This is a genomic window from Streptomyces sp. NRRL WC-3626 (genome assembly GCF_000718785.1).
Lineage (GTDB): Bacteria > Actinomycetota > Actinomycetes > Streptomycetales > Streptomycetaceae > Streptomyces > Streptomyces edwardsiae.
Map to the genome: position 1 here is coordinate 1 of NZ_JOCA01000002.1, position 55,022 is coordinate 55,022.

Genomic DNA, 55,022 nt, shown 5'->3' on the forward strand with positions numbered 1-55,022 from the left:
GAAACGCCCGGTTACATTTCGAACCCGGAAGCTAAGCCTTACAGCGCCGATGGTACTGCAGGGGGGACCCTGTGGGAGAGTAGGACGCCGCCGAACAATTCTTAATAGAGCTCTGGCTCTTGGGCGTACAGCCCAAGAGCCAGAGCTTTTTTGCGTTGAGGTAGGGTCGGAGGGCATCATCGACACGTTTCCCACAGGAGGATCCCGGGTGGAGGTCCAGGAGACGCGGGTCCAGACAAACCGCGTCCTCACCATCCCGAACATGCTCAGCATGGCGCGGCTCGTCGGCGTACCGCTGTTCCTGTGGTTGATCCTGCGCCCCGAGTTCGGTGGCCCCAAGAGTGACGGCTGGGCACTCCTGGTGCTGGCCTTCAGTGGCGTCAGTGACTACCTGGACGGCAAGCTCGCGCGACGGTGGAACCAGGTCAGCAGCCTCGGCCGGCTGCTCGACCCCGCCGCCGACCGGCTCTACATCCTCTCCACCCTCGTAGGCCTCACCTGGCGCGAGATTCTGCCGCTCTGGCTGACGGCCGTACTGCTGGCCCGTGAACTGGTCCTGCTCGTGATGGTGGGCATCCTCAGGCGGCACGGCTATCCGCCGCCGCAGGTGAACTTCCTGGGGAAGGCCGCCACCTTCAACCTGATGTACGCCTTCCCACTGCTCCTGCTCAGTGACGGAACTGGCTGGATCTCGTCACTCGCTGCTATTTTCGGCTGGGCGTTCGCCGGATGGGGTACAACCCTGTATTGGTGGGCAGGAGTGCTCTACGTGGTCCAAGTCCGCCGCCTGGTTCGTGCGGACGCCATGGCCGAATGAACTCGCTGATTGGCTCGCGCATGGGCGCGCGATGACCCGCGGTGGAAAAGCGCGGGACAACCCAGGCGGGTGAAGTCGGTCAGACCGTCGTCTCTTCGAGGAGGACGCTTCCGACATGAAGGCCGTCGTGATGGCCGGAGGCGAAGGCACCCGCCTTCGCCCCATGACCTCAAGCATGCCCAAGCCGCTCCTGCCGGTGGCCAACAGGCCGATCATGGAGCATGTGCTGCGGCTGCTCAAAAGGCATGGGCTCAACGAAACCGTTGTGACTGTCCAGTTCCTCGCATCGCTCGTCAAGAACTACTTCGGTGACGGCGAAGAGCTCGGAATGGAGCTCAGCTACGCCAATGAGGAGAAGCCACTCGGCACCGCCGGGAGCGTCAAGAACGCCGAGGAGGCGCTCAAGGACGATGCCTTTCTCGTCATCTCGGGCGATGCGCTCACCGACTTCGACCTCACCGAGCTGATCAATTTCCACAAGGAAAAGGGCGCCCTGGTCACGGTCTGTCTGACCCGCGTCCCCAATCCGCTGGAATTCGGCATCACCATCGTGGACGAGGAAGGCAAGGTCGAGCGCTTCCTCGAGAAGCCGACCTGGGGACAGGTCTTCTCCGACACGGTGAACACCGGCATCTACGTCATGGAGCCCGAGGTCTTCGACTACGTCGACCCCGATGTGCCCGTCGACTGGTCCGGTGACGTCTTCCCGCAGCTGATGAAGGAAGGCAAGCCCGTCTACGGCTATGTCGCCGAAGGCTACTGGGAGGATGTCGGCACCCACGAGAGCTATGTGAAGGCGCAGGCCGACGTCCTGGAGGGCAAGGTCGACGTCGACATCGACGGCTTCGAGATCTCCTCGGGCGTGTGGGTCGCCGAGGGAGCCGAGGTACATCCCGACGCCGTACTGCGCGGACCGCTCTACATCGGCGACTACGCCAAGGTCGAAGCCGGCGCGGAGATCCGTGAGCACACGGTCGTGGGATCCAACGTCGTCGTGAAGAGCGGAGCCTTCCTCCACAAGGCCGTCGTCCACGACAACGTCTACGTCGGCCCGCACAGCAACCTGCGCGGCTGTGTCGTCGGCAAGAACACCGACATCATGCGCGCCGCCCGCATCGAGGACGGCGCCGTCATCGGAGACGAATGCCTGATCGGTGAAGAATCGATCGTCCAGGGCAATGTGCGGGTCTACCCGTTCAAGACGATCGAGGCCGGTGCGTTCGTCAACACCTCGGTGATCTGGGAGTCCCGGGGACAGGCGCACCTCTTCGGAGCCCGCGGCGTCTCCGGGATCCTGAACGTCGAGATCACGCCGGAACTCGCCGTACGGCTGGCCGGCGCGTACGCGACCACGCTGAAGAAGGGCTCGACCGTCACCACGGCGCGCGACCACTCCCGCGGCGCCCGGGCGCTGAAGCGGGCGGTCATCTCCGCGCTGCAGGCCAGCGCCATCGACGTGCGGGACCTGGAGAACGTCCCGCTGCCCGTGGCGCGGCAGCAGACCGCGCGGGGAAGCGCGGGCGGCATCATGATCCGGACCACGACCGGAGTGCCGGACTCCGTCGACATCATGTTCTTCGACGGACAGGGCGCCGACCTCTCGCAGGGCAGCCAGCGCAAGCTGGACCGGGTGTTCGCACGGCAGGAGTACCGGCGGGCGTTCCCCGGCGAGATCGGGGATCTGCACTTCCCGGCCAGCGTCTACGACTCGTACACGGGTTCGCTGCTGCGCAATGTCGATACCACCGGTATCGCCGAGTCCGGGCTCAAGGTTGTCGTCGACGCGTCGAACGGCAGCGCCGGCCTGGTGCTGCCCAGCCTGCTCGGCAAGCTGGGCGTCGACTCGCTGACCATCAACCCCGGCCTCGACGAGTCCAGGCCCACCGAGACGGCCGACATGCGGCGTTCGGGACTGGTGCGGCTCGGGGAGATCGTGGCGTCCTCCGGTGCCGCGTTCGGCGTGCGGTTCGACCCCGTCGGTGAGCGGCTGTCCCTGGTCGACGAGAAGGGGCGGATCGTCGAGGACGACCGGTCCCTGCTGGTGATGCTCGACCTCATCGCCTCCGAGCGGCGCAGCGGCCGGGTGGCGCTCCCGGTGACCACCACCAGGATCGCCGAGCAGGTCGCGGCGTACCACGGGACGCAGGTCGAGTGGACGACCACGTCGCCCGACGACCTCACCCGCGTGGGTGGTGAGGAAGGGACGATCTTCGGAGGTGACGGGAAGGGCGGCTTCATCGTCCCGGAGTTCAGCAGCGTCTACGACGGCACCGCGGCCTTCGTACGGCTCATCGGGCTGGTGGCGCGGACGCAGCTCACGCTCAGCCAGATCGACGCGCGTATTCCGCGCGCGCATGTGCTCAAGCGGGACCTGGCGACCCCGTGGGCCGTCAAGGGCCTCGTCATGCGGCGGGTCGTGGAGGCGGCCGGAGACCGCTTCGTGGACACCACCGACGGTGTCCGGGTGGTGGAGACCGACGGCCGCTGGGTGATGGTGCTGCCCGACCCGGCCGAGGCGGTCACCCATCTGTGGGCCGAGGGGCCCGACGACGCCTCCGCGCAGGCGCTGCTCGACGAGTGGGCGGCGATCGTGGACAGCGCGGGACGGTGATCGGCCCGCGCGAGCGGTAGCACGAGCGGTACCGGCGTGCCGGACAACTGTCCCCAACGGGGCCCGTCCGGCACGCCGGTAGGTCCGTTCGGAGGTAGTGGCCGCGGCGTGCGACGATGTGCGGCATGCCGCAGCAACCCCCCGTTCGGAGCACACCCGCGCGGCCCGCACGCCCTGACGCCTCCATGTCGTTGCTCACCAACGTCATGGACCACAGCCTCGACGAGGGATACGCGGAAGCCGCCGCGCGCAGGAAGGCCGTCGGCGAGAGCGGCCTGCCGAGGACGCTCCGGGCGAAGCTGGGGCTCGCCGTCGGTTTGGTGCTCGCCGCCCTGGTCGTGACCGTGGGCGCCGCACAGGCCCGGGTCGAGGCCCCCGTCGTCGCCAAGGAGCGCGAGGAACTGATCGACCGGATCGATCAGGAGACCGACGCCGCGGACGAGCTCGAGGACAGTGTCGACGCACTGCGCGCCGACGTGGGCGCCCGGCAGCGCGAGGCGCTCCGGGACAGCGGAGGTGACCGGTCCGCGCTGGTGGGCATGCTGTCCGGTGCCGTCGCGGTGCACGGCCCCGGAGTGCGGCTGGTGGTCAACGACGCCAAGGACGCGAGCGGGGGCGGCGAGGGCGGCGGCCCGCGTTCGACCTCCGGGTTCTCCGACACCGGGCGGGTCCGCGACCGTGACATGCAGCGGGTGGTCAACGGTCTGTGGGAGTCCGGCGCCGAGGCCGTCTCCATCAACGGGCAGCGGCTCACCGCCCTGTCGGCGATCAGGGCCGCGGGAGACGCGATACTGGTCGACAACAAGCCGCTGGTGCCGCCGTACACGGTGCTCGCGGTGGGGGACGGCGGGGAGCTGAGCGACCGGTTCCAGAACAGCGCGGACGGGCTCTATCTGCACGCGCTGCAGGAGAACTACGGCATCCGGACGGCCATCTCCGTGGAGGACGACGTCCGGCTGCCCGCCGCGCCGAGCGTGACCGTACGTACCGCACAGCCGATAACCGAGAAGGGCACATCGTGATCGCCGTACTGGGCCTCGTCGTGGGAGTCGTGGCCGGACTGTTGGTCCGGCCCGAGGTTCCGGCGGTCGTCGAGCCTTACCTGCCGATCGCCGTCGTCGCGGCGCTCGACGCGGTCTTCGGAGGGCTGCGGGCCATGCTCGACGGCATCTTCGACGACAAGGTCTTCGTGGTGTCGTTCCTGTCGAACGTCGTCGTCGCCGCGCTGATCGTGTTCCTCGGCGACAAACTCGGCGTGGGGGCCCAGCTGTCCACGGGTGTCGTCGTGGTCCTCGGTATCCGTATCTTCTCCAACGCCGCGGCGATCCGTCGGCATGTGTTCCGGGCGTGAGGCCGATGAACGAGCGTGAACCCGAGGAGACGACACGCCCGGCGGTGTCCCCGCCCCGGCCCGCACCGGACGCCTCGTCCGTGACCGGGCTGCGCAGGGAACTGCCCGCGGAGGTGCCGGCCGAAGTGCCCGCCAGGCCGCCCACACCGGCGGAGGAGGACGTTCCGGAGCCCCCGCCCGGGCTGACGGGCCGGCAGCGGCTGGTGAACGGGCTGTGGCCGCCACGGTTGACCCGGGCCCAACTCATCGTCGCCCTCCTGCTCTTCGGACTCGGATTCGGTCTGGCCGTCCAGGTGGCGTCGAACAGCGACGGCGACAGCGCGCTGCGCGGGGCACGTCAGGAAGATCTTGTGCGCATCCTCGATGAACTCGACGACCGCACAGAGCGTCTTGAGGACGAGAAGCAGGGACTCGAGAAGCAGCGCGACGAGCTGGAGAACAGCTCCGACCAGGCCGAAGAGGCCCGCAAGCAGACGATCGAGAAGGAACGGCAACTCGGCGTGCTGGCGGGCACCGTGGCCGCGCAGGGTCCCGGCATCACGATGACCATCGAGGACACGAAGGGGACGGTCGAGGCGGACATGCTGCTCGACACCATCCAGGAGCTGCGCGCGGCCGGTGCCGAGGCGATCCAGGTCAACGGTGTGCGGGTGGTGGCGGGCACCTATCTGACCGATTCCGGCGCGGACGGGATCGGCGTGGACGGGAACAAGATCACCGCGCCCTATCGTTTCAAGGTCATCGGCAAGCCGCAGGATCTCGAGCCGGCGCTCAACATCCCCGGAGGTGTGGTGCAGACTCTCGAAAAGGAACAGGCCACGGTTACCGTGGAGCGGTCGACCAAGATCGTCGTGGATGCCTTGCGGACGGTGAAGCGGCCTGACTACGCTCGGTCGTCCTCCCAGTGAACCGGGGGTGCATGCGGGGCGTCCGGCGAGGGCAAGAGGTTGCGGGGGGTCGGCGCACCGAATGGGTGGTGCGTGGTGGAAACTGTCTGGCGGAGGCGGACGTTGTGAAGATGTCCGGGTCGGTCAATGTGTTCAGTCAGGGTTCGTCCTGCCCCACGGGCGGGTCTGTTTCGGTCAAGGGGAATCGCCCGTGAAGTTGTTTGGGAAGTTGTTCGGCAAGAGCGCGCGGCGAGAGGGCGGCGACAACGCGACCGCTCGCCATCGCGCACAGCCCGACGCGGAAGGTCAGCGTCCGCTGTTCCGGGACCAGGTCGGCGGCGGGCAGGGCGGCGCGTCCGTTGACCCCGCGCAGTCGGGCGGCATAGGTTTCGGGCAACCGTCGACCTCAGGTGCGGGTGGAGGGTTCTCCGACCCGTACGCGTCCCACGCCCCTGGGGGGCAGCCGCGGCAGGAGGATCCGTCCATGTCGGCCCTGGTGTGTACGAGGTGCGGCAACCGCAACGCGGAGAACAGCCGCTTCTGTTCCAACTGCGGCGCGCCGCTCAAGCCGGGAGTCACCCCGGAGCGCCCCTCCGAGACGACGTCCACGATCTCGATCTCCGGTCTCGAGGCCTACGACGCCGAGGCGACCGGGCAGACGCAGATGCCGACGCTGTCTCCCGAGGCACAGGCGGCCGTCGACGCGCTGCCGATGGGCTCCGCGCTCCTCGTCGTGCGCCGCGGGCCGAACTCGGGCAGCCGCTTCCTGCTGGACGGCGACCTGACCACGGCCGGGCGTCACCCCCAGAGCGACATCTTCCTGGACGACGTGACGGTCTCCCGGCGGCACGTGGAGTTCCGGCGCAGCCCGGACGGCTCCTTCACGGTGGCCGACGTGGGCAGCCTGAACGGCACGTACGTCAACCGGGAGCGGATCGACCAGGTCGCCCTTGCCAACGGTGACGAGGTGCAGATCGGCAAGTACCGGCTGGTCTTCTACGCGAGCCAGCGGGGCTACTGAGCTCCCCGGATCCGTCCGGGGGACCCCAGGGAAGGTTCATGGTTCAGACACCGAGCGGCGGTGCCGGGGACGGCGCCGCCGCCGCGGGCACCGGACTGATGAGCATCGGCGCGGTGCTGAACGTGCTGCGTGAGGAGTTCCCCGAGGTCACCATCTCCAAGATCCGCTTCCTGGAGGCGGAGGGGCTGATCGAGCCGCAGCGGACCCCGTCGGGGTATCGCAAGTTCAGTCCCGGGGACGTGGAGCGCCTCGGCCATGTGCTGCGTATGCAGCGCGATCACTATCTGCCGCTCAAGGTGATCCGGGAGCACCTGGAGGCCTTGGAGCGCGGAGAGGCTCCCCGGCTGCCGGTGCTGGGCCGTCAGCGTGACGGGGAGGCCACCGGGCAGGAGTTTCCCGCCGAGGCGCCCACGGGGGCGCGCATCGGGCGTGGCGGGCTGCTGGCGGCCGCCGGCGTGGACGAGCGGGTGCTCGCCGAGTGGGAGTCGTACGGTCTGCTCGCCCCGGTCGGGGACGGGGTGTACGACGCGGAGGCGGTCACCGTGGCCGGGCTCATCACCGAGCTGGGGCGGTTCGGGATCGAGCCGCGTCATCTGCGGGCGATGAAGGCCGCCGCCGACCGTGAGGCCGGCCTGGTGGACCAGGTCGTCGCCCCGCTGAAGCGTCACCGCAACCCGCAGACCCGGGTCCACGCGGAGGCCCGCGCGAAGGAGCTGGCGGGACTCACGGTGAAACTGCACGCGGCACTGGTGCAGGCGGCCCTCGGGATACGGCTGCCCTGAGGCGACGGAGGCCGGAAGGCCGGATCGGGCACCCGTTCCCTGCCCGACTACCCAAACGTCCCGGGCACGGCCTAGGGTTGCTGTGTGAACGAGCTCGATGTCGTAGGTGTCCGGGTCGAGATGCCCTCCAACCAACCGATCGTGCTGTTGCGCGAGGTGGGCGGCGACCGCTACCTCCCCATCTGGATCGGACCGGGGGAGGCGACGGCCATCGCCTTCGCCCAGCAGGGCATGGCACCCGCACGGCCGCTGACCCACGACCTGTTCAAGGACGTGCTGGAAGCCGTCGGCCAGGAGCTCACTGAAGTGCGCATCACCGATTTGCGCGAGGGCGTGTTCTACGCGGAGCTGGTGTTCGCCAGCGGTGTCGAGGTGAGTGCCCGCCCCTCGGACGCCATAGCGCTGGCCCTGCGGACGGGGACGCCGATCTACGGCAGTGACACGGTGCTCGACGACGCCGGGATCGCCATCCCGGACGAGCAGGAGGACGAGGTGGAGAAGTTCCGCGAGTTCCTCGACCAGATCTCGCCGGAGGACTTCGGAACCAGCAATCAGTAAGGGCGGCGGCCGCCGCCCGGGCACGAGGCCGAGGCCCGTGCCGAGGGCATTCGGCTAGCCTTTCCCGGACTGAGGGTACGGGAAACCACTCTTAGGGTGATTATCACTCGGCGTGCCGAGTGTGGCGATCGTTGACGCACCCTTGGTGACTGCCTACCTTCGAGGAGGCAGGTCAAGGACGGAGGTCGGCGTGAGAAGCAGCGGCGACGGTACGGCTGGGGGTGCCCCGGAACGCGGTCTCGGGGCTGGCGGGCCGTACCCTCCCCAGAGCTCCCGGCTCCGTCCGGGCGGGGCGTATCCCTCGCGCGGCGGCGCGATCGACCAGGCTCCACAGCGGCCGGCGGCCGTGCCGAGCAGCGGAGGGGCGGCGTCCATGGCGTCCGAGCAGATCGGCTACCGGGGGCCCACGGCCTGCGCCGCAGCCGGTATCACCTACCGGCAGCTCGACTACTGGGCCCGTACCGGGCTGGTCGAGCCGAGCGTGCGGCCGGCCCATGGATCGGGCACGCAGCGGCTGTACAGCTTCCGCGACGTCGTCGTGCTGAAGATCGTCAAGCGGTTCCTCGACACGGGTGTGTCCCTGCAGAACATCCGCGCCGCGGTCCAGCACCTGGGTGAGCAGGGCTTCAGCGACCTGGAGCGCATGACGCTGATGAGCGACGGGGCCACGGTCTACGAGTGCACCTCGCCCGACGAGGTGCACGCCCTGCTCCAGGGCGGCCAGGGCGTCTTCGGCATCGCCGTCGGCGTGGTGTGGCGGGACGTGGAGAGCGCGCTGTCGCAGCTGCACGGGGAGCGCGTCGACACCGGGGAGACCCTGGTCGGGCACAACCCGATGGACGAACTGGCGGCTCGGCGCAACAAGGCGGTCTGAGCCCCTTCGAGCGGTCCGCGGACGGCCGTTGTCAGTGGCGTAGGGCAGCATCGGAGTCGTGAGATCCGCGCCCACGATCCTGCATCTCGACATGGACGCCTTCTTCGCCTCGGTGGAGCAGGCGTCCAAGCCGAGCCTGCGCGGGAAAGCGGTGGTCGTGGGCGGGCTCGGGCCCCGCGGTGTGGTGGCCACCGCCTCGTACGAGGCCCGGGTCTTCGGCGTCCACTCCGCGATGCCCATGGCACAGGCCCGGCGGCTCGCGCCGAACGCCGCCTATCTGGTTCCGCGGTTCGCCCTCTACCGGTCGATCAGCGACCAGGTGATGCGGCTGCTGCGGGCCCTGTCACCGCTCGTGGAGCCGCTGAGCCTGGACGAGGCGTTCGTGGACCTGGAGGCCGGTGGCACGGCCTGGGACGAGCGGTCGGCGCGCCTGGCCGGAGCGAAGCTGCGCGCGGACATACGGGCGGGCACCGCGCTCACCGGGTCGGTGGGCCTCGCGGCCTCCAAGATGCTGGCGAAGATCGCCTCGGAGCAGGCGAAGCCGGACGGACTGGTGCTGATCGAGCCGGGCACGGAGCGGGCCCTGCTGGCCCCGCTGTCCGTGCGCACCCTGCCGGGTGTCGGCCCGGCGACCGGTGACCATCTGCGCCGGGCGGGGATCCACACGGTCGAGGAGATCGCGGAGGCGGGGGAGGACGAGCTCGTACGGCTGCTCGGCAAGGCGCACGGGCACGCGCTGTTCGCGATGGCGCTGGCCCGGGACGAGCGGCCCGTGGTGGCCGAGCGGGAGACCAAGTCGGTGTCGGTCGAGGACACGTACGACGTGGACATCCACGACCGGGTGCGGGTCGGTACGGAGGTACGGCGGCTGGCCGACCGGTGCGTGCGCAGGCTGCGGGCGGCGGGACTGTCGGGCCGGACCATCGTGCTGAAGGTGCGCCGGTACGACTTCTCGACCCTCACCCGCTCCGAGACCCTGCGCGGCCCCACGGACGATCCGGCCGTGGTGCGGGAGGCGGCCGCGCGGCTGCTGGACTCGGTCGACACGACCGGCGGGGTGCGGTTGCTCGGGGTCGGGGTCAGCGGGCTGGCGGACTACACGCAGGAGGACCTGTTCGCGCAGGCGGCGGGCGCAGTCGCCGACGAGTCCCCGCAGGAGGAGACGGACGCCGCTCCCGCACCGGAGCCGGAGGCGCCCGCCGAGCGGCGCTGGCCGGCCGGACACGACGTACGGCATGCCGGGCACGGGCACGGGTGGGTCCAGGGCAGCGGTCTCGGCCGGGTGACCGTGCGCTTCGAGACGCCCGGCTCACAGCCGGGCCGGGTGAAGACCTTCCGCGTCGACGACCCGGCCCTCGAGCCGGCGGACCCGCTTCCGCTGGTGCCCCGGCCACCCGGGGAGGACGAGGAGGACGAGGAGGAGAGCGCGACGGCCGGCGGAGGGAAGAGGCCGCGGAACCGGTGAGCGGGACGGGTCAGGCCGGCTTGTCGTTGCCCGCGAGCTTGCCGAAGTCGTGGTCCGGGAGGGGAGCGGGAGCGGCGATGTCCAGACCGTAGTGGTGGTAGAGCTGGAGTTCCTGCTCCGGGGAGAGATGGCGGCCCACACCGAAGTCGGGGGCCTCCTTGATGAGGGCGCGTTCGAAGGGGACGTGGAGGGCGCCGTCGACGAGATCGCTGGGTTCCAGGGGGACGAAGGCGTCCCTGCTGAACAGTCCGGTGCGTATCGCCGCCCATTCCGGTACGCCCGTGGCGTCGTCGAGGTAGATCTCGTCGATCGTGCCGATCCGGGTTCCGTTGCGGTCGAACGCCTTGCGGCCGATCAGGTGGCGCGGATCGATGTCGGTCTGCACGGGCCCTCCACTGGTCGCAAACTCATCCGTAAGCACTACAGAACGGCACAATCGGCTGGACGGCCACTCGAAAGTTCTGACGGGGTGCGCGCTGGTACGCTGACAGCGGCTGCTGACCCCGTGCGGGAGAGCCCTCCGGACGTCACCGGAGGCGCCGAAGGAGCAAATCCTCCCCGGAATCTCTCAGGCACACGTACCGCACGGACGAGGTCACTCTGGAAAGCAGGGCGGGTGTCGACGGCTTCCGCTCTCACCGACGGTGAAAGCCGGGTGCCCTCGGGTGACCCGGTGAAGCTCTCAGGTTGAGATGACAGAGGGGGAGGCCGTCCGGGCACCCGTGCCGTGGTGCCCCTCGAAGGTCGTCGGACCAGGAGGCCTCCTCAATGACCGCCCCTCGCACTCCGCTCTCCGAGCTCGAACAGGGAATTCCCTTCGAGCAGCGCCACATCGGCCCCGACCACGAAGCCCGGGCCAAGATGCTCGCCCAGGTCGGTTACGGCTCGCTGGACGAGCTCACCGCCGCCGCGGTTCCGGATGTGATCAAGAACGCCGACGCGCTGGACCTGCCGGGTGCCCGCAGCGAAGCCGAGGTGCTGGCCGAGCTGCGTGGGCTGGCCGACCGCAACGAGGTGCTCGGCTCCATGATCGGGCTCGGGTACTACGGAACCTTCACCCCGCCCGTGATCCTGCGCAACGTGATGGAGAACCCCGCCTGGTACACGGCCTACACGCCCTACCAGCCGGAGATCTCCCAGGGGCGGCTCGAGGCGCTGCTCAACTTCCAGACCGTGGTCGCCGACCTCACCGGCCTGCCGACCTCCGGCGCCTCGCTGCTCGACGAGGGCACCGCCGCCGCCGAGGCCATGGCCCTGTCGCGGCGCATGGGCAAGAACAAGAAGGGCCTGTTCCTCGTCGACGCGGACGCCCTGCCGCAGACCGTCGCCGTGATCGAGACCCGCGCCGAGCCGACCGGCGTCGAGGTCGTCGTGGCCGACCTGAGCGACGGCATCCCCGCCGGGCTCGCCGAGCGCGAGATCAACGGGGTGCTGATCCAGTACCCGGGCGCCTCCGGTGCCGTACGCGACATCAAGCCACTGATCGACCAGGCGCACGAGCGGGGCGCGCTCGTCACCGTCGCCGCCGACCTGCTCGCCCTCACGCTGCTGAAGTCGCCCGGTGAGCTGGGCGCGGACATCGCGGTCGGCACCACCCAGCGCTTCGGTGTCCCGATGGGCTTCGGCGGGCCGCACGCCGGCTACATGGCCGTACAGGAGAAGATGGCGCGCAGTCTGCCCGGACGGCTCGTCGGCGTCTCCGTCGACGCCGACGGACACAAGGCCTACCGCCTCGCCCTGCAGACCCGTGAGCAGCACATCCGCCGCGAGAAGGCCACCAGCAACATCTGCACCGCCCAGGTGCTGCTCGCCGTCATGGCCGGCATGTACGCCGTCTACCACGGCGCGGAGGGGTTGCGGCTGATCGCCCGGCGCACCCACCGCTACGCCACCGTCCTCGCCGAGGGCCTGCGGTCCGGCGGGGCCGAGATCGTGCACGGCTCGTACTTCGACACGCTGACCGTACGGGTCGCGGGCCGGGCCGCCGAGATCGTCGCCGCCGCCCGGGGCAACGGCGTCAACCTGCGCCTCGTCGACGCCGACCACGTCTCCATCGCCTGCGACGAGACCACCACCCGCGCGCAGCTGACCGCCGTGTGGAGCGCCTTCGGCGTCGACGGCGACGCGGAGGCCCTGGACGCGGCCGCGCGGGACACCCTGCCGGACGCCCTGGTGCGCAACGACGAGTACCTGACGCACCCCGTCTTCCAGCAGCACCGCTCCGAGACCGCGATGCTGCGCTATCTGCGCCGGCTCTCCGACCGGGACTACGCGCTGGACCGCGGCATGATCCCGCTGGGCTCCTGCACCATGAAGCTCAACGCGACCACCGAGATGGAGCCGGTCACCTGGCCCGAGTTCGGCCAGCTGCACCCCTTCGTGCCCGCCGAGCAGGCCCGGGGCTACCTCACGCTCATCCACGAGCTGGAGGACCGTCTCGCCGAGGTCACCGGCTACGACAAGGTGTCCCTCCAGCCCAACGCCGGATCCCAGGGCGAGCTGGCCGGACTGCTCGCCGTACGCGGCTACCACCGTGCCAACGGCGACGAGCAGCGCACCATCTGCCTCATCCCGTCCTCCGCGCACGGCACCAACGCCGCCAGCGCCGTGATGGCCGGCATGAAGGTCGTCGTCGTCAAGACGTCCGACGACGGCGAGATCGACGTCGCCGACCTGCGCGCGAAGATCGCGCGGCACCGCGACGAGCTCGCCGTGCTGATGATCACGTACCCCTCGACGCACGGCGTGTTCGAGGAGCACGTCGCCGACATCTGTGCCGAGGTGCACGAGGCCGGCGGCCAGGTGTACGTGGACGGCGCCAACCTCAACGCCCTGGTGGGTCTGGCCAAGCCGGGCCACTTCGGCGGTGACGTCTCGCACCTGAACCTGCACAAGACCTTCTGCATCCCGCACGGCGGCGGCGGCCCCGGCGTCGGCCCGGTCGGCGTTCGGGCGCACCTGGCGCCGTATCTGCCGAACCACCCGCTCCAGCCGGAGGCCGGCCCGGAGACCGGCGTCGGCCCGATCTCGGCAGCGCCGTGGGGCTCCGCGGGCATCCTGCCCATCTCCTGGGCGTACGTCCGGCTCATGGGCGGAGAGGGTCTCAAGCGCGCCACGCAGGTGGCCGTGCTGAGCGCCAACTACATCGCCAAGCGCCTGGAGCCGCACTACCCGGTGCTCTACACCGGCCCCGGCGGGCTGGTCGCGCACGAGTGCATCATCGACCTGCGCCCGCTGACCAAGGCGACCGGCGTCAGCGTGGACGACGTGGCCAAGCGGCTGATCGACTACGGCTTCCACGCGCCGACGATGTCGTTCCCGGTGGCCGGCACCCTGATGATCGAGCCCACCGAGTCCGAGGACCTGACCGAGCTCGACCGGTTCTGCGAGGCGATGATCGCGATCCGCGCGGAGATCGAGAAGGTCGGCTCCGGCGAGTGGCCGGCGGACGACAACCCGCTGCGCAACGCCCCGCACACCGCCGCCGCGCTCGGCGGGGACTGGGAGCACGCGTACACGCGCGAGGACGCCGTCTTCCCGGCCGGGGTGAGCGCCGCCGACAAGTACTGGCCGCCGGTGCGCCGTATCGACCAGGCCTTCGGCGACCGCAACCTGGTCTGCTCCTGCCCGCCGCTGGACGCGTACGAGGACTGACACCGGGCGAAGGGCCCCGCTCCGACACCGGAGCGGGGCCCTTCGCCGTCGCGGCGGACGGCGCTCTCCGGCCGGTGAGGCGCGTCCGCATCGATGCCGGAGCGCTTCCTCCGTCGGCCGGACCGGGCCGGCCTCCCGTCACGTGCGGTCGATGTGGACGTTCGTCGACTTCACGCGGGCCGTCGCTTCCACGCCGACCTCCAGGCCCAGTTCCTCGACGGCCTCGCGCGTGAGGAGGGAGACGAGGCGGTGCGGTCCGGCCTGGATCTCGACCTGGGCGGCGACGTCGCCGAGCTTGATCGCGGTGACGATGCCGGGGAAGGCGTTGCGGGCGGAGGTGTACGGGGTGTCCTCCCCGGCGGTTCCGGCGCGGGCGAGTTCGACGGAGAACGCCGCCAGGTCCCGTCCGTCGACGAGCCGCCGTCCGCCGTCGTCGCGGTGGGTGGTGATACGTCCCGCGTCCGCCCAGCGGCGGGCGGTGTCCGGGCTCACGCCGAGCAGTTTCGCTGCCTGGCCGATGGTGTAGGACTGCATGCCGGTCACGATAGGCGGTGCCCGGCGGGGGCGGCCGTGCTCGCCCGGACGACCAGGTCCGTCCCCAGCTCCACGCGCGGGGAGTCCGGCTCTTCGTCGCGGGTGAGCCGGAGCACCGTACGGACGGCGAGCTTGCCCATGTCGGCCAGCGGCTGGCGGACGGTGGTCAGCGGCGGCGCCGACCAGCGGACCTCCGGGAGGTCGTCGAAACCGACCACGCTCATGTCCTGGGGAACCCTGAGCCCCCGGCCGCGCAGTGCCTCGATCGCGCCCAGGGCCATCCGGTCGCCGGCCGCGAACACCGCGGTCGGCGGATCCGGCAGCTCCAGCAGGGTGGTGCAGCCGGCGAGGCCGGACTCCGGGTGGAAGTCGCCCGGGACGACGAGGGACTCGTCGAGGGAAATGCCGGAGCCTTCGAGGGCCGCCCGGTACCCGTCGAGGCGGGCGCGGGAGCAGAGCAGCCGGGCGGGACCGGTGATCATGCCGATCCTGCGGTGTCCCAGGGACAGCAGATGTCCGGTCGCCGCCATCCCGCCCGACCAGTTGGCGGCGCCGATGGCCGGCACGTCCAGGGCGGGGGAGCCCGCCGGGTCCACGACCACCAGCGGCACCCCGAGGATGCGCAACTCCTCGTGCAGCGTGGGTTCCAGTGCCGAGGTCACCAGGACGACGCCGTCGGAGGCGCGCGCCCGCAGGTTGCGCATCCACTCCCGGGCGTCGCCGGAGCGCCCGTGGATCGCCGAGACCACCGTGCCCACCCCGGCGCCGTGGGCGGCCTCCTCGACACCGCGGATGATCTCCACCGCCCAGGGGCTGTCGAGGTCGTCGAAGACGAGGTCGATCAGGGCCGCCCGGGAGGGCGAGGCGGCGGGGCGCTTGCGGTAGCCGTGGCGGCGCAGCAGTTCCTCGACCCGGGCACGGGTCCCCGGGGACACGTCGGAGCGGCCGTTGACCACGCGGGAGACGGTCGGCACGGAGACGCCGGCCTGCCGGGCGATCTCCGTGATCGTGACTCTGCCCCCGGCGCCGCCCCCGTGTGCTGTCACTCGCCCCACCTCCGTGACGGAATCCCGCGAAACTTCCAGGAGTCTTCCGGAAGGCGGGCGCCGCTGGGAAGGGGCGGCCGGCCGGTCACCGGTCCCGAGTGACGCACCACGGTGAGTGACCGACCACGGACGCGCGTCGGGGCCGGTGCGCGGAGGTTCCGCGTCCGGCCCCGGATGTGCCCGGGCGGGCCCCGTGCCGCCCGGTCCTCCTCAGGCGGTGGTCAGGCTGGCGCCCCGGGGACGCTGCGGGGCGATGATCCTGCCGTCGGGCAGGAGTTCACCGGTGTCCTCGAAGAACACGACACCGTTGCACAGCAGGCTCCAGCCCTGCTCCGGGTGGTGCGCCACGAGACGGGCGGATTCCCGGTCGGCGGAGTCGGCTGAGGGGCACGGTGGCTTGTGCTGGCACATGGGTGGGATCTCTCGCTCTGTGGTGACCTGTGAGTCGGCTGGTGTGTCAGTTCCGCGGCGTGAAGCTTCGTTCATGGCCGCCCCCCGTTGTGATAAGTCGGTCGGAAACCAGTGTTGTCCCGTGGACGAGGATCCGCAGGCATTTCGCGGCACCGCTCCTCACAGGTTGATGACGCGTCACCCGCGCGGGCGGTTCATCGCAACTGCACTGTCACTTCGGGTGGTTCACCGTGGCCGGATGGGGCTAGTCATTCCAGGACACGCGTGTGCCCCGCCGCTCTCCTCGGGCGGCGGGGCACACGGTGGAACCGTCAGGCGGGCGAGCCGAGCAGGCGGGTCGGTGCCACGCGGTGGGTCAGGACCGGGAGCAGGTCGCCGAACCGGTGCGGACGGTGGGCCGCGATGCCGGGCGGCGCCGGGGCGAGCGGGACGAGCAGATCGGTGGCCGCAGGGTGGCCGGTGGCGCCGTCCGCCGTGGGGTCGCCGTGCAGCCACAGCGTCAGCATGTAGAGGCTCGGCACCGACAGGAGCCGGGGCTGGTACGGCTGCGGCATGGCCTCGGCCTGGCGCAGCGCGAGCTCGGTGGAGGCGATGTAGGGGCCTTCGAAGAAACGGGAGAACGTCCAGCCGTCGGCGGTGAGCACGGTGTCCGCGGCGGCCACCGAGCGGTCGCCGGTGCGGATCAGGAAACGCCAGCCGGCCAGCCGGGTCGCCGTCCCGGCGTCGGGGGTGGTCCGGTCCAGCACGTGGACGGGAAGGGGCAGCTCGGGTGAGGCGGGTCCCTGGGCGACGAGCAGGGAGGGAGTTCGGGCCTCACTGACCGCGGTCGGGGAGGAGAGCGCGGTCAGGACGGAACGCAGTGCGGGCGCGGGAGCCGGGGGGACATGCAGGGGCATGGTGGGTCGCCTCTCATTCGAAGGCACAGTGCGAGGGCGGGGCGTGGCGGTGCGGACGGCGCTGTCAGCTCGCGAAGGCCAGAGAGGCGGGGGCCAGGGGGCTGAGCCCGGGGAACGGGGGCGAGGACTGCCGCACGCCGCCTCCCGGCTGGATCACTCGCACCGTGGGCGCCAACCTTCTGCCTTGTGCGCAAAGTTTATACGACACGCGTTCAGACTATGTTTCGGCTAGCCGTTTTCGACCGCCGGAACAAGGGTACTTCTGGCCGGTGAAAAGCGAGAATAATCCCGATTCCGGACCGGGTGCACGTCGGTGACCTCGCGAAATGGCCGCGAAGCGGTCGGCCCATTCTCGTCGGCGTTTTTCACGAGTAAACCAACGGCTCGTAAGTCGCCTTCTGTGCCATGCCCCGTGAATGTGCCTCTGGTCACATCGACCAGACTAGCGGCCGACGGTCGCCTCCGTGGCGTTATCGATCGCATCGACGGGGCATCCTCCCCTGTGGACCGGGACCCCGGCGGCCGATCTTCGGTACGCCCCTGCGAGGAAGGACCCTTCGATGGGGGAAAAGGTCGTGGCAGGCCAGTTCGACCTGTCCGATCGCCAGCGCTACCGCGAGAAGCTCCGCAGCTGTCTGACGGGCTTGGAGCGACTCCTGGCGGAGAAGCGGTTCGACCGCCCCAAGAACCTCATGGGGCTGGAGATCGAATTGAATCTCGCGGGCGCCGACGGGATGCCGAAAATGTTGAATGCGCAAGTCCTCGAACGGATCGCCAGCAGGGACTTCCAAACAGAACTCGCCATGTTCAATCTGGAAGTGAACATCGCACCCCATCGATTGGGCGGGCGGGTTTTCGACCGGCTCGACGAGGAACTGCGCACTTCACTCTCGTACGCAGACCGTAAAGCCGGTGAGGTGGACGCGGGGATCGTGATGATCGGCATCCTGCCGACGCTGGACCGGGACGACCTGGTCTCCTCGAACCTCTCCGACGTGGACCGCTACGCCTTGCTCAACGACCAGATCGTGGCCGCGCGCGGTGAGGACTTCACCCTCGACATCGACGGTGTGGAACGACTGAGCTGTACGTCGAAGTCCATCGCCCCCGAGGCCGCGTGCACCTCGGTGCAGCTGCACCTCCAGGTCACCCCGGAGCGCTTCGCCAGTGTGTGGAACGCGGCGCAGGCGGTCGCCGCCGCGCAGATCGCCGTGGGCGCCAACTCGCCGTTCCTGTTCGGCCGGGAGCTGTGGCGCGAGTCCAGGCCCCCGCTGTTCACGCAGTCCACCGACACCCGCCCGCCCGAGCTCCAGGCCCAGGGGGTGCGGCCGCGCACCTGGTTCGGGGAGCGCTGGGTGACCTCGGCGTTCGACCTGTTCGAGGAGAACCTGCGCTACTACCCGGCCCTGCTGCCGATCTGCGACGACGAGGACCCGCTCGAGGTGCTGGACCGGGGCGGCGTCCCCAGCCTCGCCGAACTCGTCCTGCACAACGGCACCGTCTACCGCTGGAACCGCCCCGTCTACGGCATCGCCGACGGCGTCCCGCACCTGCGCGTGGAGAACCGCGTGCTGCCCGCCGGCCCCACCGTCACCGACGTCATCGCCAACGCGGCCTTCTACTACGGTGTGGTGCGCGCCCTGGCCGAGGACAGCCGGCCGGTGTGGAGCAGGCTGCCCTTCGAGGCGGCCGCCGCCAATTTCGACGCCGCGTGCAGGTACGGCATCGACGCCCGCCTGACCTGGCCCCGGCGCGGCCGTCTCGGCGGACTGGGCGAGGTGGACGCGGTCACCCTCGTACGGGACGAACTGCTGCCGCTCGCCGAGGCAGGGCTGGACGCGTGGGGGATCGAGCCCGCCGACCGGGACCTGTACCTCGGGGTGATCGAGGAGCGGTGCCGGCGCAGGGTGAACGGCGCGACCTGGCAGGCCGCCACCTTCCACCGGGCGCTGGACCTCGGTCTGAGCCGGGAGGAGGCCCTGGCCGCCACCACCCGCCGCTACCGCGAGCTGACGCGGCAGGGCGATCCGGTGCACAGCTGGCCGGTGGGACTGCCGGAGCCGGTGCCGACGGGCTGAACCGGTCGGGCCCCCGGACCGGGCGCACAGCCGCTGCCCTCATACTGATCGGACCGATCGGCGATGTGGAGGCAGTGTGCAGGCGGAGGCGGGCCCGGGGGCCGATTCCCATCCTGAGTTGAGGCCCTCGCGGACGACGCTCCGCGACGAGACGCTTCTGGTGCTCGCGCTGTCGCTCGGCGCGAGCGGGGTCTCGGCCCTGATCAGTTTTGTCGGCTCGGTCACGGAACCGGGCGGCCTGAAGGACCAGGCGGCCACCCTCAACGCTTCGGCAGCGCCGGGCCGCCCCTGGCTGGACCTCGCCTGGCAGCTCTTCGGGATCACCACGGCGCTCGTCCCGGTCGCGCTCGTCGCACACTTCCTGCTGCGCGAGGGCGCGGGGCTGCGCACCCTCGGCTTCGACCGCACCCGGCCCTGGTCCGACCTCGGCCGCGGCGCGGCGGTGGCGGCGGTCATCGGCAGCAGCGGCATCGCGTTCTACCTGGCCGTCCGCGGCCTCGGCTTCAACCTCACCGTGGTGCCGGAGGCGCTGCCCGAGGTGTGGTGGAAGTACCCCGTACTGATCCTCTCGGCGCTGCAGAACTCGATCCTCGAAGAGGTCGTCGTCGTCGGCTATCTGCTGCGCAGGCTGGACCAGTTGGGCTGGAGCCCGGGGGCGTCGCTGGCGGGCAGCGCGGTGCTGCGCGGCTCGTACCACCTCTACCAGGGCATCGGCGGCTTCATCGGCAACATGGTGATGGGCGTGGTGTTCGTGTACCTGTACCGGCGCTGGGGCCGTGTCGGCCCGCTGGTGGCCGCGCACACACTGCTCGACGTCGGCGCGTTCGTGGGATACGCGCTGCTGGCCGGCAAGGTGGACTGGCTGCCGACGGCGTAGGGCTTCGGCGAAGGGGGGCGTACGGCATCGTCGTACGCCCCCTTCGCCGTACCGGCTTCAGACCAGCAGCTCGCCCTCGATGACCGTCACCGCGCGTCCGCTCAGCAGGGTGCGCCCGCCGCGCAGTTCCGTGCGGACGCGGCCGGAGCGCGGTGAGGCCTGCAGGCCGGTGAGGGCGGTGCGGCCGAGGCGCTCGGACCAGTAGGGGGCCAGGGCGGTGTGCGCGCTGCCGGTGACCGGGTCCTCGTCGATGCCGACGTTCGGGAAGAAGCAGCGGGAGACGAAGTCGTAGCCCAGGGCGGGGTTCTCGGCGCGGGCGGTGGCGATGACACCGCGCTCCGAGTAGGCGGTCAGGGCCTTGAGGTCGGGCCGCAGGGCGTGCACGGTGCGCTCGTCGGCGACCTCGACGAGCAGGTCCCCGATGTCCGGGCCGGTGTCGAACGCGGTGAGCGGCGGGGTGCCCAGCGCCTTCGCGACGCCCTCGGGGACGTCGACCGCGGTGAGCGGGGCGGTGGGGAAGTCCAGGGTGACGGCGCCGTCCTCGCCGGGCGTGGCGACGAGGACGCCGCTGCGCGTGGCGAACCGCACCGGGCCGTCGTGGGCGCCGGTGGTGTGCAGGACGTGCGCGGCGGCCAGCGTCGCGTGGCCGCACATCGCGACCTCGGTGACGGGGTGAACCAGCGCAGCGCCCAGTCGGCGTCGCCGCCCGCCGGGAGCGGGTGGGCGAAGGCCGTCTCGGCGTGATTGACCTCCAGGGCGACGTTCTGCAGCCAGGGGTCGCCCGGGAAGGCATCGAGCAGCAGTACCCCGGCGGGGTTGCCGGCGAAGGGCCGGTCGGTGAAGGCGTCGACGATTCGGATCCGCATGCCCCGACGGTAGGGCCTGCGCGGAGCCGCGGGCCAAGGCCAATGTGCGAGCCGTGGACCGGACGCCGCGGTCGAGAGGGTTGCCGGAAGGGTTGTTACGATATATCGTTGAGGCATCGCGACAGATCAACGACAGAATGGAGTGGTTGCGATGCGTACCCATGGTTTCGAGCATGGACAAGGTCACGGCGGCCCGCGCGGCGGACGTGGGGACTTCGAGCGGCTGCGCGCCGCCTTCGGGCCCTTCGGGCCGGGAGGCCCGGGTGGTGGTGGTCCCGGCGGCCCCTTCGGCCCGGGCTTCGGTCACGGCGGCCCCTGGGGCGGACGGGGGCGTGGCGGACCGAGGGGTAGGGCTCGGCGCGGTGATGTACGGGCCTCGATCCTCGCCCTGCTGAAGGACCGTCCGATGCACGGCTACGAGATGATCCAGGAGATCGCCGAGCGCAGCGGCGGGGCGTGGAAGCCCAGCCCCGGCTCGGTCTACCCCACCCTTCAGCTGCTGGAGGACGAGGGGCTGATCGTCAGCGAGTCCGAGGGCGGCAAGAAGCTGTTCTCGCTCACCGACGCCGGCCGCACGGCGGCCGGGGAAGGCCCCGAGGCACCCTGGGAGGAGGCCTCGCGCGGGGTCGACTGGGAGGCGCTGAGCGAGATCCGGCAGGCCGGATTCGGCCTGATGGAAGCCTTCGGGCAGGTCTGGAAGACGGGCAGCAAGGAACAGCGCGACAAGGCCCTCGCCGTCATCAACGAGGCCCGCAAGAAGCTGTACCTGATCCTCGCCGACGAGGACTGACCCGGTTGGTGAGGGCCGTCGAGGGGCGTGACGCAAACCGGCGCGCGCCCCTCGGGCGTTTACGCCCTGATCTCCTCCGCAAGGAGGAGATCCCGGCCCCCCGGGTCCGCTTCCCGTGGGACGTCAAGATGCGTCCCGCCGGGGATGCCCCGGCCCTCCGGGACTGATGGGGTGGGGGATGTGCAACCCCGTATCCCCCGCCAGCAGGCCTCGGAGCTCCAGGAGCAGGGCCTCCACCGCGCGGAGAACGACGCCAGGCTCGGCGCCTCACTGGCGGCGGTGGTGACCGGTGCCCGGCGCCGGGCGGTCCGCGACGGGGACCGCCAGATCGACACCGCCCATCTGCTGCACTCACTCCTGGAATCCGACGCCGAGGTGAGAGCGGCCTTCGGCGAGGGTCCCCGGATCGCCCGGCTGCTGGGCTATCTGATCCAGCGCAGCATCGGCTACGGCCTGCGCTGGCAGGGCGCGGTCGAGGACTCGGGCGGCCTCCCCGCGGTGGCCGGGTCCGCCGGCCTCTCACCCCTGGCCGCCGGGTGCATGGAGTACGCCCATGAGCGCGCGGCCCGCCTCGGCGAAGGACCGGCGTGCGGGACCGATCTGCTCGCCGCGCTCGTCGTGGACCCCCGGGCGCGCGCCGTCGAGGTGCTCGAACGCGCCGGAATCGACCACCGTGACCTGTTCGCCCGGCTCGAGGCGCCGTCCAGCCGGTGAGACAGGTGTCATAAGGGGTGACGCTCCTGTCGGGGCCTGTCATCATGTGCCGGTGCCTACCTCTGTCAGTCTCCGGAACGACCACCGCAAAGGCGTCGGGCTCGGTCTCGCGCTGCTGTCCGCGCTGGCCTTCGGGGGTTCCGGTGTGGCGGCCAAGCCGCTGATCGAGGCGGGTCTCGACCCGCTCCACGTCGTCTGGCTGCGCGTGGCGGGCGCGGCGCTCGTGATGCTGCCGCTCGCCGTGCGCCACCGGGAACTCCTGCGCAGCAGGCCCGGACTGCTCGCCGGCTTCGGCCTGTTCGCCGTGGCAGGCGTCCAGGCCTGCTACTTCGCCGCGATCTCCCGCATCCCCGTCGGTGTCGCCCTGCTGGTCGAGTACCTGGCGCCCGCGCTCGTCCTCGGCTGGGTGCGGTTCGTGCAGCGGCGGCCCGTGACCCGTGCCGCCGCGGTCGGCGTGGTCCTGGCGGTGGGCGGGCTCGCCTGTGTCGTGGAGGTGTGGGCGGGCCTCGGCTTCGACGCCCTCGGCCTGCTGCTGGCGCTCGGCGCGGCCTGCTGCCAGGTCGGCTACTTCGTCCTCTCCGACCGGGGCGGGGACGACGAGGAGGTCCCCGATCCGCTGGGCGTGATCGCCTACGGACTGCTGGTCGGCGCCGCCGTCCTCACCGTCGTCGCCCGGCCCTGGTCCATGGACTGGACCGTACTCACCGGCAGCGCGGAGATGAACGGCACCCCGGTCGCCGCCGTCGCCCTGCTCGCCTGGATCGTCCTCGTCGCCACGGTCGTCGCCTATGTCACCGGCGTGGTCTCGGTGCGCCGGCTCTCGCCGCAGGTCGCGGGCGTCGTGGCCTGCCTCGAGGCGGTCATCGCCACCGTCCTCGCCTGGGTCCTGCTCGGCGAGCATCTGTCGGCGCCGCAGATCGTGGGCGGCGCGGTCGTCCTCGCGGGCGCCTTCATCGCCCAGTCCTCGGCCCCCGCGAAGGGCTCCGGGGAGCCGGTGGCGGGCAGCGGTCCGGAACGGGAGTTGTCCCGGCGGGGAACGAGCGCCTAAGGTGCGGATCATGCACGCACGCGCACTCGTTCTGCCGCCTCCGGCCGCCTGAGGCGGGCCCTCCGGTACATCCGCCCGGCACGCCGCCGGGCGCAACGGTGCTGCCCGCAGACGAAGTCCCCGGATCTCCTCGCCCCGAGCGGGGATCCCTTCCCGAACTTCCGCACCCGCGCCGACGCGCGTGTGCGTGCATCTGCGGAGAGAACACGTGTCGAACACCGTCTCCGGCCTGTCCGTCGGGCGAGGCCTCCTCTATCTGATCGTCGCCGGTGCCGCCTGGGGCACCGCGGGCGCCGCCGCCTCGCTGGTCTACCGGACCAGCGACATGGGGCCCGTCGCCCTGTCCTTCTGGCGCTGTGCGGCGGGCCTGGTGCTGCTGCTCGCCGCCCGGCTCCTGACCCGGCGCGCCCGGACCGCCGCCCCCGAGCCGCTGCGCCGGCGGGCCCTGCGGGCCGGGGCCACCGGCATCGGGCTCGCCGTCTTCCAGACCGCCTACTTCGCGGCCGTCGCCGCCACCGGACTCGCCGTGGCGACCGTCGTCACCCTCGGCGCCGGACCCGTACTGATCGCGCTCGGCGCGCGTCTGACCCTGGGCGAGCGCCTGGGGCGCGGCGGGCTGGCCGCCGTCGTGGGCGCGCTCGCCGGACTCGTCGTCCTCGTCCTCGGCGGCGAGGGCGCCACCGTCGATCCGTGGGGCGTGCTGCTCGCCCTGCTGTCCGCGGCCGGATACTCCGCGATGACGCTGCTCACCCGCTGGTGGGGGCGCGACGGCGGTACGGACTCCTCCGGTACGACCGTGGGGGCGTTCGCCGTCACCAGCCTGGTGCTGCTGCCGTTCGCGGCGTTCGAGGGCCTGGTGCCGCACACCGACGCCCCCGGCACCCTGCTGTGCCTGCTGCTGTACGTCGCCTCCGTGCCGACGGCGCTCGCCTACGGCCTCTACTTCGCCGGGGCGGCCGTCGTACGGTCCGCCACCGTGTCCGTGATCATGCTGCTGGAGCCGGTGAGCGCGGCGGTGCTCGCGGTCGCCCTGCTCGGCGAGCGGCTCACGACGGCCACCCTGGCCGGCACCCTGCTGATGCTGGGCTCGGTCGCGGGACTCGCGGTGGGCGAGGCGCGGGACGCGCGGACCCGCGGGGAGGAGCCGGACGCGGTCCCGGCGTGACGGCGCGGGGCCCTCCCACGCGGGAGGGCCCCGCGGTCAGGCCCGCAGACGGCGCAGGAGGTGCGCGCGTGCCTGGGCGTCACGCGCGCCGTTCCGGTCCGACAGCCCGGCCGCGATGCGCTCCCGCACCGACTCGGACCGCTTGCCCGCGTACTTGAACTTCGCGCGTACGCCGGTCACTTCGAGCCGCAGTCCGCGGATCCCGGACAGCAGCCTGCCGTACGGGGCCTCGCCCGCCGCCGCCCGCGCGGAGCCGCCCTCCGGCTGGAAGTGGCCGACCTGGCGGTTGAGCAGCGCGGCCTTTCGCGCCGGGTCGTCCACCAGGTGGGCACGGCACCGCAGCTGGACGGAGGCGTACAGGCTCGTGGGGACGCCGTGCTCGGACGGCGTGCCGGACTCGGCCTGCCAGGGGCCGGGGACGTAGACGTAGTCGTCGACCACGCTCAGTACGACGTCCGGGTTCGCCTCGACCGCGGGCCAGAGCGGGTTGGGCCGGGCCAGGTGGGTGACCGCCTCGCCGCGCTCGGGATCGTAGGCGAAGTGCAGGGGCTGGACGAGGGGCGGCTCGCCCGGCGGACCGTTGACCGCGAGTTGGCCGAAGTCGTGCGCGGTCAGCCACCGCTGCCACTCGTCGTCGTCACGGGGTGCGTCCCAGGGGTGGATCAGCATCACAGCGCCGCGAGGTAGCCGGGCAGCGCGGTGCCGGGGGCCAGTCCGGGGTCGGCGAGCGGGGCGTCGTAGCCCTTGCGCAGCGGGACGACCCCGGCCCAGTGGGGGAGATCCAGATCCTCGGGCTCGTCGTTGGCGCCGCCGGTGCGCAGCTTGGCGGAGACCTCGTTCAGGTCCAGCCGGATCACCGCGGTGGCGGCCAGCTCCTTCCTGTTCGCCGGGCGGGAGTCGGCGGCGCGGCCCGGTACGACATGGTCGACCAGGGCGTCGAGGGCCCGCCGCTTCTCCTCGGCGTCGGTCACGTCGTACGCCACGCCGTGCACCACCACGGAGCGGTAGTTGATCGAGTGGTGGAAGGCCGAGCGGGCCAGCACCAGGCCGTCGACGTGGGTGACGGTGAGGCAGACCGGGAGGCCGGGGTCGGCCAGGCCCGCCGCGCGCAGCGGGCGCGAGCCGGTCGAACCGTGCACGTAGAGACGCTCGCCGACCCGGCCGTACAGCGTGGGCAGCACCACCGGCGCGCCGTCCCGGACGAAGCCGAGATGGCAGACGTAGCCCTCGTCGAGTATCGCGTGCACCCGTTCCCTGTCGTACGTGGCGCGGTCGGGGGAGCGGGTGGGGACCGTGCGCTCGGTGGGCGGGTAGGCGGGCGATTCCGGCGGGGTCCCCTGCATGGCTTTCTCCATTGCACTAGTGCATACTTGGCTTTGTGCTAGGAGAGTATCGGATCACCGGTCGGCGTGCGGCGGAGATTTCCGCGAGCATTGAGGGCGCGGTGGGGGACGGGACCCTGAAGCCGGGCGAACTGCTGCCTCCCATGCGGGAGTTGGCGGATCGTCTCGGGGTGAACCCGAACACCGTCGCGGCCGCGTACCGGACCCTGCGCGAACGCGGGGTCATCGAGACCGCCGGCCGCCGGGGAAGCCGGGTGCGGCCCAAGCCGGCCACCACCGCGCGTGAGCTCATCCGGGTGGAGGTCCCGGCGGGCGTGCGCAACCTGTCCGAGGGCAACCCGGACCCCGCGCTGCTGCCCGCGCTGGCCGGGGCGTTCGCGGCGGCCGCGGAGGAGGGCGACCGGGAGCCCGTGCTGTACGGACACGCGCCCGTGGAGCCCGGGCTGGCGCGGCTGGCGCGGGCGGAGCTGGACGCCGACGGGGTTCCCGACGGGCCCGTCGCCGTCACCTCGGGTGCGCTGGACGCTTTGGAGCGGGTGCTCGTGGCGCACCTGCGTCCGGGGGACGCGGTCGCTGTGGAGGATCCGGGGTGGGGGAGTCTGCTGGACCTGGTTCCGGCGCTGGGGCTGAGGGTTGTGCCGGTGGGTGTCGACGACGAGGGGCCGTCGCCGGAGGACGTGCGCAGAGCGTTGGCGGGTGGGGCTCGGGCGCTCGTCGTCACGGACCGGGCGCAGAATCCGACCGGGGCGGCGGTGAGCGGTGCGCGGGCGCGGGCGCTGCGGGGGGTGCTCGCGGAGTATCCGGAGACGCTGCTGATCGAGGACGATCACGGGCATCACATCGTCGATCTGCCGTTGCACGCGTTGGCCGGTACGACGCGGTCGTGGGCGTTCGTGCGCTCGACGGCGAAGGCGTACGGGCCTGATCTGCGGCTCGCGGTGCTCACCGGGGACGCGGTCACCCTTGACCGGGTGCGGGGGAGGCAGCGGCTGGGGCCGGGGTGGGTCAGCCGGATCGTGCAGCGGGCGGTGGTGCGGTTGTGGAGTGAGGGGGCGGTGGATCCGGGGGTGGTGGCCGGGCGGTACGGGGGGCGTCGGGAGGGGGTGATCGGGGCGCTGGGACGGCGGGGGGTCGTGGCGTACGGGCGGAGCGGGATGAATGTGTGGGTGCCGGTTCCTGATGAGACCGGGGTGGTCGCGCGGTTGTTGCACGCGGGGTGGGCGGTGGCGCCCGGTGCGCGCTTTCGGATGAACGCGGCGCCGGGGGTTCGGGTGACCGTTTCTTCGCTCGGCGAGGCCGAGGTCGAGCCGTTGGCCGAGGCGATCGCTGCGGCGGTGGGGCCGGGCGGGGGGCCGTTGCGGACGTATGTCTGAGGCGGGTGGCCGTGTGGGGACTGGGCGGGGGGTGTTGCGCGGCCCGGCGTTTGCGGGGTGCCGCTGCGCCCACCCGTGCCGCCATGGCGGCACGATTGCCCGCAGTTGGGGCGGCGGGCTGGGCGGGGGTGTTGCGTGGCCCGGCGTTTGCGGGGTGCCGCTGCGCCCACCCGTGCCGCCATGGCGGCACGATTGCCCGCAGTTGGGGCGGCTGGGAGGGTTATGCCGGGGGCTTGGGGCGGGCTTGGGTCAGGGCTGCTCCTGCCAGGACTATGGCTGCGCCTACGGGGGTCGACCAGGTCAGGGGTTCGCCGAGGAGGGTGATGCCTGCCGCCGCGGCGATCACCGGGACGAAGTAGGTGACCATCTGGCCCGTGGTCGGGCCGACTTCGGCCACCAGACCGTACTGGACTAGTACGGCCAGGCCCGTGCCCAGCATGCCCAGCGCGGCGATCGCCAGCAACGGGCCGACGGCGAAGGTGGTCGGCAGGGTCGTGAACAGCGGGGTGACTACGGCCAGTTGCACCGTGGCCAACAGCAACTGGCCGCCGGTCAGGGACAGGTTCGAGTGGCTGCTGCCCGCCAGGGTGCGGCGGACGTAGATCCAGCCGACGGGGTAGCTCAGCGAGGCCATCAGGGCCAGCGCCGTGCCGCGTGCGTCCAGGCCCTCGAAGCCCTGCCACGCGCCCAGCACGGTCAGTACCCCGAGGAAGCCGAGGCCGAGCCCCGCCACCCGTACCCGGGTGGGCCGGTCCTCGGAGAGCGCCACCAGGGACAGTGCCATGCCCCACAGCGGCGACGTCGCGTTGCAGATGCCGGCCAGCGTCGACGGGATGGTCAGCTCCGCGAAGGCGAACAGCGAGAACGGCAGCGCGTTCAGCAGGAACCCGGCGACCGCGAGATGACCCCAGGTCCGCGCCCCGCGCGGCAGCCGCTCCCGCCGTACGGCCATGGCGACCGCCAGGACGGCCGTACCGAAGGCCAGCCGTCCGAAGGTGACCTGGAACGGGGCGTAGCCCTGGGTGCCGACCTTGATGAGAAGGAAGCTGAAGCCCCAGATCAGCGAGAGCGCCCCGAAGCGCAGTCGCCAGTCGAGGCGGGGGCGGGCGGGTGCCGGGACGGTGCCGGCCGGGGCGGGGGTGGTCGCGGTGACGCTGCTCATGGAGGCAACGATGCGGGACGGCCATCTCGTAGCACAATCGAGATTTCGCACGCGATATCTCGTAGCATCGCTTACATGTTGAACCTCGAGCGCCTGCGCACCCTCGACGCCCTCGCCCGGCACGGCTCGGTCAGCGGCGCCGCCGAGGGGCTGCACATCACCACCTCCGCGGTCTCCCAGCAGATGTCCAAGCTGGAGCGCGAGGTCGGCCAGCAACTGCTGGCCAAGAACGGGCGCGGGGTCCGGCTCACGGATGCGGGCCGGCTGCTCGCCGAGCACGCCGCGCGCATCCTCTCCCAGGTCGAGCTGGCCCAGTCCGACCTGGAGGCACAGCGCGGTCAGGTCGTCGGTGAGCTGAGGATCTCGGCGTTCCCCACCGCCGCGCGAGGGCTGTTCCCGGTCGCGCTCGCGGATCTGCGCGAGCGGCATCCCGGGCTGCGCGTGCGTTCGCGCGAGCAGGAGCCGGAACAGGGCATCCGCGGAGTGGTGCGCGGTGATCTCGATCTCTCGGTGGTGCTCGACTGGTACAACAAGCCGATGCCGCTGCCCGACGGTCTGGTCAAGGCGCCCCTGCTGGACGACCCGGCCGACGTGGCGCTCCCCGCCGGTCACCGGCTCGCCGGCCGCGCCGAGGTGGACCTCGCCGAGTTCGCCGAGGACGAGTGGGTCACCTGGGGCGAGGGCGAATTCTGCCATGAGTGGCTGATGTTCACCCTGCGCTCCAAGGGCGTCGAGCCGGTCGTCGCCCACCGCGCGGCCGAGAGCCACACCCAGCTCGGCCTGGTCGCGGCGGGGCTGGGCGTCTGTATCGCACCGCTGCTGGGCCGCGATCCGCTGCCCCACGGGGTGGTGACGGTTCCGCTCAGGCAGCGCGTACAGCGGCATGTCTTCGTCGTCTGGCGCGCGGACGCCGACCGCCGCCCGTCGATCCGGGCGGCGGTGCGGGCGTTGCGGACGGCGGGGGAGCGCGTCTCGGCGATGAACGAGGGTTCTACGACGGTGCGGGCAGCTTCCTGAAGTCCCAGGACACGATCTTCTCCGGCGTCAGCCGCAGCCAGGCGTGCCGGCCGTCGTGCGGCATCTCGTCCAGACCGAAGTTCTTCCGGGCGAACAACGTCTCCGGAACGTCGAGTTCCGCGCGCAGTTCCCCCGTGCGCGGTATCTCGCCCACGAACTCCACCCGCCCGGACAGCTCCGCGCCGCGCAGTTCGTCGTACTCCTCGCCGGTGTCGACCACGATCGCCACCCGCGGGTCCCGGCGCAGATCGGCCCACCGCTTGCTGCGCACCACGGAGTACAGCCACAGCGAGCTGCCGTCCCAGACGAACCACAGCGTGCTGACGTGCGGCGCTCCGTCCGCGGACACGGTGGCGACCCGGCAGGTGCGCTGGACGGTGAGGAAGTCGTCCAGCTCGCCCGGCGTCATCATGATCTTCCGGCCCCGGCGCTGCGTGGCGGTCATACGGCCCTCTGTCTTTCGTGTCGTACCGAGTACCGGTGGTTCAGGCGAGGGTGATCGAGTCCCCGCTGACCGTGATCTCCACGGCGGGCAGCGGTTTGGTCGCCGGGCCGCTCTGCACACTTCCGTCGGCGATGGAGAAGTTGCTGTTGTGGCACGGGCAGTTGATGACCCCGTCCGCGACGCTCTTCACCGCGCACCCCTGGTGGGTGCAGGTCGCCGAGAACGCCTTGAACTCGCCCGCCGCCGGCTGGGTGACGACCACCTTACGGTCGGGGAACACCTTGCCGCCGCCCTCGGGGATGTCGGCGGTCGCGGCGAGGGCGGCGGCGCCCGCGCCGGCGTTCTCGCCACCGCCCGAACCCCCGCCGTCGGACGAACCGCCGGTCGTCGAACCGGAGTCCGCGGAAGAGCTCGACGCGTCGTCGTCGGAGCCGCCGCACGCGGTCAGCGCGACGGCGAGACCCGCCGCCCCGGCCGCCGCCACGACGGTTCGACGGGCGGGTCCAAAGGTGCGGTGGAGCGATGCGCTGGTCATGCGTGTTCCTTCCGGGATGCGTGATCTGGGGAGAGGTACGGCCGGCGGGCCCACGCCGTTCATGCGCTGCCGAGCCTGGCGGGTCCACGGTCGGGCGGGCGTAAATCACGGCTGTCGTTTCGCTGTCGGACCGCGGCCGCTTCGCCCGGGTCGCCTCCGACGTGCGGCGACGCGCCAGTAGCCTGGGGCGATGCTCAAGGAAGTCATCGCGACCCGCTTCATCGCGCCGCTGCGCGAGGGCGGCTCGCTGCCGGGACTGGTCGAAGCCGACGATCTCGGCACCTATGTGCTGAAGTTCACCGGCGCGGGGCAGGGCCGCAAGACACTGGTCGCCGAGGTCGTCTGCGGGGAACTGGCCCGCAGGCTGGGACTGCGGGTGCCCCGTCTGGTCACCGTCGAGCTCGACCCCGTGCTGGGGCTCGGTGAGCCGGAGCAGGAGGTGCAGCGGCTGCTGAAGTCCAGCGGCGGCACCAACCTCGGCATGGACTTCCTCTCCGGCGCCCTCGGCTTCGATCCCCTCGCCTTCGAGGTGAGCCCCGAGGAGGCCGGACGGATCGTCTGGTTCGACGCGCTCGTGAACAACGTCGACCGCTCCTGGCGCAACCCCAACCTGCTCCGGTGGCGCGGCGAACTGTGGCTCATCGACCACGGCGCGACCATGATCTGGCACCACAACTGGCCCGGCGCGGAAGCCTCCGCCGCCCGCCCCTACGACGCCTTTGACCACGCCCTGAAGACCTGCGCCCCGGACGTCGCGTCCGCCGCGGCCGAACTCGCGCCGCAGGTCACCGGGGAACTGCTCGCCGAGGTCACCGCGGAGATCCCCGACGCCTGGCTGGCCGGCGAGCCCGGTTTCGACACCCCGGACGCACTCCGGTCGGCCTATGCCCGGCCCCTGCTGGCCCGCGCGGCCACCGTCCACCAGCACATCCATGGCCTCGAGGGGGACCAGTGAGCGACCGGCACGTCTTCGAGTACGCGCTGCTGCGGGTCGTACCGCGCGTCGAACGCGGTGAGTGCGTCAACGCGGGGGTGCTCGTGTACTGCCGCCCCAAGTCGTACGTCGCGGCCCGCACGCATCTCGACGAGGCGCGGCTGCTGGCCCTCGATCCGAAGGCGGACCTGCCCGGCGTACGGGCGGCGCTGCGCGCGGTCGAGAAAGTCTGCGCGGGCGGGGACGCGGCGGGGCAGGCGGCGGGGGACGACGCGGGGCGGCGCTTCCGCTGGCTGATCGCACCCCGGTCCACGATCGTCCAGCCGGGGCCGGTCCATACGGGCCTCACGGCCGACCCGGCGGCGGAGACGGAACGTCTGCTGGAGTTGCTGGTGCGTTGACGGCTGCGGGTGGGTGTGGCCGCTCGCGTGGTTGCCCCCTTCGGTGTCGGCTCCGCCGCGTGGGCTTGACCGGCCCCCGGCTACCCGCGGCCGCCCACACCCCGTCGTCGCACGACGAACCCCGCCGCGGCGACCGCACCGGTCACGAACGTCGCCCCGATCCCCAGATCCCAACCACTGGGCCCGGACCCCGACGAGCCGCCGAGCCCACCCTCGACACCGCGCGTCGGCACGGCGGAGGCGGGAGTCGCGGACGCGGTCCCGGTCGTCGGCGCGGCGGTCGTGGGCGGCGGCGATGGCGGCCGGGCGGGTGCGGAGGAGGCCGGCGCCGGTGACCGCGCGGGTGCGGAGGACACCGGCGCCGGACGGAACGTCGACGACGTGAGCCCCCGCCGCGGCAGCGCCTCGCAGGCCACCCCGTCGTCCGAGCCCGGATCCTCGTCCAGCCGGTGCGGATCGCTCCGGTCGGTCTCGAAGAACGCCTGCGCGTCCTCCTGATAGGTGAAGTCGCCGCAGTCCAGATCCTGGGCGTGGGCGATGTCGGCCAAGGGCACGATCGCGGCGAGCGCGATCAGCGTGCCCATGGCCCCGGTACGACGGAGCATGGAGTGCCTCCTTTCCGGCCGAGGTCGGCCCCCGCTTCGACGCTAGGGGCCACCCGCCGCCGGGGCGCGCAGCACTGAGCCGATCGAGTGCTCCCCCCACGCGTGCGGGCCACGGTGGGCCGGCGTGGTTCCCGCGTGGGGACCGGGGGCTTCGGCAGGACGAGTCGGCGGGCAGCCCCGGGGCGGGGGCGGTGGTTCCGTCGAGGGGGCGGGTGGCGCGAGGAGGGGCCGCGCTCGCGCGGGGAATGGATCACACACGTGTGGCGTGCCGTTGACACCGCGTGCCAGTGCTTCTAGCGTCACGTCTGCTGAAGGTACTAAGCGGTCGCTCATCTGTCCGGTCCGGCCGCAGGAGCCGCATCCCAAGCGCGAGGAGAAGCAGCAATGTCCACCACTGAGCAGCGGGTCGCGGTCGTCACCGGCGCCGCACGCGGCATCGGCGCCGCCACCGCCGTACGACTGGCCGCGGAGGGCCGCGCGGTCGCCGTGATCGACCTCGACGAGGCCGCCTGCAAGGACACCGTCGAGAAGATCACCGCCGCCGGCGGCAAGGCGATCGCGGTCGGCTGCGACGTCTCCGACGAGGCGCAGGTCGAGTCGGCCGTCGCGCGGATCGCCGAGGAGCTGGGCGCGCCGACGATCCTCGTCAACAACGCGGGCGTGCTGCGCGACAACCTGCTGTTCAAGATGAGCGTCTTTGACTGGGACACCGTCATGAACGTGCATCTGCGCGGTGCCTTCCTGATGTCCAAGGCCTGCCAGAAGCACATGGTGGACGCCGGTTTCGGCCGGATCGTCAACCTGTCCTCGTCGTCCGCGCTCGGCAACCGGGGTCAGGTCAACTACTCGGCGGCCAAGGCCGGTCTGCAGGGCTTCACCAAGACCCTCGCCAAGGAGCTCGGCAAGTTCGGCGTCACCGCCAACGCCGTCGCACCGGGCTTCATCGCCACGGAGATGACCAAGGCCACCGCCGACCGCGTCGGCATGGGTTTCGACGACTTCAAGGCCGCCGCCGCCACCCAGATCCCGGTCGCCCGCGTCGGCGAGCCCGACGACATCGCCAACGCGATCGCCTTCTTCACCGGCGAGGCCGCCGGCTTCGTCTCCGGCCAGGTGCTGTACGTCGCCGGCGGACCGCTCGACTAGGAAAGACCGAGGACATGACTGCAGTGGAACTCTCGGGCAAGGTCGCCCTCGTCACCGGAGGCAGCCGCGGCATCGGCTACGGCGTCGCCGAGGCCCTGATCGCGCGCGGCGACCGGGTCTGCATCACCGGCCGGGGTGAGGACGCCCTCAAGGAGGCCGTCGAGAAGCTCGGCGCCGACCGCGCCGTGTACGTCGCGGGCAAGGCGCACGACGAGGCCCACCAGGCCGTCGCCGTGGAGCGCGCCATGGAGGCCTTCGGCCGGATCGACTACCTGGTCAACAACGCCGGAACGAACCCGGTCTTCGGGCCGATCGCCGACCTCGACCTGAACGTGGCGCGCAAGGTGTTCGAGACCAACGTGATCTCGGCGCTCGGCTTCGCGCAGAAGACCTGGCACGCCTGGCAGAAGGAGAACGGCGGCGCCATCGTCAACATCGCCTCCGTGGCGGGCATCGCGCCCTCGCCGTTCATCGCCGCCTACGGCGTCAGCAAGGCCGCGATGATCAACCTGACCCAGCAGCTGGCGCACGAGTTCGCGCCCGGGGTGCGGGTCAACGCCATCGCGCCGGCCGTGGTGAAGACCAAGTTCGCGCAGGCGCTGTACGAGGGCCGGGAGGAGGAGGCGGCCGCCGGCTACCCGCTGGGCCGGCTCGGCGTACCGTCCGACATCGGCGGCGCCGCCGCCTTCCTCACCTCGGACCAGTCGGACTGGGTCACCGGCCAGACCCTCGTCGTCGACGGCGGCATCTTCCTGAACGCGGGAGTCGGCTGAACCACGGTGTGAGAGGGGCGACTCCGCGCACCGCGCGGGGCCCCGTTCGACGATCCGGCACGGGCGTCCGTTGACGAAAACGGCGCCCGTGCCGGCGTTTCGGGTCGCAACGGTGCGTGACAACGTAGTCATCGGAGAGTTGATCTCAAGGGGCGTACAGAGAGGGGTCAACGGGGCGAACACTGCGGTATGGTCTGCCGACTCTTGGGACGGCAGAGCGAGGAGCGTGCGCGTGTTCAACCGGAACCGATGCCTGCGGCGGGTGGCGGCCATCGCGTCCATATCGTCCTTGGTGACCGGATGCGGCGTCCTGTCGTCCGACTCCCAGGACGACGAGGGACCCATCGTCGTCGGCACGACCAGCTCGCCCAGCACGCTGGATCCCGCGGCCTCCTGGGACAGTTCGTGGGAGCTGTTCCGCAACATCTACCAGACCCTGCTGAGTTACCCGGTCGGCGCGACCACGCCCCAGCCGGACGCCGCCAAGAGCTGTGCGTTCTCCGACAGTTCCAACCAGGTGTTCCGCTGCGAGCTGCGCGAGGGGCTGACGTTCTCCGACGGGAGCACCCTGGACGCCGGTGCCGTCAAGTACTCCATCGACCGGATCCGGAAGATCAACGTCAACGGTGGTCCGGCCGGTCTGCTGGGCAGCCTCGACCGGGTGCAGGCGCCCAGCGAGCGCGAGGTCGTCTTCTACCTCAACAAGCCCGACGCCACCTTCCCGTTCGTGCTCGCCACCCCGGCGATGTCCATCGTCGACCCCGACGCCTATCCGGCCGGCGCACTGCGTGAGGACGACGGCGTCGTCGGCTCGGGGCCGTACACCCTGCGGTCGTACAAGGAGGGCGCCGCGGCCGAACTCGCCCGCAACGACCGCTACAAGGGCTTCGCCGAACGCCGGAACAGCGCGGTGACCATCCGCTACTTCCAGGACTCCGGCACCATGGTCAAGGCGTTGCGGGACGACCGCATCGACCTGACCTACCGCGGTCTGGCGGCCGGCGACATCATCGGCCTGCAGGGCAAGACCTCCAAGGAGGAGGAGCTCCAGCTGATCGACGGCACCGGGACGGACATCAACTACCTGGTGTTCAACCCGAAGGACCCGTGGGCCGGCCGGAGGGAGGTGCGCCAGGCCATCGCGCAGGTCGTCGACCGCGCGGCGATCGCGCACAAGGTCTACAAGGACACCGTCGACCCGCTGTACTCGATGGTCCCTAAGGGCCTGACCGGACACACCACCGGCTTCTTCGACGACTACGGCGAGCCCAGCGCCGCCAAGGCCCGGCGCATCCTCACCGATGCCGGGATCACCGAGCGCGTGCCGCTGACCCTCTGGTACACCACGGACCGCTACGGCTCCGAGACCGCGCTGGAGTTCAAGGAGCTGGAGCGGCAGCTGGAGGCGTCGAAGCTGTTCGACATCACGCTCAAGAGCCGTCCCTGGAAGACGTACGTCGAGGGCTACCAGAAGGGCGAGTACCCGGTGTTCGGGCGCGGCTGGTTCCCTGACTTCCCCGACGCGGACAACTTCATCGCCCCCTTCGTCGGCAAGCAGAACGCGCTCGGAACGCCCTACGAGGCGACCGAGATCACGGCCGAGCTGCTGCCCAGCTCCCGCCGGGAGAGCGACCGGGGGAACGTGGTGCGGCAGTTCGAGGAGGCCCAGCAGATCCTCGTCGACGACGCGCGGCTGCTGCCGCTGTGGCAGGGCCGGCAGTATGTGGCGGCGAGCCGGGACATCTCGGGCGCGGAGCGGGCGCTGGACCCGTCGACGATCATGATGGTGTGGGAACTCTCCCGGAAGACCAGCTGGTAGCAGCCGGGTGGGACCGTCCGCCGGGCCGGTTGTCAGTGGTCGCCTGTAGGTTCTGGGCCTGGAAGCGACCGCACACGTAAGGACATTGACGTGACCGACATCGCCATGCTGCCCGAGTCCTGGCGCGGGGTTCTGGGCGACGAGCTGCAGCAGCCCTACTTCAAGGAGCTGACCGAGTTCGTCGAGGAGGAGCGGGCGAACGGAGCGGTCTACCCGCCCCGCGAGGAGGTCTTCGCGGCGCTGGCCGCCACGCCGTACGACAAGGTGAAGGTCCTGGTCCTCGGCCAGGACCCGTACCACGGCGAGGGCCAGGGGCACGGACTGTGCTTCTCCGTCCGCCCGGGCGTGAAGATCCCCCCGTCGCTGCGGAACATCTACAAGGAGATGCACGCGGAGCTGGACGCACCCGTCCCGGACAACGGGTATCTGATGCCGTGGGCCGAGCAGGGCGTGCTGCTGCTCAACGCGGTGCTCACGGTCCGCGCGGGGGAGGCCAACTCCCACAAGGGCCGGGGCTGGGAACGGTTCACCGACGCGGTGATCCGCGCGGTGGCGAACCGCCCCGACCCGGCGGTCTTCGTGCTGTGGGGGAACTACGCGCAGAAGAAGCTGCCGCTGATCGACGAGACCCGGCACGTGGTGGTCAAGGGCGCGCACCCCTCGCCGCTGTCGGCGAAGAAGTTCTTCGGATCCCGTCCGTTCACGCAGATCAACGAGGCGGTGGCGGCGCAGGGCCACCAGGCGATCGACTGGACCATCCCGAACCTGACCTGACGTCGCCCGCCGGGTGCGGGACCCGTAGGACGGGTCCCGCACCCGGAGCGGCTCGTCCGATCTGCCGGCCTCTGCGGCTAGCGTCGACGGCGACAGCCGGCGAGCGGTGCGGAGGACGCGGTGGCGGAGCGACAGGAGCAGGCGGCGCCCGACGCCGTACTGACACGGATCGGTCAGGTCGTGATGCTGCACCACGCGGGGGACCGCGAGGAGGCCCGGCACCGTCTCCTCAATCTGTGGGCGGAGATCGGCGAGCAGGGGGACCCGCTGCACCGCTGCACGCTGGCCCACTACCTCGCCGACACCCAGGACGACCCCGAGGACGAACTCGCCTGGGACCTGCGGGCGCTGACGGCAGGGGAAGAGGCCGCCGCGGACGGAGCCTCCCTCGCCGCGCGCGCCCTCTACCCGTCGCTGCAGCTGAACCTCGCCGCCGACTACGCCCGGCTCGGCCGCCCCGACGCCGCCCGCACCCACCTCCACCGGGCCCGGGGCGCCGCCGCCACCCTGGCCGACGACCGCTACGGCGAGGGCGTACGGGACGCCATCCGGCACCTGGAGATCCGACTGGACGAGGACGGCGGACTCCGGCCGTAGAACCGGTGCTCGCGGCACCGGCGTCCGCGCGGCTCCGGCCCGTTCAGCGGCCGTACGTCTCCTCGCAGATGGCCGCCTCCCGGCTGCCCGGGCGCCAGCCCCCGTACTGCCTGCCCAGCGCGCACAGATCCGCCCCGGCGGAGGCCTCGCCGCGCATCGTCGCCGCCGGGGCGGGCGGAGCCGGAGCGGGTCTGTGCGCCCCGGTGCCGCCGTTCGCCGCGGCCCGTCCCCTGCCGTCACCGGGCGGTGTGCTCCGCTCCGGTGTGCCCGGGGGAGCGGCGGCCCGGCGCGACGGTGACGCGGGCTTCTTCGACGGCCGGCGGGACGGGCCGACCATCTCCAGGGCCTCGCGCGCCGGTGCCTGCACGACCTCCGTCTCGTTGCCTCCGACCGGACGTGGCTGTGATCCCTGGGACGGCGCCCCCACCGGTCCGGGGGCGAGGGGGCGCTGGACCGTCATACAGCCCGAGAGGGCCGAGACAGCCACGGTCACCAGAAGCGTTGCTGTGGTCGTCGTTCGATGCACCCGGTCAACTCTGCTGGCTCCGGCCGCCCTACGGAGCCCGGACGGGCACACCATGCCCCGCACGGGTGATCTCCCACCCCGTACGGACGCTCCGAACGCGCCCCGGGTGACGCCGGCCGCCGCTGCCGCACGCCGGAGGGGCCGTAAGCGGGAAGACCGTATGATCGCAGATCACGGCAGGTGACGGCTGGAGGGGAACACACGGTGAAGGTCGGCTGCATCGGACTCGGGGACATCGCACGGAAGGCCTACCTTCCGGTGCTCGCCCACCAGCCCGGGGTGGAACTGCATCTGCAGACCCGCACCCCCGCGACGCTCGACCACGTCGCCGACGCCCTCCGCCTCCCGCCCGCACAGCGCCACGCGGACCTCGACGCCCTGATCGCCCAGGACCTCGACGCGGCCTTCGTGCACGCGCCCACCGACGTCCACCCGGAGATCGTCACCCGGCTCCTCGAGGCGGGCGTACCGACGTACGTCGACAAACCGCTCGCCTACGAACTCGCCGACTCCGAGCGGCTGGTGGAGCTCGCGGAGGAACGGGGCACGAGCCTCGCCGTCGGCTTCAACCGGCGCTTCGCGCCCGGCTACGCCCAGTGCGCCGACCACCCGCGTGAGCTGATCCTGATGCAGAAGAACCGCGTCGGACTGCCCGAGGAACCCCGCACGATGATCCTCGACGACTTCATCCACGTCGTCGACACCCTGCGCTTCCTGGTGCCCGGCCAGGTCGACGACGTGACCGTGCGCGCCCGCACCGAGGGCGGACTGCTGCACCACGTGGTGCTCCAGCTCGCCGGGGACGGCTTCACCGCGCTCGGTGTGATGAACAGGCTCAGCGGGTCGGCCGAGGAGATCCTCGAGGTGTCCGGGCAGGACAGCAAGCGTCAGGTGGTCAACCTCGCCGAGGTGATCGACCACAAGGGACAGCCGACCGTGCGGCGGCGCGGCGACTGGGTCCCCGTGTCACGGCAGCGCGGCATCGAGCAGGCGGTGCTCGCCTTCCTGGACGCGGTCCGCGCCGGGCGGGTGCTCAGCGCCCGGGACGCGCTGGCCACCCATGAACTGTGCGAACGGGTGGTACGAGCGATCCACGAGCGCCCCGCCTGAGACGCGCCACCTCGGTGACGCCCCAGACCACGAGGACCAGCAGCGCCGCGTACAGCGTCCAGTCGCCGAAGCGGACGTAGGGCGTCGTCCCGTGCGCCAGCGGGATCTCGTACACCTGCGCGGCGGCGCTGTCCGTGCCGAGCCGCGGGCCGGCCGGCTCCCCGTCGGGGCCGTACACGGCGGAGACGCCCGTGAGGGTGGCGTGCACCATCGGGCGGCCGGTCTCGGCGGCGCGCAGCGCGGCGAGCGAGGCGTGCTGCCCGGGGGCCCAGCTCCGCTGAAACGTCGACGTGGAGGACTGGGCGAGCAGGACGTCCGCGCCGTCCTCGGCGAGATGCCGGCTCATGTCGGGGAACGCGGACTCGAAGCACACCAACGGGCCGATCCGCAGCCCGTTCCCCGCGTCCATCACCACCTGCTCCGTGCCCTGCCGGCGGTCCTCCCCGGCCGCCTTGCCGACGGAGGTCGCCCAGCCCAGCAGGGAGCGGGCCGGAATGTATTCACCGAAGGGGACCAGTCGCATCTTGTCGTACCGGTCGCCGGTCGGGCCGTCCGGGCCGATCAGCACCGAACTCTTGTAGATGCCGGGCCGGTCGGAGCGCCGGGCGTCCACGTTGACCAGGATCGGCGCGCCCGTCTCGCGGGACAGCGCGGTCAGCCGCCGTGCGAGGTCGGGGCGGTCCCCGAGGTCGAAACCGACGCTGCTCTCGCCCCAGACGATCAGGCCGGCGTCCTGCCCGGCGAGCTCGCGCGTGAGCTGCTCCTCGCGGTCGAAGCGCCGTTCCGCGCTGTCGGGACCGGTGACGACACCCGGCTGCACGAGCGCGATCCGCACCCGGTCGTCGGTGTCGGGCCGCGGCGCGTACACCCAGGCGGCGGAGGTCACGGCAGCCGTGGCGACGAGCCCGGCCACGGCGGGCACCCGGGCCCGCCGGACCGCGACCAGCACGGCCACGCCGACGTTCAGCGCCACCACCAGGAAACTGAGCAGCCATACGCCGCCCACCGACGCAAGCCGCAGCCCGGCCCCCACCTGCCACTGACTCGCACCGAGCACGCCCCAGGGGCCGCCCAGCCCCTGCCAGGAGCGGACCAGTTCGATGACCAGCCAGCCCGACGGCACCACGACGAGCCCGGCCGCGACCCGCCCGGGCGACGGCGTCCCGCCCAGCATCCGCCGTACCAGCCACCCCCACGGCGCCCACAGGGCGCCCAGCAGGGCGGCGATGACGAACGTGAACACGTGCAGACTCGGCAGCAGCCAGTGGTGCATGGCCAGCATGAAGCCGAACCCGCCCCACCAGCCGTCGAAGGCGGCCCGTCGCCCCGCCGGAGCGGTACGGAGCAGCAGTATCCACGGCACGAGGGCGACGTAGGCGAACCACCACAGGGACGGGGCGGGAAAGGCCAGGACGGGCAGGGCGCCCACGACCGCGGCGGCGGTCGAGCGGCGCCAGGGGGAGGCGAGCCAGTGGCCGAGCGTCTTCATAGGCGGCTCCCTACCCCGTGGTGCCTCCAGTGTGCGTCCCCGGAGTGATCCGGGACAGTGCGGTCCCGGATCAGTCGATCACAGGAGCCCGCCGTGCGTCGGTGGGCGCCGCCACTTCTCCCGCACGACCACCTCGCTCAGCCGCCAGCCGTCGGCCGTGCGCAGCATCGCGAACACGTACCGGCCCCCGCACACGAGGTCCGGTGCCGGAGACACCCCGTCCTGCCCGTCGCGGCCCAGCGGATTCACGTAGTCCGCCCGCACCCGGGCCGTGTCGCCGGTGTCCTGCTCCCAGATCCCGAACCGCACCAGCCGGTTGACGATCAGATGCTGCCGTACGGGGAAGCCCCCGAGGCTCTCCGCCAGCCAGCCGGCCACCGCCCCGGCGCTGCCCTCGATGCCGCCCGCCGACCGGTAGTCCGCCCGCCCGTCCGGCGTGAACAGCCCCCGGTACGCCTCCCAGTCACCGTCGTCCACGGCCACCGCGTACTCGGTGACGAGCCCGTCCACGGCCAGTCGGTCCCTCACGGTCGCGAGCTCCACACGCTGCGTCATCGGCTCAGTGTTGGCCATGGCGCGTGCGCAGCCAAGAGGCCGGGCGAGGATATTCGGTGGCCTTCGCCCCGCCGCCCGGCCGAAGCTGTACGCCGTGAACGAAGAGCATCCGAGGTTCGGGATACGCGCCCGCCACACCGACTCCACCCTCACCGTCTACCAGGCCTACGGCCCGAGGATCGGCCGCCCGGCGGCGCGGCACGGCCGGTTCACGTCCTCGTGGAGCCGGACCCGTATGACATGGATCAAGCCCTCGTTCCTGTGGATGATGTACCGCTGCGGGTGGGGGACCAAGAAGGACCAGGAGACCGTGCTGGCCGTGGAGATCAGCCGGGAGGGGTTCGTGTGGGCGCTGCGGAACTCCTGTCTGTCGCACCATGTGCCGGTGCTGCACGGGGACGCGGAGACGTGGCGGAGCGCGTTGCGCCGGGCGCCCGCGCGGGTGCAGTGGGATCCGGAGCGGGATCTCCGGCTGAATCCGCTGCCCCACCGCTCGCTGCAGCTGGGGCTCGCGGGGGAGGCGGCACAGCGGTACGCGGACGAGTGGATCGTGGGGATCGAGGACGTGACGCCGCTCGCCACGGAGGTGCACGCCCTGGTGCGGGAGGGGGAACTCGGGCGGGCGGCCGCGCTGTTGCCCGAGGAGCGGGCGTACCCCCTGAACGGCGACGTGCTCGGGCATCTGCGAGCCTGAGGATCTTCGTCACGCGTTCGTCGCCAGGAGGTACTCAATGAAGCGTCTCGTCACGGTGGTCACCGGGGGCAGCCGGGGGATCGGCGCCGCGACCTGTCTGCGGCTCGCCGCGGAGGGGCACGACGTGGTCGTGAACTACGTCCGTGACGCCGCGGCCGCCGAGGAAGTGGCGGAAGGAGTGCGGGCGGCCGGGGCGCGGGCCGTGAGCGTACGCGCGGACACGTCCGTCGAGGCCGATGCCGACCGGCTCTTCGACGTGGCCGAGCGCGAGCTCGGTCCGCTGACGGGGCTGGTGAACAACGCGGCGGTGACGGGGCCGCTGGGCCGGTTCGCCGACGCCGGGACGGATGTCCTGCGGCGGGTCGTCGACGTCAACCTCATGGGGACGCTGCTGTGCTCGCGCCGGGCCGTGCGGCTCATGACGCCCCGGGGCGAGGGAGCGATCGTGAACATCTCCTCGGGAGCCGCCACGCTGGGCAGCCCCGGTGAGTACGTCCACTACGCGGCGACCAAGGCCGCCGTCGACGCCTTCACCCTCGGGCTGGCCAAGGAGCTGGGCCCGGACGGCATCCGCGTCAACGCGGTCGCCCCGGGCCTGATCGACACGGAGATGCACGCCGCGATGGGGGCCCCGGACCGGGCCCGGGAGATGGCGGGAAACATCCCGTTGCGACGGGCGGGACAGGCCGAGGAGATCGCGGCGGCCGTGGCCTGGCTGATGTCGCCGGACGCCTCGTACACCACGGGGACGGTGCTGAGAGTGGCGGGCGGGCGCTGAGCCTCACGGGCGTCAGGCCGCCGCGACGACCCCGCCCCGTATCGCCGCGGCCCACTCGACCACCAGCAGTTCGTACTGCTCGCGCTCCTGGGCGGACAGGGAACCGCCCGCGCGCAGCCACAGCGCGCGGATCTGCTCATTGACCTCGGCGGCGGACCGCGCGGAACCAGGGGTCACTAAATCGGGGGACATGCGGACAAGCCTAGGGCCAAGGACTGACAGTGCGCTACCGGACGGCTACCCGCACCGTATGTCCTCGGTCACGTGCCCGGGACACGTTCCCGGGCACATGCCACGCGGCTAACCCGCCGACTCCGCCGCGTGCGGGCTGAGGGTGCCCATGGCGACCAGCACGATGATCACGATGCCGAGCGCGATGCGGTACCAGACGAACGGCATGAAGCTCTTGGTGGAGATGAACTTCATGAACAAACCTATGACCACTTAGCCTTGGCGGTCTTGACCTGCAACGCCATCCAGCCCGAAAGATCAACTGGGAGAGGACTGGGAGACGGGGGCGGCTCCCACCCCTCGGGGAGTGTGAGCGCGAAGTTCTCCCACCGCGCCTGCAGCGTCTCCATGATGGCCTTCTCCATTGCCGGTGTCACGTTGGAGTACAACCCCTCGACACCCGCCAGCTCGTGGCCCATCCGGGATTCAGTGGCGACGCGGCTGTGGCCGTCCTCATCGATCCACTCCTTGTGTCCGTGACGCATCAGGTACTGCCGCTTGTTCTTCCAGCGCTCCACGGCCGGCAACTCCGGCAGGGGACGCCGCGAGTCGACGGTCTGCTTCTGCCCGAGCCGTACCCGCTCGAATTCCTCCCTGGCGTCGCGCCCGTCAGCGAACTTCCTCCAGTAGTGGTAGGGGAAGTTCGCGTTGATGAGCGGGCCGTCATTGATTGAGGTAAAAACCCACTCGGGCTCCCGGCCTGCGAGCAGCATCTCCAGCAACTCGGCCAGGAACGGCGGCACGACGAGTGTGCGCCGGCTCTCGTACTTCGGTACGTACAGGCCGGGCTTTCCTGTTCCTTCAAGGCGCTGATGCTGCCACTGCACGCGGATGGCCGGCATGAGGTCGGGGCCGTACCGTTCCAGGTCTTCGGCGTGCCGGTCCTCGCGGTCCTCCTCGTCGGGATCGTCCAACGGGTCGGAGGCAGGCCAGTTGGGGTGGCAGTACTCGGGGCGCAGCCCGTACAACTCAGCGGGCCGCATGCCGGTCATGGCAAACGTCCACACGTACACGTAGCCAGGGAACCCCCAGAACGAGAGGGCGTTGCAGGCGAGTTGGTGGACGTCCTCGATGCGCAGGTTGCGCTTCCGCTCGCGCGGCTTCTTCTTGTACTTGCCGCGCCGCCGCTTCTTCTTCTGTACGGGCGACGTTTGCCGGAGACCGTCATCGACGGCGTCGTCCATCATCATGCTGAAAATGAGCAGGATCTCGCCGCGGTAGCGGTAGCCGATGTGGTCCTGCTCCTTCAGCCAGATCTCCCAAGCCCGGCACAGAGATGGCTTGATGTCGGCAACGGCCATCTCGCCCCAGCGCGGCTCGATGTAGAGCCGGACGATGGACTCGATGTTCCTCTTACGGAGGTGGCCGACATCGAGAGTCTGCTGCCACGTCTTGACGTATTCGGTCATGAGGACCGCGCCGTCGCGACGGCTGATGTACCGGTCGTTGCGGATGTCCGACTCACGGTCCAAGCCGTACTCGAGGGCTTCTTCTTCGGTGTCGAAGCCGCCCTTGCTGTCGAAGATCCACCGGCCTTTGTCGTTCTTCTTGCCGGTGTTCCAGCGGACGCGGCAGAAGTTGCCGCGCCACTCGATGTAGGGCATCAGGTGTCTTTCTTTCTGGGCGGTAGGGGCAGAGCTCGGACAGCTGAATGAGGCAGAAGTGTCGCGGGGTGTGGGACTGCGAGGATCAGGCATGCACCCCTTGGACGCGGCACGGCGCCTGGCGTGGAACGGCCTGGATACCCCCGCGACTCGCACCGTCCGCAACGGACACACCACCACTTGATGGGTCACACAAGCCGCGTGGGGGTGGCACACAGGTTGCCGGGCATGGGAAAACCCGCCCTGGTCCGGGAGTTTTCTCACGTCAGGGCGGGTCCGGCGGAGCGAGCCGACCTATGCGCTCCTTCGTCTGGGAGAAGTAAGTGGGGGTGAGGCTGCAGGTCGCGGCATACCCTTACGGATCGCCTCACGCGGCGGGCTTGAACCGGACGGTGGACGGCGTAGCCGGGCCGCTGCCAGTGGACTTACGTGGAGTGGCCTTGCGGCGGCGGGCCTTGGCCAGTGCCGACGGCCGGGTCATCTTGTGATGAATCTCCCGGATTTCGCGGCAGTCCTGGAGGCTGAACCGCAGAAATTTGCCGAAGCGGTGGTGAGGGAAGCCGCGCTGGTTGGCCCCGTCTCGTAGCCACCTCTCGCCGCAGCCGATGACGCGGGCCGCCTCCCCTGGGTCGAGCGTCACCTCGCCCTGCTCAAGGGCCCGCATGGCCGCATCGATCATGGCCTTGCGCTCGGCGCCGGTGCGGTTCGTTTCGGGGCTAGTCATGGCACCTCTTCCGTTTGGGCTGTTGGGGTGCTGCGTCAGATGGGAGGCACCCGGGCATGAAGCGAGCGCAGGAACTCGTACGAACTTTTAGACGGCTGGTCCTCACGTGTCAGCGCGGAGCGCACCCTAAGCTGCGGCACTGCCGACGCTGTGCTGCAGCGATGATGTCGAGTCGGTTCCTGGTGTGTGTCAAGTCCTCATGGGTGGTGCTCCGGTTCGCCTATCAAGGCTCACTCTGAAAGCCTAACGACTGACTTATCGACTCGTCAATCAGATCTTATGTCCTTCGGAGCGAGTCGCTACTCACTCGCTCAGTCGATCACTATTGGCATCCTGTTGAATCCCTCGGCTCCCGAATCTCTGTAGCTCGCCATGCATGTGAGCCTCGGTCGCATGCTGGTGGGCACGGCGCGCCGTGGAGTGACCTTTGGGGTCTATGTGGTCGCGCCCTGTTGCGGGGGTTCGCCGAGGGGCTTTGTGGGGGTGCGAGGGGAGCGGCGGGCGATGTCCTGGTGCACTGTGTGGCGACTGACACGGGCCGGCCGCCCACCGGACGTCTGACCCGCCCGGGCCTCCGTAGGTGCGCGTCAGCCGACGGCGGCGATCCGTTCGCGAGAACTTGAAGATCGACGTTGCCGCTGGCCGTCCCCTGGACTGCCTCGTCATCTACACCAAGTCCACGACGACCTGCCGGCATTGAGTACCCCGGCGGCACCACCGGCGCCGCTCCGGACCAGAACGCCGGGCCTACGGCCGGGACTTTGTGTGGAACGGGGCGCCGAAGGTCGACGAGGCACGTGGTCACGGTCTGGACGTGGGCCGACCCTCACTGCGGTCGGCGTGCCAGTTCACCGGTCACAGCCAGCGAACCGGACAGGAACTGCGCGGATCCGGCCGGGCCGGCCGGAGCTTCACGCCACGGCGGTGGAGATGCCATAGCGTCCACGTCATGGCGAGGACGTTGCGGCTGGCTGTCGCGCAGAGCACTGTGCCGGAGGATCCCACCGACCGAGGCGCGCTGCGAGCGGCCGGGGAGGAGATCCGGGCCCTGATGGCTGAGGCCGTCGGCGCGGGCGCGCGCCTGGTGCAGTTCCCTGAGGGGGCGATCACCTACCCGAGCAAGCACGTGATGGCGGCCGCCCCGGACGGCGGCTTGACCCCGGCCGACTGGAGCCGTGCCGCTTGGGACGTCCTGCGCGAAGAGGCCGAGTCGATCGCTGCGCTGGCGGGGGAACTGCGGCTGTGGACGGCGTTCGGGTCGATCCACCCGCTCACACCCCCGAACCGGCCCCACAACAGCCTGTTCATCGTCTCAGACCGTGGCGAGCTGGTCGCGCGATATGACAAGCGCTTCCTGTCGCACACCGAGGTCTCCTACCTGTACACCCCGGGGCGTGACCCCGTGGTCTTTGAGGTGGACGGCATTCGCATCGGCTGTGCGCTGTGCGTCGAGGCGAACTTCCCGCCGCTCTTCGCCGAATACGAACGCTTGGACGTCGACTGCGTCCTGCTCTCCGTGATGGTCGACGACGCGCCGCGGGCGCGGGTCGCCCAGGCCTACGGAACGCTCTACAACTACTGGCTCGGCTACTCCATCCCAGCCCAGTACAGCGCTACGGTGCCGTCCGGGATCGTGGCGCCCGGCGGCCGGTGGTTGGCGCAATGCCCCGCCGACGGGCAACCCGCTCTCGTGGTCGCGGACATCGACCTCGACTCGACCGACCCGGACATCGACGTGGCCCTCCGTTACGCCCGGCCCTGGCGCCGTTCGGCACAGAACGGGCTCTACGACGAACATCTGGTAACCGGGGACCCACGAAGCGACACCCGCATGGCCTTCTGACACCGCCCCACCCACCTGCCAGTCATACCGCGTACAGAATCAGGGCCTCGTCACATGAGGGTCCGCTTGAACACCGCGACCGTCTCCAGGGGACGCGCGAGTTCTGCTGAAGCGGCTCTGGGCGGTGGCGCTCGCCCGTAGCGTGAGGCGGCATGACTGTGCTGATCATCGGCGGCAGCGGCTTCCTGGGGGCCGAGCTAGTACGCCAGGCGGTATCCGCGGGCCGTCACCCGGTCGCCACGTACCATTCCCGCCCCGGCGACTACGACGGGGCGGCATGGCACCATCTCGACCTTCGCGATCCCCTCCACCTGGAGGAGGTGCTCACCACGGTGGCTCCGGACGCGGTGATCAACGTGACGAGCGGCGGAGCGGACTGGACTATCACCGCCGAAGGCGGCATCCGCCTCGCCCTGACCGCGGCGGAGCGCGGTATCCGCCTGGTCCACGTGTCGAGTGACGCCGTGTTCTCCGGCCGCGAAGACCTGTACGACGAGACGTTTCTACCCGACCCAGTAACACCGTACGGGGCTGCGAAGGCGGCGGCTGAAACGGCCGTGCGGCTCCTGAGCGCGGGGGCCGTCGTCGTGCGGACCTCGCTGATCATCGGCGATGGCCGGTCCGAGCACGAGCGCCTGGTGCACGCTCTGGCCGCCGGCACGCGGGACGGAGCCCTGTTCACGGACGATGTCCGATGCCCAGTCCACGTCGGCGACCTGGCCGCCGCACTGTGGGAGCTCACCCTGTCCGATGCGGTCGGCGTCTTTCACCTCGCCGGCCCGGATGCCGTCACCCGCCACGAACTCGGCACCCTTATTGCGCAGCGGGATGGCCTTGACGCATCGCTGCTGCCGACCGGGCGTCGGGCTGACAGCGGCCTCCCCGGCGGACTTTGTGTCCGCCTCGACAGCCGCGTCACCCAGAAGCGCCTGGCCACCCGCCTTCGCGGAGCCCGGGAGTTCCTCCGGCGTCAAAACCCCGACCGCTGACTTCGACCGCGCAGGGCCGGCGGGCCGGAACCGGGCGGGATGAACGGTAGCTGGACGACCTTGCGCGCAGCGGGGAACCGGCATGAGGTCTAGGTATTGGGGGCTGTAAGAGGCCTTCTCCCGGCTCTCCGCCCCTAAGGTAGGTACACCCGGGCGGGAGGACGGTGAAGATCCAGTGCACCGACGGAAGTTGCTCGCGGGCCTGGCGGCAACAGCCACTGCCCCCTTTCTGGGGGAGCGGATCCGCGCAGGCCGGTGAGGCCCTGCTCGGCGAGTTGCTCGTCGCCCGGCTCCGGGACGCGATGCTCGGACTGGGCGCGGCCACGGCCGTGCCGTCGTCCGAGGCGCTCTCCACCGACTTCACCCACGCGCTCGCCGACTTCGATGCCTGCCGTTACGCGTCCCTCGCTGTGCGCTTGCCCCGCCTCATCCGCGCCGGCCACGCGCCTTCCACCGGTAGCCACGACACAGAGCAGTCCGCCCTCCTGGCCAAGAGCTATCTGCTGGCCACCCGCATGCTCGTGAAGATGGACGAGCAAGAGCTCGGCTGGATGGCCGTCGACCGCGCGCGGCAACTCGCCGAGGCAGCAGGAGACGTCCTCGCGGTCGCTGAATCCGCCCGGCAGGTGGCCGTGCTCGCCAGAAGGGCGGGATGGCATGACCAGGCACTGTCGATCGCGGTCTCAGCCGCTGATAACCCGGATCTGCGCGGCATCGGACGAGCCGGCACCGCGGTGCGCGGGCTCCTGGTCCAGAGCGCGTCGTACACCCTCGCGCGCCGAGGCGATCGGGACGGAATGCGAGAGCTGACCGGCGAAGCCGCCGCCCTCGCCAAAGAACTCGGCGGAGCCACCATGCTGCGCGACCACGGGGGCGGCTACGCATCACCGATCCTGGCATCGCCGGCACCACAGACGATCAGCCCGCTTTGTGCTACCGGGGTATTCATCTGCGTCACGACCAGGTCATCCGCATCCGCAACCACTCCGAACGCCCGCATGCCCTCGCCGCCGCTCACACTCACAGGTCGGTGGCCCCAGCCTTTGACACGCGTCGCCGGTCCCGTCGTGGGGAGAGGTGGTCAACGGCGGGTCACCCGGGTGACTGGCGGACCGCCAGGCCAGCGATGTCGGCACCGTGGTGCAGCACGTCGCGGAGCATGGCGGGGGTCAGGGTGCGGGTGGACATGTTGCGCTGGCTCGGGTGGTAGCCGCCGATCAGGTGCAACACCCGTCCACTTCGGGCGTCGGTGAGTTGCGCGTGTGCGCCGTGCCCGAATGCTGGGCGAGGACGGGGCACCTGCCAGCCGGTGGCGGTGAGTACCGGCAGCAGCGCCTGCCAGGCGAATCCCCCGAGTACCACGATTGCGCGCAGAGTCGGGCGCAGGAGTTCCAGTTCCTGGGCGAGCCACGGTCGGCAGGTGTCGCGCTCCGTCGTGGTGGGGCGGTTGTCGGGCGGTGCGCAGTGCACCGGCACCGTGATCCGCACGCCGTACAGCTTCATCCCGTCGTCGCGGTGCGTGGCCACTGGCTGGGAGGCCAGGCCGAGGTCGTACAGTGCCGCGTAGAGGGCATCGCCGGACGGGTCACCGGTGAAGATGCGTCCGGTGCGATTGCCGCCATGCGCGGCTGGAGCCAGTCCGATGATCGCCAGTGGTGCGTCCGGCGGGCCGAAGCCTGGCACGGGCCTGGCCCAGTACTCCCAGTCCCGGAAGGCCCTGCGCTTGACGCGTGCGGCCTCCTCCCTCCAGGCCACCAACCGCGGGCAGGCCCGACAGGTGCTCACCGTCTCGTCCAGTTCGCGCACAGAATCCAGTCGGGGAGCCGTCGCCATGGGGAAGTGGTGGGCCTGCTGTGTCGGGCGGCTGCCATGGGTGCTCATGCTCCTCCTCACACCGTCTGTCGAACGGTCGGCGGTGACGGTCCGGACCGGCTCGACCTGGACGAGCCCCGGCACGGGCGACCCCCGATAAAATGGGTGGGTCAGAAACATCCCCCTGCGTGGGGCACGCACTGGCCGCGCGCGGTCGGGCCGGACTGACCGATCGATCTGGAAGGTGCCGTTATGGCCGAGCAGATCACCTACCGCCGAGTCTACGAAGAGACCTCGCCCAAAGAGGGCAAGCGGGTCCTTGTCGACCGTGTCTGGCCACGGGGTATGCGCAAGGACGAGGCGCACCTGGATGAGTGGCTGCGCGATGTCGCCCCCTCGACCGACCTGCGCCGCTGGTACGGCCACGAGCCCAGCCGCTTCGCTGAGTTCCGCCGCCGCTACCTGTCCGAGTTGAAGGACGCCGGACACCGGCAGGCCGCCGAGCATCTGCGTGACCTGGCCGCCCACGACAAGCTCACGCTCCTCACCGCCACCAAGGACGTGGATCACAGCCAGGCGGCCGTACTCGCTGAATGGCTGACCGGCACCTGACCGGTACAGCGAGCCTCTGACAACGTCGGAACCCTGCAAGGTCGGCTCGCTGGTGCCCCGGCGGTATCACCGGAGCGGGCGGACCGCGGGACTATCCGGCGCTCGGGCCGCATTGGCCACGGACCCCTGGCCGGGGGCTGCTGCCAACCGCCTACTGGTCCGCACGCTGCGGGCCGCCTCGGGCGACCTCGACGGTAAGATCGACGCTCTGTCCCGCGCCGATGACGCAAATGACGTGGCCCCCCTCGCTCAGCACATTAAGGCGGTCCTCGCGGCTCACCTGACCGTGAAATAAGGCCGTGCTGCTGCCTGCGCTCAGGGCCGTGCCGGGCGCCGACCTTCTCCGCCCTCGCCTCGAACCCGCTGCCATCGACACCACCGAGACTGCTTAGCCGAGGCCGGCGAGCGGGTGTACCGCTGCACTGTGGCGGGCCTGCGCAGAGCGCGTTGCGGGGCGGGGCACCGGTCGAGATGCGCCGGCGATCAGCTGTCCGTTGCGGTGCGGGGGCGGATCTGCATGCCGGGGCGTCGGCGGTGAACGGTGAGGTAGGAAAGGCCGTCCGCACCGGCGGTGATGCGGCGGGTCGAGCCGTGGGGGAGCCAGAACAGCGCACCGCCTGTGAGGGGTTCGGTCCGGTCGCTGGTGCCGAGGATGCCGTGCCCGGCGACGACGAGCAGGAGCACGTCGAGGTCGGGCTCGGCGTGGGTATCGACGCACTGGTGAGCCGGCAGGTGGACGAGGTTGGCGTCGAGCTGACGGCCGGACTCGGTGAGCTTCCACACGGCACCCGACCTCGCCGGGTCGGCCCCGGCGAGGGCATGGACGTCACACAGCAGGCGCGGTGTCGGCGCGGGAGCGGGCCGGGTCGAGGGTTCGGCACCGTCCGCGTCGATCGCCGCGGGGGTACCGGGAGGTGGGGTGTCAGGCATCGACGGCTGCCTTTCCGATTCGTACCCGCCAGATCTCCGGGCCGGATTCGAGGTAGTCCCAGGTGTGGGTGCCCGGGTGGGTGGCCTCGAACTCGCGGCGCAGGGGCTTGGGGTCGTGGCTGTTGACCAGGACGAAGCCCTCGCCGGGGCCCAGGCGGGCGTAGCGCGCGAAGATCCGCGGGTGCCGCTGGCCGTGCGAGATCTCACGGACGTCGAGGACCGGCGGATGGTCGAGTTCGCCGCCCGCGAGCAGGGTCAGCATGTCCGTGACGAGAGCGGGCAGATCGGCGCCGGGCAGGGCCGCGAGCGCAGGCAGCAGGACGGTCTCCTCGGCCGCCAGATGGACGGCCAGGACCGCCTCGATCACCTGGGCGATCGCCATCGCGGAGGTGGTGTCGTCGGTGGCGGCGAGCGCGTCGATGTGCGCGTCGAGGGCTGCGGTTGTGGTGCGCAGGGCGCGGACCAGCAGGCGTGTCTCGGCCGCGTCGGAGGCTGCCGCGAAGAGCGCCTGGTCGGTGGCCGCCAGATGACGGCGCAGCTCACCGGTGCAGAAGTCCACCAGGGCCGCATGCACGACGTTCTGGGAGCCGGCGACCGGTTCGGATTCGCCGAAGGCGGCCAGGCCGATCCGCAGCCGTTGATGCACGGCACAGATCGCTACCTGGGCCCGGACGGCCGGGTCGGTTTCTGTCGCCTCGATATGGATCTCGGATGACGATGCCACGGCGTGATGCTCCTCTCAGCCCCCGCTCACGATTATTACATGTAGTATTTGTAGAAACCTCTCGGGTGGCGTGAGGAGCGCATCGTGACCTACGTGATCGCCGAGCCTTGCGTCGACGTGAAGGACAAGGCGTGCGTCGAGGAGTGCCCCGTCGACTGCATCTACGAGGGGCAGCGTTCTCTGTACATTCACCCGGACGAATGCGTGGACTGTGGGGCCTGCGAGCCGGTCTGCCCGGTCGAGGCGATCTTCTACGAGGAGGATGTCCCGCCGGAGTGGCAGGACTACATCCGGGCGAATGTCGAGTTCTTCGACGTCCTCGGCTCACCCGGCGGCGCCGCCAAGCTCGGGCTCATCGAGCGTGACCACCCGCTCATCACTGCACTGCCGCCACAAGTCCGGGAAGGCTGACCAACATGGCCACCAGCAAGGAGCGGGGGGATCGGGAACAGCTTTCCGAACGCCGTCGCGCAGTACTCGACGCGGTGCAGGCCGCCGTTGCCCCGCTGGGCGTCACGGAGGTCGCCGACCGGCTCGACGTGCACCCCAACACGGTGCGCTTCCATCTCGACGCGCTCGTGGCGCAGGGCCGCGTTGAACGAAAGGTGGAGCAACCGTCGGGTCCGGGACGCCCGCGCACGGTCTACGTGCCGCAACCGGGAATGGACCGGGGTGGAGCGCGCCGTTACCGGCTGCTGGCCCGGATGCTGCTCAGCCAGCTGGCTTCGGCCGGGTCTGGCGCCGAGGAGGCGGCCACCGACGCGGGGCGCGCCTGGGGTCGGTATCTGGTCGAGCACGTGCCCCCTTCCCGTCGGCTGAGTGCTGACGAAGCCGTCGGCCGGCTGGCCGCCATGCTCGACGATCTGGGCTTCGATCCACAGATCGGCGATGACGGTGAGGTGCCTGGGCCCGTCCGGCTGCGGCACTGCCCCTTCCTCGAACTCGCCGAAGAGTACGGCACGATCGTCTGCCCGCTCCACCTGGGCCTGATGCAGGGCGCTCTGGGCGAACTGCGCGCCCCCGTGGAAGCGACCCGGCTCGAACCCTTCGCCGAACCCGACGCCTGCCTGGCGCATCTCGCCCCCTCCACGGCCGCATAGTCCCGCTCGTGTACCAGCCCCTGCACGGATACGAAACGCACTGCGGGCCCACCCGCGCCGGAATCGAGGAGTCCCCATGTACGTCGCCGACACCGAAACCGCGACGCGCCGCCGGGCCCCCGTGACCGGACGGCCCGACCGCCACACCGCTCACGACCGCCACCACCTCCGACCAGGTCGCCGTCATCCACGTGGAGATCCCCCCGGGCAGTGGCATGCCCGAGCACGACCACGGCGCCTCACGGATTGTCCTGATCCCGGTCGCCGGGTCGGTTCAGGTGCGCCGCGGCCAGGACGTACACACCCTGGCGCCCGGCTCGGCCGCACACCTCGACGCCGGTGAGCGGGTCAGCCTCGCGAACCTGGGCACCGAACCCGCCTCGCTAGTGGTCGTGGCCTCGCCCCCGGAGTTCGCGCACCGGCTGGCAGCGTGGCCGATCGTCTGAAGCACCGGGATTTCTACTCGGCGGTGACGTCCCGCAGCTACACCTGACGGATGCCGCCGGCCCGGACACGAGAGAGGCCACCAGTAATGAACACGACGTCGGCGGCCGTGGCAGGCGCCGTCACCTTTCTCTGGCTCGGGATGGTGCTGGCGATCTCCTTCCTGGAGGCGCCGTTGAAGTTCCGGGCACCGGGCGTGACGATCCCGATCGGACTCGGCATCGGACGGATGGTCTTCCGCGCGCTCAACCTCGTCGAGACCGCCCTCGCCGTCATCGTTGTCGCCGCGGTCGCCACGGCCACACCGTCCACGGCCGTTGTCACGCTCACTGCGATCACCCTGGCCGTCCTGGCCGGACAGCTCGCCGTCGTCCGCCCGCGCCTGAACAGGCGTTCCAGCGTCGTGCTCGCGGGCGAGGACCCCGCGCGGCACCGCTCCCGCGCCCACCTGTACTACGTGGCGCTCGAGCTTGTGAAGGTGCTGTCCCTGCTCGCGTTGGGCTGTGCGGTCCTGGCCCGGTGACCGAGGGTGTGGATGATTTTCCGTGCACCTGGAGTGCCTGAACTCGTCCCTCTCAGCGCAGCCGAGCGGCTCCCGCGATCACCGACGTGCTCGTCCGCGCACGCCCGAAAGGTGCCGGGCCACCGGAACACTCCGCCCGGGCACCAGGGTGGGCGCTCGATAGCACTCGTCGGACCTGAGGCCAAATTGCCGGTGCCGGCACGCCCCTTCGATTCCAGCAGCACGCAGGCACAGCCGGATCAGCTGCTCCGCGGCAGCTGGTCGGCCTTGACCTGGGAGATCCTGATTCTGGGAGTGGGCTGCAAGCCAGCCGACAGCCTGAGCGTCCGTCGCGGCGCCGGCACTATCGGCCCGCGTCACATGGCCACCTCGGATCGCAGGCCGACGCGTGCTCCTGAGGAGCGAAGTCGATAGCGAAGGAACAAGTACGAATCCCGCCGCCGGGCGCTGATCAGATCGGCCCACGCCGGTTGCTTTGGCAGCAGTTCGAGTCCCGTGATCAGTCCAGGGCGCGAGGTCTCGGCGCGGCCGGCGAGTACCGGGGATGTCGTGAGGAACAGTTCATCCAGCAAGCCCTCACGGAGCAGGTTGCCGATGAGGTGCGGTCCGCCCTCGGTGAGCACCGCGGTGTGTCCGCGAGCGTGGAGAACCGCGAGTACGTCGGCCATACGGAGGACGGACCCTTCACCTGCGGTGAGTGTCGTGGACGCCGGCGGCAGGCGTCCTTCCAGTCGACGGGCGCCTTCCACGGTGGTCGCCACGAGTGCGTCCGATTTCAGGGCTGGGTGCTCGGTGGGGAGGTCACCGCTCGCGGTGACCACGACCAGTTTCGGTTGGGCGGCGCGTCGCAGATTCCGCCGCAGCTCGGCGAAGGCGGGAGCGGCCTGCGGGCAGACGTGGTCGGGTGTCCATTGGTGGCCGGGCGTGGCTCGGAGTGTGCCGGCTCCGATGAGTACGGCGTCGGC

At 71.0% G+C, this 55,022-nt stretch carries 57 protein-coding genes, 1 rRNA gene, 2 pseudogenes and 1 riboswitch (1 of these 61 running past the window's edge); of the genes and pseudogenes, 37 read left to right on the top strand and 23 right to left on the bottom strand.

Features of this window, described 5'->3' with window-relative positions; genetic code table 11:
- From rrf to IF28_RS0102680, 11 genes are all read left to right on the top strand, one after another.
- A 5S ribosomal RNA gene (gene rrf, locus IF28_RS36870) occupies positions 1-96 on the top strand; the annotation flags it as partial.
- Between the two features lie 112 nt (positions 97-208).
- Complete coding sequence (locus IF28_RS0102635; protein ID WP_030213223.1) at positions 209-817, top strand: CDP-alcohol phosphatidyltransferase family protein; 609 nt, start codon at positions 209-211, stop codon at positions 815-817.
- A gap of 115 nt (positions 818-932) precedes the next feature.
- Positions 933-3,428, top strand: a complete 2,496-nt coding sequence (locus IF28_RS0102640; protein WP_030213226.1) for a mannose-1-phosphate guanyltransferase — start codon at positions 933-935, stop codon at positions 3,426-3,428.
- Positions 3,429-3,544: 116 nt separating this feature from the next.
- Positions 3,545-4,450: a DUF881 domain-containing protein gene (locus tag IF28_RS0102645; RefSeq protein WP_078620815.1), complete on the top strand. Its 906-nt coding sequence runs from the start codon at positions 3,545-3,547 to the stop codon at positions 4,448-4,450.
- Positions 4,447-4,779 carry a small basic family protein gene (locus IF28_RS0102650; RefSeq protein WP_003988855.1) on the top strand — a complete coding sequence of 111 codons (333 nt, stop codon included), beginning with the start codon at positions 4,447-4,449 and terminating at the stop codon, positions 4,777-4,779. The genes IF28_RS0102645 and IF28_RS0102650 overlap by 4 nt, the downstream gene beginning before the upstream one ends.
- A gap of 5 nt (positions 4,780-4,784) precedes the next feature.
- The gene (locus IF28_RS0102655) at positions 4,785-5,687 is read left to right on the top strand and encodes a DUF881 domain-containing protein (RefSeq protein ID WP_037892453.1); all 903 of its coding nucleotides are present in this window, start codon (positions 4,785-4,787) and stop codon (positions 5,685-5,687) included.
- Between the two features lie 61 nt (positions 5,688-5,748).
- On the top strand, positions 5,749-6,687 hold the full coding sequence (locus IF28_RS37395; protein ID WP_078620816.1) for an FHA domain-containing protein: 939 nt from the start codon (positions 5,749-5,751) through the stop codon (positions 6,685-6,687).
- A 38-nt stretch (positions 6,688-6,725) separates the two neighbouring features.
- Positions 6,726-7,469 carry a MerR family transcriptional regulator gene (locus IF28_RS0102665; protein WP_030213238.1) on the top strand — a complete coding sequence of 248 codons (744 nt, stop codon included), beginning with the start codon at positions 6,726-6,728 and terminating at the stop codon, positions 7,467-7,469.
- Between the two features lie 84 nt (positions 7,470-7,553).
- Positions 7,554-8,027, top strand: coding sequence for a bifunctional nuclease family protein (locus tag IF28_RS0102670; RefSeq protein WP_004934251.1), 474 nt, complete (start codon positions 7,554-7,556; stop codon positions 8,025-8,027).
- Between the two features lie 190 nt (positions 8,028-8,217).
- Positions 8,218-8,901: a MerR family transcriptional regulator gene (locus tag IF28_RS0102675; protein WP_078620817.1), complete on the top strand. Its 684-nt coding sequence runs from the start codon at positions 8,218-8,220 to the stop codon at positions 8,899-8,901.
- A 58-nt stretch (positions 8,902-8,959) separates the two neighbouring features.
- The gene (locus IF28_RS0102680; RefSeq protein WP_030213241.1) at positions 8,960-10,366 is read left to right on the top strand and encodes a DNA polymerase IV; all 1,407 of its coding nucleotides are present in this window, start codon (positions 8,960-8,962) and stop codon (positions 10,364-10,366) included.
- A gap of 10 nt (positions 10,367-10,376) precedes the next feature.
- Here the strand turns inward: IF28_RS0102680 and IF28_RS0102685 are convergent, their stop codons facing one another.
- Positions 10,377-10,751, bottom strand: a complete 375-nt coding sequence (locus IF28_RS0102685) for a PRC-barrel domain-containing protein (protein WP_030213243.1) — start codon at positions 10,749-10,751, stop codon at positions 10,377-10,379.
- 113 nt (positions 10,752-10,864) lie between these two features.
- A riboswitch (glycine riboswitch) is annotated at positions 10,865-10,960 on the top strand.
- Positions 10,961-11,134: 174 nt separating this feature from the next.
- Here IF28_RS0102685 and gcvP point away from each other — a divergent pair.
- Complete coding sequence (gene gcvP, locus IF28_RS0102690) at positions 11,135-14,020, top strand: aminomethyl-transferring glycine dehydrogenase (protein ID WP_030213245.1); 2,886 nt, start codon at positions 11,135-11,137, stop codon at positions 14,018-14,020.
- 138 nt (positions 14,021-14,158) lie between these two features.
- Here the strand turns inward: gcvP and IF28_RS0102695 are convergent, their stop codons facing one another.
- The 4 genes from IF28_RS0102695 to IF28_RS0102710 all read right to left on the bottom strand — a co-directional run bounded on the left by IF28_RS0102695 (position 14,159) and on the right by IF28_RS0102710 (position 16,907).
- Positions 14,159-14,554, bottom strand: coding sequence for a TOBE domain-containing protein (locus tag IF28_RS0102695; protein ID WP_030213246.1), 396 nt, complete (start codon positions 14,552-14,554; stop codon positions 14,159-14,161).
- 5 nt (positions 14,555-14,559) lie between these two features.
- Complete coding sequence (locus tag IF28_RS0102700) at positions 14,560-15,600, bottom strand: LacI family DNA-binding transcriptional regulator (protein ID WP_030213247.1); 1,041 nt, start codon at positions 15,598-15,600, stop codon at positions 14,560-14,562.
- Between the two features lie 210 nt (positions 15,601-15,810).
- Positions 15,811-16,011: a DUF5999 family protein gene (locus IF28_RS0102705; RefSeq protein ID WP_030213249.1), complete on the bottom strand. Its 201-nt coding sequence runs from the start codon at positions 16,009-16,011 to the stop codon at positions 15,811-15,813.
- A 311-nt stretch (positions 16,012-16,322) separates the two neighbouring features.
- On the bottom strand, positions 16,323-16,907 hold the full coding sequence (locus tag IF28_RS0102710; protein WP_030213253.1) for a hypothetical protein: 585 nt from the start codon (positions 16,905-16,907) through the stop codon (positions 16,323-16,325).
- 560 nt (positions 16,908-17,467) lie between these two features.
- Between IF28_RS0102710 and IF28_RS0102715 the strand changes: the two genes are divergently transcribed.
- Both IF28_RS0102715 and IF28_RS0102720 read left to right on the top strand, forming a co-directional pair.
- The gene (locus IF28_RS0102715; protein ID WP_030213257.1) at positions 17,468-18,985 is read left to right on the top strand and encodes a glutamate-cysteine ligase family protein; all 1,518 of its coding nucleotides are present in this window, start codon (positions 17,468-17,470) and stop codon (positions 18,983-18,985) included.
- Positions 18,986-19,061: 76 nt separating this feature from the next.
- Positions 19,062-19,862 carry a CPBP family intramembrane glutamic endopeptidase gene (locus tag IF28_RS0102720; RefSeq protein WP_030213260.1) on the top strand — a complete coding sequence of 267 codons (801 nt, stop codon included), beginning with the start codon at positions 19,062-19,064 and terminating at the stop codon, positions 19,860-19,862.
- Positions 19,863-19,919: 57 nt separating this feature from the next.
- Here IF28_RS0102720 and IF28_RS36000 read toward each other — a convergent pair.
- Positions 19,920-20,728, bottom strand: a pseudogene (locus IF28_RS36000) (PhzF family phenazine biosynthesis protein).
- A gap of 151 nt (positions 20,729-20,879) precedes the next feature.
- On the opposite strand from IF28_RS36000, the gene IF28_RS37400 reads away from it, so the two are divergent.
- From IF28_RS37400 to IF28_RS0102745, 4 genes are all read left to right on the top strand, one after another.
- The gene (locus IF28_RS37400; protein ID WP_078620818.1) at positions 20,880-21,518 is read left to right on the top strand and encodes a PadR family transcriptional regulator; all 639 of its coding nucleotides are present in this window, start codon (positions 20,880-20,882) and stop codon (positions 21,516-21,518) included.
- Between the two features lie 180 nt (positions 21,519-21,698).
- Positions 21,699-22,232 carry a Clp protease N-terminal domain-containing protein gene (locus tag IF28_RS0102735; RefSeq protein ID WP_030213266.1) on the top strand — a complete coding sequence of 178 codons (534 nt, stop codon included), beginning with the start codon at positions 21,699-21,701 and terminating at the stop codon, positions 22,230-22,232.
- 46 nt (positions 22,233-22,278) lie between these two features.
- Positions 22,279-23,280, top strand: a complete 1,002-nt coding sequence (locus IF28_RS0102740; protein ID WP_030213269.1) for an EamA family transporter — start codon at positions 22,279-22,281, stop codon at positions 23,278-23,280.
- Between the two features lie 208 nt (positions 23,281-23,488).
- Positions 23,489-24,445: a DMT family transporter gene (locus IF28_RS0102745; RefSeq protein ID WP_037892455.1), complete on the top strand. Its 957-nt coding sequence runs from the start codon at positions 23,489-23,491 to the stop codon at positions 24,443-24,445.
- A 36-nt stretch (positions 24,446-24,481) separates the two neighbouring features.
- Here the strand turns inward: IF28_RS0102745 and IF28_RS0102750 are convergent, their stop codons facing one another.
- Together IF28_RS0102750 and IF28_RS0102755 are read right to left on the bottom strand one after the other, a co-directional pair.
- Positions 24,482-25,114, bottom strand: coding sequence for an FMN-binding negative transcriptional regulator (locus IF28_RS0102750; RefSeq protein ID WP_030213279.1), 633 nt, complete (start codon positions 25,112-25,114; stop codon positions 24,482-24,484).
- On the bottom strand, positions 25,114-25,788 hold the full coding sequence (locus tag IF28_RS0102755) for a pyridoxamine 5'-phosphate oxidase family protein (RefSeq protein WP_030213281.1): 675 nt from the start codon (positions 25,786-25,788) through the stop codon (positions 25,114-25,116). The genes IF28_RS0102750 and IF28_RS0102755 overlap by 1 nt, the downstream gene beginning before the upstream one ends.
- A 35-nt stretch (positions 25,789-25,823) precedes the next feature.
- Here IF28_RS0102755 and IF28_RS0102760 point away from each other — a divergent pair, with 35 nt between their 5' ends.
- Positions 25,824-27,161 carry an aminotransferase class I/II-fold pyridoxal phosphate-dependent enzyme gene (locus tag IF28_RS0102760; RefSeq protein ID WP_030213285.1) on the top strand — a complete coding sequence of 446 codons (1,338 nt, stop codon included), beginning with the start codon at positions 25,824-25,826 and terminating at the stop codon, positions 27,159-27,161.
- Between the two features lie 220 nt (positions 27,162-27,381).
- On the opposite strand, the gene IF28_RS0102765 is transcribed toward IF28_RS0102760, so the two are convergent.
- The gene (locus IF28_RS0102765) at positions 27,382-28,323 is read right to left on the bottom strand and encodes a DMT family transporter (RefSeq protein ID WP_030213287.1); all 942 of its coding nucleotides are present in this window, start codon (positions 28,321-28,323) and stop codon (positions 27,382-27,384) included.
- Between the two features lie 75 nt (positions 28,324-28,398).
- Here IF28_RS0102765 and IF28_RS0102770 point away from each other — a divergent pair, with 75 nt between their 5' ends.
- Entirely contained in the window at positions 28,399-29,340 is a 942-nt protein-coding gene (locus tag IF28_RS0102770) for a LysR family transcriptional regulator (protein WP_030213289.1), read from the top strand.
- Here IF28_RS0102770 and IF28_RS0102775 read toward each other — a convergent pair.
- Positions 29,315-29,785: a pyridoxamine 5'-phosphate oxidase family protein gene (locus tag IF28_RS0102775; protein WP_030213291.1), complete on the bottom strand. Its 471-nt coding sequence runs from the start codon at positions 29,783-29,785 to the stop codon at positions 29,315-29,317. The genes IF28_RS0102770 and IF28_RS0102775 overlap by 26 nt on opposite strands.
- 40 nt (positions 29,786-29,825) lie before the next feature.
- Complete coding sequence (locus tag IF28_RS0102780) at positions 29,826-30,320, bottom strand: Rieske (2Fe-2S) protein (RefSeq protein WP_030213294.1); 495 nt, start codon at positions 30,318-30,320, stop codon at positions 29,826-29,828.
- 190 nt (positions 30,321-30,510) lie between these two features.
- Between IF28_RS0102780 and IF28_RS0102785 the strand changes: the two genes are divergently transcribed.
- Together IF28_RS0102785 and IF28_RS0102790 are read left to right on the top strand one after the other, a co-directional pair.
- A complete protein-coding gene (locus IF28_RS0102785; protein ID WP_030213297.1) occupies positions 30,511-31,275 on the top strand; it encodes a HipA family kinase in 765 nt (254 codons plus the stop codon).
- Positions 31,272-31,655 carry a DUF3037 domain-containing protein gene (locus tag IF28_RS0102790; protein WP_030213300.1) on the top strand — a complete coding sequence of 128 codons (384 nt, stop codon included), beginning with the start codon at positions 31,272-31,274 and terminating at the stop codon, positions 31,653-31,655. Before IF28_RS0102785 ends, IF28_RS0102790 begins: the two co-directional genes overlap by 4 nt.
- Before the next feature lie 80 nt (positions 31,656-31,735).
- On the opposite strand, the gene IF28_RS0102795 is transcribed toward IF28_RS0102790, so the two are convergent.
- Entirely contained in the window at positions 31,736-32,260 is a 525-nt protein-coding gene (locus IF28_RS0102795; RefSeq protein ID WP_030213302.1) for an excalibur calcium-binding protein, read from the bottom strand.
- Positions 32,261-32,644: 384 nt separating this feature from the next.
- Here IF28_RS0102795 and fabG point away from each other — a divergent pair, with 384 nt between their 5' ends.
- From fabG to IF28_RS0102820, 5 genes are all read left to right on the top strand, one after another.
- A complete protein-coding gene (gene fabG, locus IF28_RS0102800; RefSeq protein ID WP_030213304.1) occupies positions 32,645-33,406 on the top strand; it encodes a 3-oxoacyl-ACP reductase FabG in 762 nt (253 codons plus the stop codon).
- A gap of 14 nt (positions 33,407-33,420) precedes the next feature.
- Complete coding sequence (locus tag IF28_RS0102805) at positions 33,421-34,179, top strand: SDR family oxidoreductase (protein ID WP_030213306.1); 759 nt, start codon at positions 33,421-33,423, stop codon at positions 34,177-34,179.
- Positions 34,180-34,411: 232 nt separating this feature from the next.
- Positions 34,412-35,998 carry an ABC transporter substrate-binding protein gene (locus IF28_RS0102810; RefSeq protein WP_030213308.1) on the top strand — a complete coding sequence of 529 codons (1,587 nt, stop codon included), beginning with the start codon at positions 34,412-34,414 and terminating at the stop codon, positions 35,996-35,998.
- A gap of 90 nt (positions 35,999-36,088) precedes the next feature.
- Positions 36,089-36,772 carry a uracil-DNA glycosylase gene (gene ung, locus IF28_RS0102815; protein WP_030213310.1) on the top strand — a complete coding sequence of 228 codons (684 nt, stop codon included), beginning with the start codon at positions 36,089-36,091 and terminating at the stop codon, positions 36,770-36,772.
- Between the two features lie 120 nt (positions 36,773-36,892).
- Positions 36,893-37,369, top strand: a complete 477-nt coding sequence (locus IF28_RS0102820; protein WP_030213314.1) for a hypothetical protein — start codon at positions 36,893-36,895, stop codon at positions 37,367-37,369.
- 43 nt (positions 37,370-37,412) lie between these two features.
- On the opposite strand, the gene IF28_RS40250 is transcribed toward IF28_RS0102820, so the two are convergent.
- A complete protein-coding gene (locus tag IF28_RS40250; RefSeq protein WP_324616044.1) occupies positions 37,413-37,736 on the bottom strand; it encodes a hypothetical protein in 324 nt (107 codons plus the stop codon).
- Positions 37,737-38,099: 363 nt separating this feature from the next.
- Between IF28_RS40250 and IF28_RS0102830 the strand changes: the two genes are divergently transcribed.
- Positions 38,100-39,005 (top strand): Gfo/Idh/MocA family protein, encoded by a 906-nt coding sequence (locus IF28_RS0102830; protein ID WP_030213321.1) that lies wholly within the window; start codon positions 38,100-38,102, stop codon positions 39,003-39,005.
- Here IF28_RS0102830 and lnt read toward each other — a convergent pair.
- On the bottom strand, positions 38,929-40,494 hold the full coding sequence (gene lnt, locus IF28_RS0102835; RefSeq protein ID WP_030213324.1) for an apolipoprotein N-acyltransferase: 1,566 nt from the start codon (positions 40,492-40,494) through the stop codon (positions 38,929-38,931). The genes IF28_RS0102830 and lnt overlap by 77 nt on opposite strands.
- 78 nt (positions 40,495-40,572) lie before the next feature.
- Positions 40,573-41,049, bottom strand: coding sequence for a nuclear transport factor 2 family protein (locus IF28_RS0102840; RefSeq protein WP_030213327.1), 477 nt, complete (start codon positions 41,047-41,049; stop codon positions 40,573-40,575).
- Positions 41,050-41,143: 94 nt separating this feature from the next.
- Between IF28_RS0102840 and IF28_RS0102845 the strand changes: the two genes are divergently transcribed.
- Together IF28_RS0102845 and IF28_RS0102850 are read left to right on the top strand one after the other, a co-directional pair.
- A complete protein-coding gene (locus IF28_RS0102845; protein ID WP_030213330.1) occupies positions 41,144-41,743 on the top strand; it encodes a DUF4291 domain-containing protein in 600 nt (199 codons plus the stop codon).
- 37 nt (positions 41,744-41,780) lie between these two features.
- A complete protein-coding gene (locus IF28_RS0102850; RefSeq protein WP_030213332.1) occupies positions 41,781-42,521 on the top strand; it encodes an SDR family NAD(P)-dependent oxidoreductase in 741 nt (246 codons plus the stop codon).
- A 12-nt stretch (positions 42,522-42,533) separates the two neighbouring features.
- Here the strand turns inward: IF28_RS0102850 and IF28_RS0102855 are convergent, their stop codons facing one another.
- The 4 genes and pseudogenes from IF28_RS0102855 to IF28_RS0102870 form a co-directional block, all read right to left on the bottom strand.
- Positions 42,534-42,713, bottom strand: coding sequence for a hypothetical protein (locus IF28_RS0102855; RefSeq protein WP_030213335.1), 180 nt, complete (start codon positions 42,711-42,713; stop codon positions 42,534-42,536).
- Between the two features lie 108 nt (positions 42,714-42,821).
- Positions 42,822-42,962: pseudogene (locus IF28_RS37410) on the bottom strand (undecaprenyl-diphosphatase); the annotation flags it as partial.
- A complete protein-coding gene (locus tag IF28_RS0102865) occupies positions 42,956-44,356 on the bottom strand; it encodes an integrase (protein ID WP_030213337.1) in 1,401 nt (466 codons plus the stop codon). The pseudogene IF28_RS37410 and the gene IF28_RS0102865, both read right to left, overlap by 7 nt.
- A 367-nt stretch (positions 44,357-44,723) precedes the next feature.
- Positions 44,724-45,080 carry a DNA-binding protein gene (locus tag IF28_RS0102870; RefSeq protein ID WP_006378952.1) on the bottom strand — a complete coding sequence of 119 codons (357 nt, stop codon included), beginning with the start codon at positions 45,078-45,080 and terminating at the stop codon, positions 44,724-44,726.
- A gap of 949 nt (positions 45,081-46,029) precedes the next feature.
- Here IF28_RS0102870 and IF28_RS0102875 point away from each other — a divergent pair.
- Both IF28_RS0102875 and IF28_RS0102880 read left to right on the top strand, forming a co-directional pair.
- Entirely contained in the window at positions 46,030-46,923 is an 894-nt protein-coding gene (locus IF28_RS0102875) for a carbon-nitrogen hydrolase family protein (RefSeq protein ID WP_078620821.1), read from the top strand.
- 152 nt (positions 46,924-47,075) lie between these two features.
- A complete protein-coding gene (locus tag IF28_RS0102880; protein WP_030213349.1) occupies positions 47,076-47,912 on the top strand; it encodes an SDR family oxidoreductase in 837 nt (278 codons plus the stop codon).
- A gap of 1,092 nt (positions 47,913-49,004) precedes the next feature.
- On the opposite strand, the gene IF28_RS0102890 is transcribed toward IF28_RS0102880, so the two are convergent.
- Positions 49,005-49,793: a uracil-DNA glycosylase gene (locus IF28_RS0102890; RefSeq protein ID WP_078620822.1), complete on the bottom strand. Its 789-nt coding sequence runs from the start codon at positions 49,791-49,793 to the stop codon at positions 49,005-49,007.
- A gap of 183 nt (positions 49,794-49,976) precedes the next feature.
- On the opposite strand from IF28_RS0102890, the gene IF28_RS0102895 reads away from it, so the two are divergent.
- Entirely contained in the window at positions 49,977-50,336 is a 360-nt protein-coding gene (locus IF28_RS0102895) for a DUF488 domain-containing protein (protein ID WP_030213354.1), read from the top strand.
- A 483-nt stretch (positions 50,337-50,819) separates the two neighbouring features.
- On the opposite strand, the gene IF28_RS0102905 is transcribed toward IF28_RS0102895, so the two are convergent.
- Both IF28_RS0102905 and IF28_RS0102910 read right to left on the bottom strand, forming a co-directional pair.
- On the bottom strand, positions 50,820-51,266 hold the full coding sequence (locus IF28_RS0102905) for a hypothetical protein (RefSeq protein WP_234324844.1): 447 nt from the start codon (positions 51,264-51,266) through the stop codon (positions 50,820-50,822).
- On the bottom strand, positions 51,259-51,990 hold the full coding sequence (locus IF28_RS0102910; RefSeq protein WP_030213357.1) for a DUF2249 domain-containing protein: 732 nt from the start codon (positions 51,988-51,990) through the stop codon (positions 51,259-51,261). Before IF28_RS0102910 ends, IF28_RS0102905 begins: the two co-directional genes overlap by 8 nt.
- Positions 51,991-52,074: 84 nt before the next feature.
- Between IF28_RS0102910 and fdxA the strand changes: the two genes are divergently transcribed.
- The 4 genes from fdxA to IF28_RS0102930 all read left to right on the top strand — a co-directional run bounded on the left by fdxA (position 52,075) and on the right by IF28_RS0102930 (position 54,057).
- Positions 52,075-52,401 (top strand): ferredoxin, encoded by a 327-nt coding sequence (gene fdxA, locus IF28_RS0102915; protein WP_030213361.1) that lies wholly within the window; start codon positions 52,075-52,077, stop codon positions 52,399-52,401.
- A gap of 5 nt (positions 52,402-52,406) precedes the next feature.
- Positions 52,407-53,090 (top strand): helix-turn-helix transcriptional regulator, encoded by a 684-nt coding sequence (locus tag IF28_RS0102920; protein WP_030213364.1) that lies wholly within the window; start codon positions 52,407-52,409, stop codon positions 53,088-53,090.
- 215 nt (positions 53,091-53,305) lie between these two features.
- A complete protein-coding gene (locus IF28_RS39690; RefSeq protein WP_234324845.1) occupies positions 53,306-53,536 on the top strand; it encodes a cupin domain-containing protein in 231 nt (76 codons plus the stop codon).
- Between the two features lie 86 nt (positions 53,537-53,622).
- A complete protein-coding gene (locus IF28_RS0102930) occupies positions 53,623-54,057 on the top strand; it encodes a hypothetical protein (protein WP_030213367.1) in 435 nt (144 codons plus the stop codon).
- Between the two features lie 356 nt (positions 54,058-54,413).
- Here the strand turns inward: IF28_RS0102930 and IF28_RS36875 are convergent, their stop codons facing one another.
- On the bottom strand, positions 54,414-55,022 hold the 3' portion of the coding sequence (locus tag IF28_RS36875; protein ID WP_051713594.1) for a RibD family protein. Its footprint extends 288 nt past the window's final position; only the last 609 of its 897 coding nucleotides appear in the window; the start codon falls outside the window, past its right edge — the gene reads right to left on this strand; its stop codon occupies positions 54,414-54,416.

Coding starts and splice junctions, on each gene's coding strand:
- IF28_RS0102750 (WP_030213279.1), bottom strand. CDS start 25,114: ATGCTGATCCACCCCTGGGACGCACCCCGTGACGACGACGAGTGGCAG.
- IF28_RS0102895 (WP_030213354.1), top strand. CDS start 49,977: ATGGCCGAGCAGATCACCTACCGCCGAGTCTACGAAGAGACCTCGCCC.
- IF28_RS0102655 (WP_037892453.1), top strand. CDS start 4,785: ATGAACGAGCGTGAACCCGAGGAGACGACACGCCCGGCGGTGTCCCCG.
- IF28_RS39690 (WP_234324845.1), top strand. CDS start 53,306: ATGCCCGAGCACGACCACGGCGCCTCACGGATTGTCCTGATCCCGGTC.
- gcvP (WP_030213245.1), top strand. CDS start 11,135: ATGACCGCCCCTCGCACTCCGCTCTCCGAGCTCGAACAGGGAATTCCC.
- IF28_RS0102920 (WP_030213364.1), top strand. CDS start 52,407: ATGGCCACCAGCAAGGAGCGGGGGGATCGGGAACAGCTTTCCGAACGC.
- IF28_RS0102850 (WP_030213332.1), top strand. CDS start 41,781: ATGAAGCGTCTCGTCACGGTGGTCACCGGGGGCAGCCGGGGGATCGGC.
- lnt (WP_030213324.1), bottom strand. CDS start 40,494: ATGAAGACGCTCGGCCACTGGCTCGCCTCCCCCTGGCGCCGCTCGACC.
- IF28_RS0102715 (WP_030213257.1), top strand. CDS start 17,468: ATGGGGGAAAAGGTCGTGGCAGGCCAGTTCGACCTGTCCGATCGCCAG.
- IF28_RS0102645 (WP_078620815.1), top strand. CDS start 3,545: ATGTGCGGCATGCCGCAGCAACCCCCCGTTCGGAGCACACCCGCGCGG.
- IF28_RS37395 (WP_078620816.1), top strand. CDS start 5,749: ATGGGTGGTGCGTGGTGGAAACTGTCTGGCGGAGGCGGACGTTGTGAA.
- IF28_RS0102840 (WP_030213327.1), bottom strand. CDS start 41,049: ATGACGCAGCGTGTGGAGCTCGCGACCGTGAGGGACCGACTGGCCGTG.
- IF28_RS0102770 (WP_030213289.1), top strand. CDS start 28,399: ATGTTGAACCTCGAGCGCCTGCGCACCCTCGACGCCCTCGCCCGGCAC.
- IF28_RS0102880 (WP_030213349.1), top strand. CDS start 47,076: ATGACTGTGCTGATCATCGGCGGCAGCGGCTTCCTGGGGGCCGAGCTA.
- IF28_RS0102890 (WP_078620822.1), bottom strand. CDS start 49,793: ATGAGCACCCATGGCAGCCGCCCGACACAGCAGGCCCACCACTTCCCC.
- IF28_RS0102765 (WP_030213287.1), bottom strand. CDS start 28,323: ATGAGCAGCGTCACCGCGACCACCCCCGCCCCGGCCGGCACCGTCCCG.
- IF28_RS0102665 (WP_030213238.1), top strand. CDS start 6,726: ATGGTTCAGACACCGAGCGGCGGTGCCGGGGACGGCGCCGCCGCCGCG.
- IF28_RS0102755 (WP_030213281.1), bottom strand. CDS start 25,788: ATGCAGGGGACCCCGCCGGAATCGCCCGCCTACCCGCCCACCGAGCGC.
- IF28_RS0102795 (WP_030213302.1), bottom strand. CDS start 32,260: ATGCTCCGTCGTACCGGGGCCATGGGCACGCTGATCGCGCTCGCCGCG.
- IF28_RS0102705 (WP_030213249.1), bottom strand. CDS start 16,011: ATGTGCCAGCACAAGCCACCGTGCCCCTCAGCCGACTCCGCCGACCGG.
- fabG (WP_030213304.1), top strand. CDS start 32,645: ATGTCCACCACTGAGCAGCGGGTCGCGGTCGTCACCGGCGCCGCACGC.
- IF28_RS0102780 (WP_030213294.1), bottom strand. CDS start 30,320: ATGACCAGCGCATCGCTCCACCGCACCTTTGGACCCGCCCGTCGAACC.
- IF28_RS37400 (WP_078620818.1), top strand. CDS start 20,880: ATGCGTACCCATGGTTTCGAGCATGGACAAGGTCACGGCGGCCCGCGC.
- IF28_RS0102640 (WP_030213226.1), top strand. CDS start 933: ATGAAGGCCGTCGTGATGGCCGGAGGCGAAGGCACCCGCCTTCGCCCC.
- IF28_RS0102695 (WP_030213246.1), bottom strand. CDS start 14,554: ATGCAGTCCTACACCATCGGCCAGGCAGCGAAACTGCTCGGCGTGAGC.
- IF28_RS0102710 (WP_030213253.1), bottom strand. CDS start 16,907: ATGCCCCTGCATGTCCCCCCGGCTCCCGCGCCCGCACTGCGTTCCGTC.
- IF28_RS0102805 (WP_030213306.1), top strand. CDS start 33,421: ATGACTGCAGTGGAACTCTCGGGCAAGGTCGCCCTCGTCACCGGAGGC.
- IF28_RS0102930 (WP_030213367.1), top strand. CDS start 53,623: ATGAACACGACGTCGGCGGCCGTGGCAGGCGCCGTCACCTTTCTCTGG.
- IF28_RS0102870 (WP_006378952.1), bottom strand. CDS start 45,080: ATGACTAGCCCCGAAACGAACCGCACCGGCGCCGAGCGCAAGGCCATG.
- IF28_RS0102775 (WP_030213291.1), bottom strand. CDS start 29,785: ATGACCGCCACGCAGCGCCGGGGCCGGAAGATCATGATGACGCCGGGC.
- IF28_RS0102905 (WP_234324844.1), bottom strand. CDS start 51,266: ATGCCTGACACCCCACCTCCCGGTACCCCCGCGGCGATCGACGCGGAC.
- IF28_RS0102875 (WP_078620821.1), top strand. CDS start 46,030: ATGGCGAGGACGTTGCGGCTGGCTGTCGCGCAGAGCACTGTGCCGGAG.
- IF28_RS0102785 (WP_030213297.1), top strand. CDS start 30,511: ATGCTCAAGGAAGTCATCGCGACCCGCTTCATCGCGCCGCTGCGCGAG.
- IF28_RS0102865 (WP_030213337.1), bottom strand. CDS start 44,356: ATGCCCTACATCGAGTGGCGCGGCAACTTCTGCCGCGTCCGCTGGAAC.
- IF28_RS0102855 (WP_030213335.1), bottom strand. CDS start 42,713: ATGTCCCCCGATTTAGTGACCCCTGGTTCCGCGCGGTCCGCCGCCGAG.